The 57671-nt window shown below is 66.9% G+C and carries 49 protein-coding genes and 3 tRNA genes (1 of these 52 only partly in view); 31 read left to right on the top strand and 21 right to left on the bottom strand.

The window, feature by feature from the left end:
* A protein-coding gene (gene gltB, locus ACWFRF_RS11230) for a glutamate synthase large subunit (protein WP_452449787.1) crosses the window boundary here: on the bottom strand, nt 1-2660 show its 5' portion. 2008 nt of this gene lie to the left of the window's left edge; the window shows 2660 of its 4668 coding nt (coding positions 1-2660); the start codon lies at nt 2658-2660; its stop codon lies off the left edge, out of view.
* A 928-nt stretch (nt 2661-3588) separates the two neighbouring features.
* Here gltB and ACWFRF_RS11225 point away from each other — a divergent pair.
* On the top strand, nt 3589-5412 hold the full coding sequence (locus tag ACWFRF_RS11225) for a DUF4407 domain-containing protein (RefSeq protein WP_387446012.1): 1824 nt from the start codon (nt 3589-3591) through the stop codon (nt 5410-5412).
* A 36-nt stretch (nt 5413-5448) separates the two neighbouring features.
* On the opposite strand, the gene ACWFRF_RS11220 is transcribed toward ACWFRF_RS11225, so the two are convergent.
* On the bottom strand, nt 5449-6960 hold the full coding sequence (locus ACWFRF_RS11220) for an MFS transporter (RefSeq protein WP_387446013.1): 1512 nt from the start codon (nt 6958-6960) through the stop codon (nt 5449-5451).
* An 80-nt stretch (nt 6961-7040) separates the two neighbouring features.
* Here ACWFRF_RS11220 and ACWFRF_RS11215 point away from each other — a divergent pair, with 80 nt between their 5' ends.
* The 6 genes from ACWFRF_RS11215 to ACWFRF_RS11190 all read left to right on the top strand — a co-directional run bounded on the left by ACWFRF_RS11215 (nt 7041) and on the right by ACWFRF_RS11190 (nt 13760).
* Complete coding sequence (locus ACWFRF_RS11215; RefSeq protein ID WP_379312228.1) at nt 7041-7586, top strand: TetR/AcrR family transcriptional regulator; 546 nt, start codon at nt 7041-7043, stop codon at nt 7584-7586.
* Between the two features lie 163 nt (nt 7587-7749).
* Nucleotides 7750-9363 (top strand): adenylate/guanylate cyclase domain-containing protein, encoded by a 1614-nt coding sequence (locus tag ACWFRF_RS11210; RefSeq protein ID WP_378989402.1) that lies wholly within the window; start codon nt 7750-7752, stop codon nt 9361-9363.
* A gap of 237 nt (nt 9364-9600) precedes the next feature.
* The gene (locus ACWFRF_RS11205) at nt 9601-10455 is read left to right on the top strand and encodes a hypothetical protein (protein ID WP_452449785.1); all 855 of its coding nucleotides are present in this window, start codon (nt 9601-9603) and stop codon (nt 10453-10455) included.
* The gene (locus ACWFRF_RS11200; RefSeq protein ID WP_452449783.1) at nt 10452-11477 is read left to right on the top strand and encodes a DUF4129 domain-containing protein; all 1026 of its coding nucleotides are present in this window, start codon (nt 10452-10454) and stop codon (nt 11475-11477) included. Before ACWFRF_RS11205 ends, ACWFRF_RS11200 begins: the two co-directional genes overlap by 4 nt.
* Nucleotides 11474-12469 (top strand): AAA family ATPase, encoded by a 996-nt coding sequence (locus ACWFRF_RS11195; RefSeq protein WP_378634537.1) that lies wholly within the window; start codon nt 11474-11476, stop codon nt 12467-12469. Before ACWFRF_RS11200 ends, ACWFRF_RS11195 begins: the two co-directional genes overlap by 4 nt.
* A gap of 4 nt (nt 12470-12473) precedes the next feature.
* Complete coding sequence (locus tag ACWFRF_RS11190; protein ID WP_452449782.1) at nt 12474-13760, top strand: DUF58 domain-containing protein; 1287 nt, start codon at nt 12474-12476, stop codon at nt 13758-13760.
* A gap of 178 nt (nt 13761-13938) precedes the next feature.
* Here ACWFRF_RS11190 and ACWFRF_RS11185 read toward each other — a convergent pair whose 3' ends face one another.
* On the bottom strand, nt 13939-14685 hold the full coding sequence (locus tag ACWFRF_RS11185; protein WP_379312232.1) for an RDD family protein: 747 nt from the start codon (nt 14683-14685) through the stop codon (nt 13939-13941).
* Between the two features lie 18 nt (nt 14686-14703).
* On the opposite strand from ACWFRF_RS11185, the gene ACWFRF_RS11180 reads away from it, so the two are divergent.
* From ACWFRF_RS11180 to ACWFRF_RS11165, 4 genes are all read left to right on the top strand, one after another.
* Nucleotides 14704-15741 carry a stage II sporulation protein M gene (locus tag ACWFRF_RS11180; protein WP_452449780.1) on the top strand — a complete coding sequence of 346 codons (1038 nt, stop codon included), beginning with the start codon at nt 14704-14706 and terminating at the stop codon, nt 15739-15741.
* Nucleotides 15742-16851: 1110 nt separating this feature from the next.
* Nucleotides 16852-17490, top strand: a complete 639-nt coding sequence (locus ACWFRF_RS11175; protein WP_452449778.1) for a class I SAM-dependent methyltransferase — start codon at nt 16852-16854, stop codon at nt 17488-17490.
* 43 nt (nt 17491-17533) lie between these two features.
* Nucleotides 17534-18373 (top strand): alpha/beta hydrolase, encoded by an 840-nt coding sequence (locus tag ACWFRF_RS11170; protein ID WP_452449776.1) that lies wholly within the window; start codon nt 17534-17536, stop codon nt 18371-18373.
* Nucleotides 18370-18906 (top strand): TetR/AcrR family transcriptional regulator, encoded by a 537-nt coding sequence (locus ACWFRF_RS11165; RefSeq protein WP_452449774.1) that lies wholly within the window; start codon nt 18370-18372, stop codon nt 18904-18906. Before ACWFRF_RS11170 ends, ACWFRF_RS11165 begins: the two co-directional genes overlap by 4 nt.
* A 51-nt stretch (nt 18907-18957) precedes the next feature.
* On the opposite strand, the gene ACWFRF_RS11160 is transcribed toward ACWFRF_RS11165, so the two are convergent.
* A tRNA-Leu gene (locus tag ACWFRF_RS11160) sits at nt 18958-19040 on the bottom strand.
* A gap of 219 nt (nt 19041-19259) precedes the next feature.
* Here ACWFRF_RS11160 and ACWFRF_RS11155 point away from each other — a divergent pair.
* The 8 genes from ACWFRF_RS11155 (at nt 19260) to ACWFRF_RS11120 (ending at nt 29700) form a co-directional block, all read left to right on the top strand.
* The gene (locus ACWFRF_RS11155; RefSeq protein ID WP_379313262.1) at nt 19260-20687 is read left to right on the top strand and encodes a DUF3662 and FHA domain-containing protein; all 1428 of its coding nucleotides are present in this window, start codon (nt 19260-19262) and stop codon (nt 20685-20687) included.
* A gap of 168 nt (nt 20688-20855) precedes the next feature.
* Nucleotides 20856-21332, top strand: coding sequence for an FHA domain-containing protein FhaB/FipA (locus ACWFRF_RS11150; protein WP_062992366.1), 477 nt, complete (start codon nt 20856-20858; stop codon nt 21330-21332).
* The gene (locus ACWFRF_RS11145; protein WP_378989392.1) at nt 21329-22780 is read left to right on the top strand and encodes a PP2C family protein-serine/threonine phosphatase; all 1452 of its coding nucleotides are present in this window, start codon (nt 21329-21331) and stop codon (nt 22778-22780) included. Before ACWFRF_RS11150 ends, ACWFRF_RS11145 begins: the two co-directional genes overlap by 4 nt.
* Nucleotides 22780-24252 carry an FtsW/RodA/SpoVE family cell cycle protein gene (locus ACWFRF_RS11140; RefSeq protein ID WP_378634561.1) on the top strand — a complete coding sequence of 491 codons (1473 nt, stop codon included), beginning with the start codon at nt 22780-22782 and terminating at the stop codon, nt 24250-24252. The genes ACWFRF_RS11145 and ACWFRF_RS11140 overlap by 1 nt, the downstream gene beginning before the upstream one ends.
* Nucleotides 24249-25721 (top strand): peptidoglycan D,D-transpeptidase FtsI family protein, encoded by a 1473-nt coding sequence (locus ACWFRF_RS11135; RefSeq protein WP_378989391.1) that lies wholly within the window; start codon nt 24249-24251, stop codon nt 25719-25721. Before ACWFRF_RS11140 ends, ACWFRF_RS11135 begins: the two co-directional genes overlap by 4 nt.
* A 37-nt stretch (nt 25722-25758) precedes the next feature.
* Nucleotides 25759-27288 (top strand): protein kinase domain-containing protein, encoded by a 1530-nt coding sequence (locus ACWFRF_RS11130; protein WP_378989390.1) that lies wholly within the window; start codon nt 25759-25761, stop codon nt 27286-27288.
* On the top strand, nt 27285-29180 hold the full coding sequence (gene pknB / locus ACWFRF_RS11125; protein ID WP_378989389.1) for a Stk1 family PASTA domain-containing Ser/Thr kinase: 1896 nt from the start codon (nt 27285-27287) through the stop codon (nt 29178-29180). Before ACWFRF_RS11130 ends, pknB begins: the two co-directional genes overlap by 4 nt.
* Nucleotides 29181-29280: 100 nt before the next feature.
* Nucleotides 29281-29700 carry a CBS domain-containing protein gene (locus tag ACWFRF_RS11120; protein ID WP_452449771.1) on the top strand — a complete coding sequence of 140 codons (420 nt, stop codon included), beginning with the start codon at nt 29281-29283 and terminating at the stop codon, nt 29698-29700.
* Between the two features lies 1 nt (nt 29701).
* On the opposite strand, the gene ACWFRF_RS11115 is transcribed toward ACWFRF_RS11120, so the two are convergent.
* The 3 genes from ACWFRF_RS11115 to ACWFRF_RS11105 form a co-directional block, all read right to left on the bottom strand.
* On the bottom strand, nt 29702-30160 hold the full coding sequence (locus ACWFRF_RS11115) for a deaminase (protein WP_379316821.1): 459 nt from the start codon (nt 30158-30160) through the stop codon (nt 29702-29704).
* A 144-nt stretch (nt 30161-30304) separates the two neighbouring features.
* Nucleotides 30305-30979, bottom strand: a complete 675-nt coding sequence (locus ACWFRF_RS11110; RefSeq protein ID WP_378989387.1) for a RibD family protein — start codon at nt 30977-30979, stop codon at nt 30305-30307.
* An 8-nt stretch (nt 30980-30987) separates the two neighbouring features.
* A complete protein-coding gene (locus ACWFRF_RS11105) occupies nt 30988-31650 on the bottom strand; it encodes an aminodeoxychorismate/anthranilate synthase component II (RefSeq protein WP_378989386.1) in 663 nt (220 codons plus the stop codon).
* Nucleotides 31651-31713: 63 nt separating this feature from the next.
* Between ACWFRF_RS11105 and crgA the strand changes: the two genes are divergently transcribed.
* Together crgA and ACWFRF_RS11095 are read left to right on the top strand one after the other, a co-directional pair.
* Entirely contained in the window at nt 31714-31977 is a 264-nt protein-coding gene (gene crgA / locus ACWFRF_RS11100) for a cell division protein CrgA (protein ID WP_378634580.1), read from the top strand.
* Nucleotides 31978-32061: 84 nt separating this feature from the next.
* A complete protein-coding gene (locus ACWFRF_RS11095) occupies nt 32062-32511 on the top strand; it encodes a PH domain-containing protein (RefSeq protein ID WP_379316827.1) in 450 nt (149 codons plus the stop codon).
* A gap of 74 nt (nt 32512-32585) precedes the next feature.
* Here the strand turns inward: ACWFRF_RS11095 and ACWFRF_RS11090 are convergent, their stop codons facing one another.
* Complete coding sequence (locus ACWFRF_RS11090; protein WP_378634585.1) at nt 32586-33119, bottom strand: peptidylprolyl isomerase; 534 nt, start codon at nt 33117-33119, stop codon at nt 32586-32588.
* A gap of 52 nt (nt 33120-33171) precedes the next feature.
* On the opposite strand from ACWFRF_RS11090, the gene ACWFRF_RS11085 reads away from it, so the two are divergent.
* From ACWFRF_RS11085 to ACWFRF_RS11075, 3 genes are all read left to right on the top strand, one after another.
* Nucleotides 33172-33336 carry a hypothetical protein gene (locus ACWFRF_RS11085; RefSeq protein WP_379318182.1) on the top strand — a complete coding sequence of 55 codons (165 nt, stop codon included), beginning with the start codon at nt 33172-33174 and terminating at the stop codon, nt 33334-33336.
* Nucleotides 33337-33867: 531 nt separating this feature from the next.
* The gene (locus ACWFRF_RS11080) at nt 33868-34992 is read left to right on the top strand and encodes a hypothetical protein (RefSeq protein ID WP_452449767.1); all 1125 of its coding nucleotides are present in this window, start codon (nt 33868-33870) and stop codon (nt 34990-34992) included.
* Between the two features lie 130 nt (nt 34993-35122).
* Entirely contained in the window at nt 35123-35452 is a 330-nt protein-coding gene (locus ACWFRF_RS11075) for a hypothetical protein (protein ID WP_452449765.1), read from the top strand.
* A gap of 263 nt (nt 35453-35715) precedes the next feature.
* Here the strand turns inward: ACWFRF_RS11075 and ACWFRF_RS11070 are convergent, their stop codons facing one another.
* Together ACWFRF_RS11070 and ACWFRF_RS11065 are read right to left on the bottom strand one after the other, a co-directional pair.
* Nucleotides 35716-36510 carry an ABC transporter permease gene (locus ACWFRF_RS11070; protein WP_379318317.1) on the bottom strand — a complete coding sequence of 265 codons (795 nt, stop codon included), beginning with the start codon at nt 36508-36510 and terminating at the stop codon, nt 35716-35718.
* Between the two features lie 56 nt (nt 36511-36566).
* Nucleotides 36567-37568: an ATP-binding cassette domain-containing protein gene (locus ACWFRF_RS11065; protein WP_378989383.1), complete on the bottom strand. Its 1002-nt coding sequence runs from the start codon at nt 37566-37568 to the stop codon at nt 36567-36569.
* Nucleotides 37569-38175: 607 nt separating this feature from the next.
* On the opposite strand from ACWFRF_RS11065, the gene ACWFRF_RS11060 reads away from it, so the two are divergent.
* Nucleotides 38176-39759 carry a serine hydrolase gene (locus ACWFRF_RS11060; protein ID WP_452449762.1) on the top strand — a complete coding sequence of 528 codons (1584 nt, stop codon included), beginning with the start codon at nt 38176-38178 and terminating at the stop codon, nt 39757-39759.
* 42 nt (nt 39760-39801) lie between these two features.
* On the opposite strand, the gene ACWFRF_RS11055 is transcribed toward ACWFRF_RS11060, so the two are convergent.
* The 11 genes from ACWFRF_RS11055 to dnaA form a co-directional block, all read right to left on the bottom strand.
* Complete coding sequence (locus ACWFRF_RS11055) at nt 39802-40701, bottom strand: acyl-CoA dehydrogenase family protein (RefSeq protein WP_452449761.1); 900 nt, start codon at nt 40699-40701, stop codon at nt 39802-39804.
* A gap of 5 nt (nt 40702-40706) precedes the next feature.
* Nucleotides 40707-40779 (bottom strand) — tRNA-Ala (locus ACWFRF_RS11050).
* 32 nt (nt 40780-40811) lie between these two features.
* The gene (locus tag ACWFRF_RS11045) at nt 40812-40919 is read right to left on the bottom strand and encodes a DLW-39 family protein (protein ID WP_214516728.1); all 108 of its coding nucleotides are present in this window, start codon (nt 40917-40919) and stop codon (nt 40812-40814) included.
* A gap of 29 nt (nt 40920-40948) precedes the next feature.
* Nucleotides 40949-41022, bottom strand: a tRNA-Ile gene (locus ACWFRF_RS11040).
* Nucleotides 41023-41155: 133 nt separating this feature from the next.
* Nucleotides 41156-42127 carry a DUF3566 domain-containing protein gene (locus ACWFRF_RS11035; RefSeq protein ID WP_378989380.1) on the bottom strand — a complete coding sequence of 324 codons (972 nt, stop codon included), beginning with the start codon at nt 42125-42127 and terminating at the stop codon, nt 41156-41158.
* Between the two features lie 42 nt (nt 42128-42169).
* Entirely contained in the window at nt 42170-44677 is a 2508-nt protein-coding gene (gyrA, locus tag ACWFRF_RS11030) for a DNA gyrase subunit A (protein WP_378634601.1), read from the bottom strand.
* A gap of 58 nt (nt 44678-44735) precedes the next feature.
* Nucleotides 44736-46769: a DNA topoisomerase (ATP-hydrolyzing) subunit B gene (gene gyrB / locus ACWFRF_RS11025; RefSeq protein WP_378989379.1), complete on the bottom strand. Its 2034-nt coding sequence runs from the start codon at nt 46767-46769 to the stop codon at nt 44736-44738.
* Nucleotides 46770-47211: 442 nt separating this feature from the next.
* Nucleotides 47212-47748 carry a DUF721 family protein gene (locus tag ACWFRF_RS11020; RefSeq protein WP_245914449.1) on the bottom strand — a complete coding sequence of 179 codons (537 nt, stop codon included), beginning with the start codon at nt 47746-47748 and terminating at the stop codon, nt 47212-47214.
* Between the two features lie 132 nt (nt 47749-47880).
* Nucleotides 47881-49083, bottom strand: a complete 1203-nt coding sequence (recF, locus tag ACWFRF_RS11015) for a DNA replication/repair protein RecF (protein WP_378989378.1) — start codon at nt 49081-49083, stop codon at nt 47881-47883.
* Between the two features lie 24 nt (nt 49084-49107).
* Nucleotides 49108-50283: a DNA polymerase III subunit beta gene (gene dnaN, locus ACWFRF_RS11010; protein WP_378634611.1), complete on the bottom strand. Its 1176-nt coding sequence runs from the start codon at nt 50281-50283 to the stop codon at nt 49108-49110.
* 786 nt (nt 50284-51069) lie between these two features.
* A complete protein-coding gene (dnaA, locus tag ACWFRF_RS11005; RefSeq protein ID WP_452449757.1) occupies nt 51070-53355 on the bottom strand; it encodes a chromosomal replication initiator protein DnaA in 2286 nt (761 codons plus the stop codon).
* Nucleotides 53356-54003: 648 nt separating this feature from the next.
* Between dnaA and rpmH the strand changes: the two genes are divergently transcribed.
* The 6 genes from rpmH (at nt 54004) to rsmG (ending at nt 57365) form a co-directional block, all read left to right on the top strand.
* Nucleotides 54004-54147, top strand: a complete 144-nt coding sequence (gene rpmH / locus ACWFRF_RS11000) for a 50S ribosomal protein L34 (RefSeq protein WP_082843828.1) — start codon at nt 54004-54006, stop codon at nt 54145-54147.
* 22 nt (nt 54148-54169) lie between these two features.
* On the top strand, nt 54170-54589 hold the full coding sequence (rnpA, locus tag ACWFRF_RS10995; protein ID WP_379314668.1) for a ribonuclease P protein component: 420 nt from the start codon (nt 54170-54172) through the stop codon (nt 54587-54589).
* Entirely contained in the window at nt 54586-54885 is a 300-nt protein-coding gene (gene yidD, locus ACWFRF_RS10990; protein ID WP_101465063.1) for a membrane protein insertion efficiency factor YidD, read from the top strand. Before rnpA ends, yidD begins: the two co-directional genes overlap by 4 nt.
* 4 nt (nt 54886-54889) lie before the next feature.
* Complete coding sequence (gene yidC / locus ACWFRF_RS10985; RefSeq protein WP_378989376.1) at nt 54890-55972, top strand: membrane protein insertase YidC; 1083 nt, start codon at nt 54890-54892, stop codon at nt 55970-55972.
* Nucleotides 55973-55997: 25 nt separating this feature from the next.
* The gene (locus ACWFRF_RS10980; protein ID WP_266294803.1) at nt 55998-56534 is read left to right on the top strand and encodes a Jag family protein; all 537 of its coding nucleotides are present in this window, start codon (nt 55998-56000) and stop codon (nt 56532-56534) included.
* 84 nt (nt 56535-56618) lie between these two features.
* Complete coding sequence (gene rsmG / locus ACWFRF_RS10975; RefSeq protein ID WP_378989375.1) at nt 56619-57365, top strand: 16S rRNA (guanine(527)-N(7))-methyltransferase RsmG; 747 nt, start codon at nt 56619-56621, stop codon at nt 57363-57365.
* Nucleotides 57366-57671: the final 306 nt, after the last annotated feature.

The following is a 57671-nucleotide window of genomic DNA, read 5'->3' as shown; positions in this document are numbered from 1 at the left end:
CCACGCAGCGCCGCCAAGCGCTCGGACTGATCGTCGACCAGCTTGGTGTACTCCTTGAAGATCGAGTACTGGCCGGTGCGGGTCGCGTGCTGGAGCTTGAACACCGTGTCCGGGTTGAACAGGTGGTACTCGCCCTCACGGCGCCACTGGTACTCGCCACCGACCTCGAGCTCGCGATGCGCGCGCTCGTTGCGGTTCTCCAGGAACGCGACGCGGTGGCGGATGGCCACCTCTTCGGCGATCTCGTCGAGACCGATGCCGCCCAGCGCGGAGCGCAGGCCGGTGAAGTACTCGTCGACCAGGTCCTGGGCCAGGCCGATGACCTGGTACAGCTGGGCGCCGTTGTAGGAGGCCAGGGTGGAGATGCCCATCTTCGACATCACCTTGAGCACGCCGTTGCTGGCCGCGGTGCAGTAGTTCGCGACGGCCTTGCGGAAGTCGGCGGCCAGGTCGCCGGTGCTGCCCGGAATCTGCAGCGAGCCGCGCTCGAGCATGTCCTCGATGGTCTCGAAGGCCATGTACGGGTTGATCGCGGCGGCGCCGAAACCGATCAGCAGGGCCATGTGGTGCACCTCGCGGGCGTCACCGGCCTCCACGACCAGGCCGACCATGGTGCGGGTCCGCTCGCGCACCAGGTGGTGGTGCACCGACGAGGTGAGCAGCAGCGACGGGATCGGCGCCAGCTTCTCGTTGGACTCACGGTCGGACAGCACGATGATGCGCGCGCCGCCGTCGATAGCGGCCGAGACCTGGGTGTTGATGGCCGCGAGCGCCTTGCGCAGACCCTCGCCGCCCTCGGCGACCGGGTACAGACCGCGCACGACCACCGAGCGCAGGCCCGGCTGGCTGCCGTCGTCGTTGATGTGGACGAGCTTGGCCAGCTCGTCGTTGTCGAGAATGGGCTGTTCGAGCGCGATCATGCGACAGGAGTCGGGACCCGGATGCAGCAGATCGGCCTCGGGGCCGAGGTTGCGCTTGAGGCTGGTGACGACCTTCTCGCGGATGGCGTCCAGCGGCGGGTTGGTGACCTGCGCGAACAGCTGCGAGAAGTAGTCGAACAGCAGACGCGAACGGTTCGACAGCACCGCGATCGGGGTGTCGGTACCCATCGAGCCCAGTGCCTCGCCGCCGGTCTTGGCCATCGGCGTGATCAGCAGGTTCAGGTCCTCGGTGGTGTAACCGAAGATCTGCTGACGGATCAGCACGCGGTCGTGCGACATGTGCACGTGCGGGCGGTCGGGCAGGTCGGCCAGGCGGCTGACGCCCTCGTCGAGCCACTGCTGGTACGGCTGCGCCGCGGCCAGCTCCGACTTGACCTCTTCGTCGGTGACGATGCGGCCCTGCTCGGTGTCGACCAGGAACATCTTGCCCGGCTGCAGGCGGATCTTCTGGACCACGGTGGCGGGGTCGATGTCGAGCACGCCGACCTCGGAGGCGAGCACGACGAGGCCGTCCTCGGTGACCCAGATGCGACCCGGGCGCAGACCGTTGCGGTCGAGCACGGCGCCGATCTTGGTGCCGTCGGAGAAGCACACCGCTGCCGGGCCGTCCCACGGCTCCATCAGCATCGAGTGGTACTCGTAGAACGCGCGCCGGTCGGGGTCGAGGTTCTCGTTACGCTCCCACGCCTCGGGAATCATCATCATGATGGCGTGGTGCAGTTCGCGACCGCCCAGGTGCAGCAGTTCGAGCACCTCGTCGAAACGCGCGGTGTCGGAGGCGCCGGGGGTGCAGACGGGGAAGATCTTCTGCAGCCGGTCCTTGCCCGCTTCGTCCTTGCCGAACACGTCGCTGCGCAGCAGCGCCTCACGGGCGCGCATCCAGTTCTCGTTACCGGTGACGGTGTTGATCTCACCGTTGTGGGCGACCCGGCGGAACGGGTGCGCCAGCGGCCACGAGGGGAAGGTGTTGGTGGAGAAGCGCGAGTGCACGATGCCGATGGCCGACTCGACGCGCTCGTCCTGCAGGTCCAGGTAGAACGCACGCAGCTGGGGCGTGGTGAACATGCCCTTGTAGATGAAGGTCTGGCCGGACAGGCTCGGGAAGTACACCGATTCCTTGCCGACGGTGCCCTCGCCGGGGCCTGCCTTGCCGAGCTCGTGCTCGATCCGCTTGCGGATCACGTAGGCGCGACGCTCCAGGTCCATGCCCGAGAGCTGCTCGGCGGAGTTCTTCGGCGAGCCGATGAAGATCTGCCGGAAGGTGGGCATGGCATCGCGGGCCAGCGCGCCGAGCGAGGTCTCGTCGATCGGCACCTCGCGCCAGCCGAGCACGGCCAGGCCCTCTTCGGTGACGATCTTCTCGACGCCGTAGGCGGCCCGCGCGGCTTCGCGGCGGGCCTGCGGCAGGAAGGCGATACCGGAGGCGTAGGAGCCTTCCGGGGGCAACTCGAAAGCGGCGCCTTCTTCGGCGAGGATCGCACGGAAGAACTTGTCCGGGAGCTGCAGCAGGACGCCCGCGCCGTCGCCGGAGTTCGGCTCGGCACCCGCAGCACCGCGGTGCTCCAGGTTCAGGAGGGCCGTGATGGCCTTGTCGACGATGTCTCGACTGCGTCGTCCATGCATGTCGGCAACGAACGCGACGCCGCAGGCGTCGTGTTCGAATGCCGGATCGTAGAGCCCGGTGACTCCGGGTGACCTGTGGCCAGGAAGTTGCGTCATGCCTCTGCCTTCAAGAAAGTCGGCTGTCGATGTCGGCCACCCAGCAAGCTGAGCGTGGGCCCTTCGTCGTTTCGCCTCCGTCAAGACTGCGTCCGTACGATCCGAAACCAGCGACGGTGGTGGTTTGCGGCGTTGACGTAGTTGGGGTGCTCAGAGGTAACGGGATGCTTACTTCTCCCTTACCTCTGCGCGGGGTTTCACCCGCTACTCTTGGCCCGGTTTCACCGGACCTCGAACAGGTGGTTGTGCCGAACTGGGTGCGTTCGGCGTAAGAGCAAACGATAAGTCAGACCGCAGACCCAACCAACTAAGGTTGTGCTAAGTAACCCGTCTAGCTGGGGTTTGTAACGGCTGCTTGCATCGTCGCGCGCGTCGTCCAGTGTAAAGCAGACCGGGGACCGGATCGATCCCGGACAACCCCCGCCTACCTGCGTGAACACTGTCGACGAGCAGACTCGGTTCCACCGTCGGCCGGGGGCCGAAAGCTGAACTCACCTGCACCGCAGCAGATTTCCCTGCAGATGCCCTGGTCAAACCTCCCACCTCCGCTAACCAGGGGTGGGGACTGTGAGATATTCCCGACACGGGCCCCCACAAGCGCTCCAGTCAGCCGACCGTACGGTCTGTATTGCGAAATGTGCGCCACAGCACACTGCTGGCAAACTTCTGGCAGTGTCGTTCGACACAAATCGGGCACAGACGGCGGTGCGGCCCGGCTCGCCGCGCGCGACACGCCGAGGTCGGCACAGAAATGTTTCGGTCAGCGCGATGAGTGGACCCATCCACTGTGAGGCTGACCACAAGCAGTACCTCGGCACTCGGTGTGTCGGTGTCCGGCCTGTCACGCTGACACAACGAATCCATGCCAGTTTCGCCTTATCTACCAGTTTCGCCATGCCCAGTGGAGCGCACGACCCGGGGAGAACTCATGACCGGCTTACTCACCTGGCTCGGCGGAGGCCTCGCCTCGCCACGGCGCCGGGACCACGAATCGGGCGCCGACCTGGCTTTCAGCCATGAACAGGGCCGTTATCTCGTCACCGGTGCCGCCGTGACGTTGTTCGCCGTGATCGCCGGTCTCGTCGCGATGTCCGCACTGCTCGCCGCCGACGCTGCCGTGCTCGTCGCGGTGCTGTTCGCGCTGGTCATCGCCGTCGCCGCGGGAGCGCTCGGCCGGGCACTGGCGACCGCGCGGCCCGGTGCGGACGACGATCGGTTCGGAATCGCGGCCCGGATCGGGGTCGGGGTGCTGGCCGGGGTCTTCGTGGCCGAACTCGCCGCCACCGTGCTGCTCGGCGGGACCGTCGACCGGGAACTGGATGTGCGCGCCCAGGCGAGTGCCGAGAACGCGCCTGCCGTGGTCGCCGCCCGCACCTCGTTCGACCTCGCCACCGCCGACCGGGCCGCGCTCGATCTGAGTATCGCCAAGTCGCAGGCCGACATCGACCGCGCGCTGGTGATCGCCCGCTGCGAGTACAACCCCACCGCGGAATGCCCGCGGACCAGAATCACCGGGGTACCGGGTCGCGGTCCGGAAACGCAGACCGCCAACGACATGCTCGACGACGCCCGCAAACAGCTCGCCACGGCGCAGGGCCGCATCGAGGGCCTCGACCAGCGGGTTCGCACCGAGTCCGCCGCGCTCGCCACCGCGCGGACCAGCGCGTTCGCCGACGGCGACCGTGGCTTGGGCGCCCGCTGGCTGGCCATGAACAGCTACACCGCGTCACACGCGGGCGCCGCCGCGCTGCGCCTGCTCATCCTGCTCGCGGGCATCGTCGTGGCCCTGCTGCCGCTGCTGCTGCGCTGGTGGCGCGGGGAAACCTCGCTCGACCGCCGGGTCGACGCCGCGGAGGTGGCCGATCGGGCCCAGCGTGAGGCCGACGCCGCCATCGCGGTGAAACGCGCCGAAGTACGCACCGAGACGGCCGCCTTGCGCGCCGAACACGAGCTCACCGCCGCGCAACTGGCCATCGAAGCCGATACCGTGATCGATCGAGAACGTCAGCGCACCAGGATCATCGCCGCGATCGGCGGTTTCGAGCTCGGGTTCACCGAGCCGCATCGAAAGGACGACTCCGTGTCTCTGGAGCCGAACGTCACATCGCAGCTGCCCGCGGGGTACGTCCAGCACGCGCTGCCCGCCGGCACCGCCGGGGCTCTCGTCCCCGCCCACCAGACGCCCACGCAGCAGCCGCCCGCGCAAGCACCGGCCGGCGGTGGCGGATTGGAGTTGCCGATCATCGGGACGGTGCCGTTCACCGACACCGCCGCCCGCTGGATCCGTCCGCTGGTACCGGCTTTCGTGGCCAATGCCTTCGACTCGGCCACCCACCCGATGCGGACCGCGCGGCAGGCGTTCGAAGAGGTCGAAGAGGTGACGTTCACGCTGCGCCGCACGCGCAAGGTCACTGTCGACACGCAGGATTCCGCGCAGCAACAGCAGGTCCCCGCCGGATATCAGTTGCAGGGTCAGCCCGCGCAGGGTTTCCTGCCGCCCGGCGCCTACCCGCAGCAGCAGTACCAGCAGCCGTACCAGCCGTACGCCCAGCAGATCGCCTCGAACGTGGTCGACGCGCCGTCGAGCCGCTTCCATCCGGACCCGCGTCAGTACCCCTCGGCGCCGAACTACACCGCGCTGCCCGCCGGTCAGGGCAACGGCCTGCCCGAGGCGGACAGCCACGGCGAGCTCGCCGGCGGAAACGCCAACGAGCTGCCCGGCAACCGGCGTCAGCTGCCGCCCGCCCGCTGATCCCACGGGGTGGCCGACAACCTCGGCCACCCCGGCTCAGCCGCGCGTGGTCTTCGTCCGCACCGCGCTGTAGGCCGCGAACAACAGCACCGCGACGATGCCGAGCACCGTCAGATGGATGCCGCTGACGAACGCCTGGTTCGCCGACGACAGGAACTCCGCCGCCACCGCGGCGGGCAGCTCACCGGCCACCTCGACGGCACCGCTGAGCGAGCCCGACGCGGCCGCCACGGCGTCATCCGGCAGCAAGGACACGTCCAGACCACGCCGGAAGATCGCCATCACGGTGCTGCCGAGCAGGGCGACACCCAGGGCAAGACCCGTTTCGTAGGCGGTCTCCGAGATCGCCGCGGCCGCACCGGCGCGTTCCTCCGGCGCCGATCCGACGACCAGGTCGGCGGCCACGGTCATGGCCACACCGGCACCCAGACCGATGCCGACGAAACCGAGCACGAACGCCTCGGCGCCGCTCACCGCGTCGACCGCGAGGAAGGCCGCCGCGCCGATCGCGGTGACGACCAGCGCACCGGCCAGCACCAGCGCCGCACGCCAGCGCCGCACGAGCCAGGCCGCCGCCAGCGAACCGAACACGCTCGCCGCGAGCCCCGGCAGCATCAGCAGACCCGCCTCCAAGGGCGTGCGGCCGAGCACCAGCTGCAGATACTGCGATCCGAAGAACAGCACGCCCGCCAGCGCGAACACCGCGAGCAGGTTGGTGAACACCGCCACCCGGAACCGCGGCAGTTCGAACAGCCGCAGGTCGAGCATCGGATCGGTCAGGCGACGCTGCCTGCGCACGAACAGCACGGCCGAGACCACACCGACCAGGCCGACCAGCAGCGCGCTCACCGCCGGACCGTGCGCGGCGGTTTCCTTCACCGCGTAGACCACCGGCACCAGCGCCAGCATCGACAGCAGCGCGCTCAGCGCGTCGAACCGGCCCGGGTTCGGGTCACGTGATTCGGGGATGAGCAGCGGGGCGAGGGCGAGCAGCACCAGCATCACCGGCAGGTTCACCAGGAACACCGAGCCCCACCAGAAGTGCTCGAGCAGCCAGCCGCCGACCAGCGGACCGGCCGCGGCGCCGCCACCAGCCATCGCACTCCACACACCGATCGCCACGGTGCGCTGACGCGGGTTCTGGAACATCGATCGGATCAGGCCGAGCGTGGCGGGCATCAGCGTGGCGCCCGCGACGCCCTGTAGGACGCGCGCGGCGATCAGCATCTCCGGCGACACCGCCCACGCGGCCAGCGCCGAGGCGATGCCGAAGCCGACCGCACCGATCAGCAGGAGCTTGCGCCTGCCGATCCGGTCGCCGAGATTGCCCATCACCACCAGCAGACCGGCGAGCACGAAGGAGTACACGTCGATGATCCAGAGCAGCTGTGGCGTGCTCGGGGCGAGGTCGGCGCTGATCGCGGGCACGGCCAGGTCCAGCACGGTCGCGTCCACGGCGAGCAGCAGCAGGGCCAGGGCGAGTACGCCGAGGCCCGCCCACTCACGCGGGGTGGCGCGCGTCGGGGTGAGTGCTGTGGGGGTGTTCATCGGTCTCTCGTCTTTCGGGTTGGTAAACCGTCCAGACGGTACAGTAACAAGAAAACCGTCCAGACGGTACAGTGATTGCCGTGAGCTCTGACACCCGCGATCGCATCCTCGACGCCCTGGAGACCCTGCTGCTCGAACGCGGCGCGGCACAGATGACCCTCGACAACGTCGCCGCCGCGGCGGGCGTGTCGAAGGGCGGGCTCCTCTACCACTTCAAGAGCAAGGACGCCCTGCTCGTCGGCCTGGTCCAGCGGCTCGGCGAGCGTGCCCGCACCCAACTCGACGACGCCAGATCGAGCGGGAGCTCCATCGCCGAGTGGTACCTGCAGACGCCCGACCCCACCGCGCAGGACGACGCTGTAGAACTCGCCCTGTACCGCTCACTGCTGGCGACCATGCGCACGATCGACGCGTCGGCGGGCAGCGAACCCGACGAGGTGCAGCGCGCGCTCGACGCGGTGATGGCGGCCTGGTCGGACAACCTCGAGACCGAGGTGGACGACCCCGTCCGCGCCGACACCATCCGACTGGTGGGCGATGGGGTCTACCTGCGCGCCCTGCTCGGTCTGCCGCAGATCGAACCCGCGCGCTACCGTGCCGTCGTCGACAACCTGCTCCAGGGTTGAGTGCACATTTGTACACCGAACGAAGCTGCGGACAACAGGCCGGTCGACAGACCGGTGGACGGTCACAAAACTAGGTGCGACCAGTTGGTATAGCCACCTGACCGAGGCAGTGACCTGCGCAACTCTGTGGCCGACACCGGGTTCACCGGTTTACAGTTCAGAAGTGATCAACCGCGATGGACCGGCGGGCGCGGCACGATCAGCGCCATGGGGCTCGCCGCTGCTCGGGCCAGTCGACGAGGCATCGAAGATCCGTCGAGTTCGGGTGCAGTTACTACTCACCGTCCCGCTGCTCATCGCCAATCTGATCGGCATCGCCATGGTGGTGGTGCTCGCGGGCTTCGTGCTGCCCGGTCCCACCGTGTTCACTCGGCAACTCCTGCTGGTCAACAGCGTGTTCACACCACTGTGCGCCGCGCTCGCGCTGGCGGGCGGCACCGTGTGGGGCACCGTGGCCGGGGTGCGCTCGATGGGCTGGGCCACCGATCCCGAGCACGTGCCGACGCCGGCCGAACAGCAGGTCACCGTGTCGGCGCCGCGCTGGATGGTGCTGCAGCAGGCCATCCTGTGGACGCTGACGTTGACCGTGCTCACCATCGTCTACGGGGTGCTCGAACCGGCGCTGATCCCCAAGGTCATCCTCTCCACCGGCGCCGCCGCGATCGTCGTGTGCGCCAACAGCTACCTGATCATCGAATTCGCGCTGCGCCCGGTGACCGCGCGCGTGCTGGCCGCCGACCCGCACCGCCGCCGTGGCATCGGCGTGTTCGGCCGGACCATGCTGTCGTGGTTCGTCGGGGTCGGCGTACCGGTGGCGCTCACGATGACGGTGGCGGTGTGGGCGCTGGCCGATCCCGCGGTAAGCAAGGCCAGGCTGGCGGTGTGCATGCTCAGCCTCGGCGGCTCCGCGCTGGTGTTCGGGTTGATCCTGATGGCCCAGGTCGTCGCGGCGACAGTGGCCCCGATCAAGGGGGTGCGCCAGGCGCTGCGGCGCGTGGAGAACGGCGACCTCGACGCCGAGATCGCCCTCTACGACGGCACCGAACTGGGCGAACTGCAGAGCGGCTTCAACACGATGGTGCACGGGCTACGCGAGCGGGCGATGATCGAGGACCTGTTCGGCAAGCATGTCGGCCACGATGTCGCGATGGCGGCGATCGCCTCCCAGCCGGTCCTCGGCGGCACCGAAACCGAGGCAGCGGCCCTGTTCATCGACATCATCGGCTCCACCACGATGGCGGCCACCCTGCCCGCACCCGAGATCGTCGGCATTCTCAACCGGTTCTTCGACATCGTCGTCGACGAGGTGGAACGGCACGGCGGGCTGCTCAACAAGTTCGAGGGCGACGCGGCGCTGGCGGTGTTCGGTACCCCCGCTCCGCTCGACGACCTGGCCGGATCGGCGCTGTCGTGCGGTCGGGCGATCCAGCGCCGATTGCGCGACGCCTCCGATCTCGACGCGGGTATCGGCGTCGCGGCGGGACGGGTGGTCGCGGGCAACGTCGGTACGCACAATCGGTACGAGTTCACGGTGATCGGTGACGCTGTGAACGAGGCCGCTCGGCTGTGTGAGCTGTCCAAGCAGCACGACGAACGGTTGCTCACGTCGGCGACCACGCTTGCCGCTGCGGCCGACTCAGAATCCGCGCAGTGGATTCTCGGTGAGACGGTCACGCTGCGTGGGCGTTTGAAGCCCACGCAGGTTGCGCTGCCGAGGGTATCGGCGTCGGTTGATGAGCGGTCAGCTGTCGGGCGCGGGTCCGCCGATGTTCGGTAGGAATTGCCAACCGTAAACCGGGCCAGGGGCGGGTGTACCTTGCTGTGTTTGTCGGAGCGCTGACGCGCTCGAGTCGGGGCCCTTCGGGCCCCCGATCTTCCCTCCCTCCGGGTACTCCTTCGTCGCACCCTCCGGTCAGTCCAGATCGGGGCGGGCCCCTCTCGGTAAGACATACCGGGCGGGGCGGACGGGATTGACTAGACTCGGCCCGTGCGTCCCGCCGATACGGTTGGCGTCGTGAGGGCGGGAGTCGATCCGGCACCGGTGCCTGCGCCGGGGCCGCCAACACCGCCGACGGTGCCGATCCGCCCCTTGCGTTTCCGCGAATTGCTCGATGAGCCGTTCGCCCTGATCCAGGCCCATATCCGGACCTTCGCGGTGCTCGGCGGCAGTGCGCTCGTGATCGGTGTGCTCGTCGCGCTCGGGGTGACCGGTCTGGTTTCCCACCTCACCGACGGCTCCGACGCGGGCACCGCGTGGGCGGCGATCCTGGCGACCGCGGCCTGCGTGTGGGTGGTTCGCCTGGTCCTGCGCGGCGCGACCGTCGCGATCGCGCTCGCCGACTTCCACGGGGTGCGCTACGGCGTGCTCGACGGGTTGCGGGCCGCGGGCAGGCAGGCGACGCCGCTGGTGCTCGCGCAGATCATGTTCACGCTCACCGGGATCGGGGTGCTGCTGCTCGGCAGCATTCTGGTGATCACCTATCCGCTCGCGCTGATCTGGCTTTCGTATGTCCGGGCGCGGCGGTTCGTCACCGAGCCGGCGATCGTGGCCGAGCACGCGGGTTTCGGTGTGGGCGTTGCCCGTTCGAAGGAGCTCGTGCAGGGTGCCGACTGGTCGACCGCGGGTCTGTGGCTCACCCAGCGGTGCATCTTCGCGGTCCTCGCGGTGCCCGCGTTCGGAATTCCGTTCTTCCTCTCCGACTTCTCCGGCACTCATCGCTGGGCTTTCCTCACCCTGCTCGTCGGCGGGTTTCTGCTGGTGGTGACCGTGAGCGAGATCGTCGAGGCGACCAGCCGCGTGCTGTGCTACATCAGCCGGCGGTGTGTGCGCGAAGGCATGGACATTCGAATTCCCGGTGATCGCCGGTGACCGAGTTCCCTGACGGCGTCCCACCGCAGCCCCGTCTCGGCGCCGCCGCCGAACATCGCGCCGCCGCCGAGAACGCCGCGGGCCGCCGCGATTACGACCGCGCACTGCGCGAACGTTTCCGCGCCGTCCTGCGCGGACTCGAACAGGACGGCAGCTTGCCGGTGCGCCGCTCGCGCACCGCGCAGGAGACCGCCGACGACGCGACCACGGCATTGCCGCTGGAGCAGTCCACCGAATTGCATCCGGCGGCACGGAGTTTCGACGAGGTCGTCTACGGCGGACGTAGCGCCACCGAGGACGAGTACCGTCGGCTCGAATACGCCGACCGGTACTCCCAGTCCGCACCACCTCCCGTTCTCGATCCGCTCGAGGTCGAGGTGGTCGAGCGAGAACCCAAGCAGCGCAGGAAGCTTCCACCCCTGCCCCCTATCCTGCGCAGCCCCCGCTTCTGGGCGGTGCTCGCGGCGGGACTCGCCATCGCCCTGCTGGTCTACGCCACCATGCAGTCGTGCGGCGCCCCCAACGCACCCCACCCGCCCGATCTGCCCAACCCACCCGACCCGCCCGAGCCACCTCCTGATGACAACGACCTCGATTTCGGCAGCGGCAAGGACTCGATCTTCACCCGCCTGCCCGGCTGGCTGGCGTTCGGCGGCTTGCAGTTCCTGCTCGCCTTCGTGGCGCTGATCTGGTGGCGGGCCCGCAGGCGTGGTGCGCTGGTCGGCGAGCCGCGCCCGGTCGAGGTACCGGCGAACGAGCTGCTCGCGGGGCAGGCGGGCCTGTATCGCCGCTCCGGCGACGTGGCCCATGTGGCCCATGTCCTGCGCGCGGCGACGCTGCGCCGGATCACACCGCGGCTGGGCGGCGAACTCACCGGCGATCAACTCGTCGAAGCCGTGTCCAGCCGTCTCGGCGTACCCGGTCGGCAGATCGGCACCGTCCTGTTCGGCGAGGTGCCGGACGAGACAACCCTCCATTACATGGCCGCACACCTCGAATGGATCGAGACGGAGCTCGGATGACAAATATTTCCAAGGACGCAGTGCTGCTCGAGACGCCGAGCGCGCAGGAGGCCGCGGCGGCACTGGCCGCACTGCGCACCGAGATCGGCAAGGCGGTGGTCGGCAACGACCAGGCCGTGCTGTACCTCGTGCTCGCCCTGCTGTGCCGCGGTCACGTGCTGCTCGAAGGTGTTCCCGGCGTGGCGAAGACGCTGCTGGTGCGCGCCCTGGCCACCTCGCTGGCGCTCGAGCACGCACGCGTGCAGTTCACCCCGGACCTGATGCCGGGCGATGTCACCGGATCCCAGATCTACGACCCGCATTCGGCCGAGTTCACCTTCCGCAAGGGTCCGGTCTTCACCAACCTGCTGCTGGCCGACGAGATCAACCGCACCCCACCGAAAACCCAGTCCTCGCTGCTGGAATCGATGGAGGAGCGCCAGGTTTCGGTGGACGGTCAGCCGCGTCCGCTGCCCGATCCGTTCGTGGTGGTCGCCACCCAGAACCCGATCGAGCAGGAGGGCACCTATCCCCTGCCCGAGGCGCAACTCGACCGGTTCCTGTTCAAGGTCGACATCCGGCTGCCCGACCGCGACGACGAGTTCCGCATCCTGCAACGCCACGCGAGCGGCTTCGATCCGCGCGACCTCGGCGCCGCCGGACTGCGCCCGGTGGCCGGACCCGAACACATCGCGGCCGCGCGCGCCGCGGTGGGCCAGGTGACCGTGAGCCCGGAGGTGCTGGCCTACATCGTCGATCTGTGCCGTGCCACCCGCTCCTCCCCCGCCGTCGCGCACGGCGCGTCCACCCGTGGCGCGACCGCGCTGCTGGCCGCCGCCCGCGCCTTCGCCTGGCTCAACGGCCGCGCGTACGTGACGCCCGACGACGTGAAAACCGTGGCGATGGCGGTACTTCGGCATCGCTTGCAGTTGCGGCCGGAGGCCGAGCTGGACGGGGTGAGCACCGAGGGCGTGCTCTCGTCGTTGCTGGTCTCGGTGCCGGTTCCGGTCTAGCGACGTGGTGGTCACAGGCCGGTTCGCGCTGCTCGCCACGGTCGCGGCGGCGGTGGTGATGTTCGTGGTGCCGACGTGGGCCGGCGTGCTCGGCGCCTGCGCGGTGCTGGTGGCGCTGCTGCTGACCGATATCGCGCTCACCGCGCGCGCGGATGCGCTGTCGCTGACCCGTGATCCGCTGACGGTGGTGCGGCTGGGACGCGGCACCGAGGTGGAGCTGGCGGTCACCAATACCGGCCCGGCCACGGTGCGGGGCCTGCTGTGGGACGCCTGGCCCGACAGCGCGCGTGCCGACATCCGCGAACACCAGCTGGATCTGGCCCCGCACACCCGAATCCGGCTGCGCACCAGCCTGACTCCCACTTATCGCGGTGATCGGGTCGCAGGTCCGGTGACGGTGCGGCTGCTCGGTCCGCTGGGTCTGGCGGGACGGCAGAGCCGGATCGACGTGCCTGCCAGGGTGCGCGCGCTGCCCGCGTTTCGCAGTGAGCGGCTGCTGCGTTCGAAGGTGAAGCGGCTGCATCATCTCGAGGGGCGCAATGTCGCCAATACGCGCGGGCAGGGCACCGAGTTCGATTCGTTCCGCGAGTACGTGGCGGGCGACGACGTGCGCAGCATCGACTGGCGGGCCACCGCGCGCGCGAACGACGTGCTGGTGCGGACGTGGCGGCCGGAACGCAACCGGCACATGCTGATGGTCCTCGATACCGGGCGGGCCGGCGCGGGCCGGGTCGGTGAGGGAACACGGCTCGACAGCGCGATCGAAGCGGCGCTGCTACTCGGTGGTCTGGCCGCCGCCGCGGGCGACACGGTCGACCTGCTGGCCTACGACCGCCGAGTCCGCGCGGAAGTGAGTGGCGTAGGCGGTAATCAGCTGCCTTTGAAACTTATGCACACCCTCGCCGGGGTTACTCCACAGCTGGTGGACACCGACACCGACGGGCTGGTACGCGCCGTGATCTCGCGGGTTCGACGGCGGGCATTGATCGTATGGTTCACCAGTCTCGACGGGCCGACCGTCACCGAGCACCTGTTGCCCGCGCTGCCGACGCTGACACGGCGTCATCGGGTGCTGATCGTCTCTGTGATCGATCCCGACATCGCGGCGGCGGCGAGTGACCGTTCGCAGGTCTACACGGCGGCCGCAGCCGAGACTGTGCTGGCCGAGCGTGCGCTCGTGCAGGAATCGCTGCGGCGGCGCGGGGTGGCCGTGGTGGCCGCGGCACCCGATCGACTGCCCGAGGCGCTGGCCGACGAATACCTCGAGCTCAAGCAGTCCGGCTCGCTGTGATCGGTGGCATCGCGAATTGTGCACAACCGCACGTGGTTGTGGATAACCGCAGTTTCCACCGGTACTCACAGTTCATCCACCGACTCACCAACAGATTCATCCACAGGTGGGTTTGTGCACAGGTGGGTTCCCGCGCAACCTGATTCGTACACAGGCGATTCATCCACAGGCTGTGGAGCTAGACCCGTGAAAGCTGCTGTCGCCGAGCGAGAATCGCGCCGAGCACGTGATAGGGCGGGTAGCCGACGGGCACCGGGCAGCGCAGTGCGGCGCACATGGCCTCGACGAGCTGCGTGCCCAGATAGTGCTGTGTGGGCGGCGTCAGCGTGGGCAGCCTGGTCAGATACCGCCGTGCTGCCGCGGCCAGTTCGTCGGAGATCCCGCTCGGATCCAGCTGCGCCGACCAGCCTGTCAACCAGGGCGGGGCGACCGCCAGCGACGGTACCGGCATGGTCTGGCGGGTGTGCACAACTACCGTCCCGGCGAGCACGTCACCCACTCGTCTGCCCTCGCGCGAACACAGCGACGTGACAACCGCGACCGCGCCGAACGCACCGAGCATCCAGAAATCCACAATCGCGCCCGCGAGGCCGCGGGTGAGCGCGTGCCGGAAGTCGATCGGCCCGGCGTCGGCGCGCACAACACGCAGGCCGAAGGCCAGCTTGCCCAGTGACCGGCCGCGCGAGACGGTTTCGCTGACCACCGGATAGGCGATCAGCACGGCCACCAGCGTGATGACCGCCGTCACCGAGAACCAGGCCGAGTCGGCATCGGTGGCCAACAGCACGAGCATCAGGACATATTCCAGCGTCGCGGCGAGGGCCAACTGGAGCATCAGGTCGAGCAGAAAAGCGCCCGCACGGCTGGGGATGCGCGCGATGGGGAGATCGAGCGCCACCGCTTCGCCGGTGGTGAATTCAGCCATGTGGCTAGCATTCCCGATATGGACACCGATGCCTACAGCTGGGCACGTCAACGGTCGTGGTATCGGCTCGATCAGCTGGTCCGCCAGCGCAAGCTGTCCGGCGCGGAGGCCGACGAGCTGGTCCGGTTGTACCGGTCCACGTCGCAGCAGCTGGCGAGATTGCAGGGGCACCACCCGGATCCGGAGCTCGTCGGCCGGCTGAGCGCGCTGCTGGCGCGGGCCCGTGGGCGGGTGCTGGCGGCGCGGTCGCAGCCGTGGCGCGAAGTCGGCCGGTTCTTCACCCGGCACTTTCCCGCGGCTGTGTACAGAGCTTGGCCGTGGTGGTTGGGGACAACTGCGATCTTCCTCGGCGTCGCGGGCGTGATCGGTGTGCTTGTGGATCGTTCGGCGGCGGCCCGCGATGCGCTGGGGATACCGGAGGGCGACCTGTCGGATGTCACCGGACCTGGGGGTTCGTTCGAGTCGTACTACTCCGCCCACCCCAACGAGGCCTTCGCCGCGAAGGTGTGGACACACAATTCGCTGGTATCGGCGATCGCGTTGTTCACCGGTGTCCTGATCCTCCCGGCTGTGTACGCACTGTTCATGAATGCGCTGAATCTGGGGATAACCGGTGGATTGATGGCCGAGGCGGGGCGACTGGATTCGTTCTTCGGCTTCATCCTGCCGCACGGCACGCTGGAGCTCACCGCGCTGTTCGTCGCGGGCGGGGTGGGGTTGAAGCTCGGGTGGACGCTGGTCGACCCAGGCCGGCGCAGCAGGGCGGCGGCGATGGCCAGGCAGGGGCGTGCGACCGCGACCGTGGCCCTCGGGCTGGTGTGCGTGCTGTTGGTATGCGGCCTGCTCGAGGGCTTCGTGACGCCGAGTCCGCTGCCTGCGCCCGTACGGATCGCACTGGGGTTCGCGGCCGAGGCGCTGTTCCTCTACTACGTCTTCGGGATCGGCAGGCGGGTGGCCGAGGAACAGGATGCCGCGGCGGTGGTGGTGCCGGTCGCGGCGGCGGATCCGGCCGATCGGTGGCTGATGACGCCGGTGAAGGCCGTTGACCGGGCGTGAGTTCGCAACTGTGCGTGCATTTGTGAGGCCGACAACTCCGAGCACACCGCGTCGGGACAGCACCGGACAATCGGCAGCTACAGAAGGTTAAGAGACGGTGACGAACTCCCCCATTTGAGTTCCGCTGGCCGCAGCGAGTCGGGCTCGAACTGCGGCCAGCGTTACCGTCAACTGTACACAATCGTTATGCCCACGCAACCCCCAACGCGCAGGTCCGGGGTAGGAATTGTGAACCTGCAAAGCCCTGTGGACGCACCGATTTTCACACCTCTAGCAAACTTCTGGCGCGCCCCTCACCGGGCAGTCGGCGGCACCGAGAATTCACCCCGAGCAAACCTTCGATAACGAATCACGCACCCTCGACGGGTCCCGCTCGCGAATGTCGGGCAAGGTTGCTTCGGATCACACTGAGGCCAAGACATAGCTGTCACCTGGGGTTTCGGCAACGGAATTACGGTTGCCGCCTACTTGAAACGTTAAAAGAAACCTCAGGTTTGTTAACTACGTTGCAAACGAGATGCGCGCCCAGCAATCACAGTGAAACACCGAATTCATCGCCTCAAACTGGACGAACGACTGGTTGCGAACGGTCCGCCGAACGGACAGAAATCGGCAGAAGAACATCCGGAATACAAGGTTGCACAGGCAGTGTGACCTTCGCCTCACCTGCGAGAATCGGGAGTATCCGACGGCGCGAGCGGGCATGTGCGCCTCGGCAGGGGCAGCAGCGATACCGGCAGGCCACGGTGGTCATCGGGCCGCCGAAACAGACGCGAGGTCGGGTTCAGCGCGCGAGAGGGGCTCAGCTGATTCGAACGACCTCGGTGACGTTGCCTGCCGCCCCGGGTGATGAGCGCGGCTCGCTGTAGCGGGTCCCCGGCGACCGTGCCCAGCAGCGGAGTCGAGGGGCGTACAGCGCCGGTCGAGGGGTCGACAACGGCAGAGTCGAATCCGTCGAGGGGGGTTGTCGCATCGGCCCCGATGCGCCGCCGGGTGCGGATGCCTGCGTCGACGACCAGCAGACCCCCGTTGCCGAGAGAGGCGGACCACCGCGCCGAGCAGGCCGCCCTCGGCCGACGGCGGCGCGAAAACGCCGCCTACGATGGCGAAATGACCGGGGTCAAAGATCGCCTGCTCACGACAATCGCCGGACAGCTCGGCAATCCGCACGGTGTGCTCGGTAAGGGCGTGGCGTTCGTCCTCAATCGCGGGAACAAGCGGGCCATCGCGGCGGCGGCCGATGCCGCGGCGCCGCCCACCGGAGCGACGGCTGCCGATATCGGCTTCGGCGGCGGGGTGGGACTGGAGTTGCTGCTGGCGCGCGTCGGTGCCGAGGGCACGGTGCACGGCATCGAGCCCTCCCCCGACATGCTCGCCCGTGCCCGTGGTCGTTTCGCGGTGGAGGTCGCGGAGGGCCGCCTCCTCCTCGCCGACGGCACGCTCACCGCGCTCCCACTGCCCGACGCGAGCCTGCACGCGGCGATCACCGTCAACACCATCTACTTCCTCGCCGATCTCCCGGCCGCCTGCACCGAACTCGCCCGCGTCCTGCGCCGGGGCGGCGTCGCGGTGATCGGCATCGGAGATCCCGACGCCATGGCCAGAATGCCCTTCACCCCTTATGGATTCACCTTGCGCCCGGTCGCCGATGTGGTGGCGGCGCTGAGTTCCGCGGGACTGACGGTGGAGCAGCGCACCTTGCCGAATCCGCCCATCCCCCACCACCTGCTGATCGCCCGCAAGGCGTGACCCAAGCCTTGACCGACCGGTCGGTCATGGCTACCGTCGGTCCATGACACCGTTCACCGTCACCACGCGGTACGGCGAGATCGCGGTACACCTGAGCGGATGCTCGCCCGACGACGCACCGGGACTGCTTCTGCTGCACGCGAATCCGGGTGACCATCGCGACTTCGATCAGATCGTGCCGGCGCTGGGCAAGACATGGGCCGTCGCCGCGGTCGACTGGCCGGGCTACGGCGCGTCCACGGTCACCGACCCGAACGCCGTCACCGTCGACGCGCTCGGCGACATCGCCGTGCAGGTGTCGACATCGCTGGCGCAGATCGGTTTCGGTTCACTCACCGTGATCGGCAACAGCGTCGGCGGATACGCCGCAGTGCGGTTGGCCGAGCGCGCACCGGACCTGGTGCGCGGGCTGGTCCTGGTGCAGTCGGCCGGGTTCGCACCGCTGAATCCGTTGACCAGAGCCATGTTCGGGCTGATCGCGCGCCCCTCGGTAGCCCGTCGGTTCGTCGTCCCGCACGCGCGGCTCTACCTGGGCTCGCTGCGCAACGAGGGTGTTCGCCCCCTCTTCGAGCGGGCACGCGAGGTATCCGGCGATCCGATCCGGCTCGCCGTATATCGCAGCCTCTGGCGGAGCCTGGACGACCCGCGCGTCGACCTGCCCGCCGCGGCACCACTGCTGCCCGGGCTACCCGTCCAGGTCGTCTGGGGCCGCGACGACCCGACCAATCCCTGGCTGATGAACCGGCGCGGCATCACCCGCGCCCTGCCCGGCGCGCCGGTCGCCGTACTGCCCACGCGGCACGAACCGTTCGCTCAGGCGCCCCGGTTGTTCCTCGACGCCGTGGGCGAGTTCCTCACCGCCCGTGCTGGAATGCCGCAATGAGATCCGCCGAACCCGGGCGCCGCGCCTTCCTGAATGCGGGCAGGCAGCTACTGGCCACCGAGAATCTGAGCAAGCTCTCGGTCAACGCGATCGCGGCCGAGGCCAAGATGGCCAAGGGCAGCTTCTACCAGCACTGGCCGAGCCGCGAGTCCTACATACTCGCCCTGCACCGCGCCTTCCACGACGATCTCGACGACCAGGTCAGCGCGGCGACCGCCGACCTCCCACCCGGCGAAGCACGCCTCGCGGCCGGGATCGCCGCCTACCTCGACGGCTGTCTGGCCGCCCCCGCGACGAAGGGCCTATTAGTACAGGCCAGAACCGACGCGGGTCTGGCCACCGAGGTGAGCGCCCGCAATTCCGCCGCCGCCGACCTGCTCGCCACGAACCTCACGGCGATGGGCTGGTCCGACGCCGCGCCCGTCGCCGTCCTGTTGGTAGCCGCGATAGCCGAAACCGCCCTACTCGAGCTGGACGCACAGTCGCCCCGGCCGGATCTGCGGGCAGCCCTGTTTCGCATCGCCCGTCACTGACCCCGGAAACGACCGAAGGCCCGATCCAGATGGATCGAGCCTTTAGTCTTGTGGGCGAAGGGGGACTTGAACCCCCACGTCCTTACGGACACTGGCACCTGAAGCCAGCGCGTCTGCCATTCCGCCACTCGCCCGAGCGACTGGAAAAATCTAACATGCCCCGCGGCCGAAAATAAAATCGATTCCCTGACCTGCGGCGATGCCGATTGAAAGGGCGCGGGAACTGGGTCACGCCGCCGGGAGTTACCCAGGTAGAGGATCGTGGATATCATGCAAGGAACGTGGTCGGGTCCGGACACGCCGTAACCAGCGTGTCGAGGAGGGCGGACACGCGCACCGAAGGGAGGGCTGTGATGGGCATCGTGTCGAGATTCGAACGTCGCTTACAGGGCGCTGTCGGTGACGTGTTCGCGAGGGTGTTCGGCGGCAGTGTGGTTCCCCAGGAAGTGGAGGCCGCGCTGCAGCAGGAAGCCGCAGATCAGATCCAGGATCTGGAAGGCGGGCACCGTCTCGCGCCGAACAGTTACGTGATCACGATCAACGAGACCGATCACGGCAAGCTCGACGCCGATCACGACCTGACAACCAAAGCGTTCGCCAAACATCTGCAGGATTACATCCGCGAGCAGGGCTGGCAGACCTACGGCGAAGTACACGTGGCGTTCGAGGCATCACCTACGCTGCACACCGGAATGTTCAGAGCGAGCGGCCGCGTCGACCCCGACGCCGGTCGTGGGACGGCCCCACCTCGCCCCGGACCGCCACAACGACCCGCACACCCGCAACCAGGAGCTGGCCCCATGACGCATAACTCAGGCTACGAGCCCGGCCGAGAGCCCGCGGAGTCCGATCCACGCAACCGCGGGTACGCACCGCCGCCCGCCGGCGCACCAGGGGCTTCCTACCCGGCCGACGATTACGGCCGCGGTGGCGGCTACGGCGCGCCCGAGGCGCAGCCCGGATACGGCGACGCATACGGCCAGCAGGGCGGCGAATACCAGAACGGCTACGACCCCGCCGCGCCCGCCCAGCAGGGCTACGGCCAGCAGGGTGGCTACGGCGCCGCGCCCGCGTACGGCGAGCCCGGCTACGACCAGCAGGGCGGCTACGGCCAGCAGGCCTACAGCCAGCAGGGCGGCTACGGCCAGCAGGGCGGCCAGGCCGGTTACGCCGACCCGGGCTACGACCAGCAGGGCGGCTACGGCCAGCAGGGCTACGCCGAACCCCAGCAGCAGGGATACGGCCAGCAGGGTGGCTACGGCCAGCAGGGTTACGCCGACCCGGGCTACGACCAGCAGGGCGGCTACGGCCAGCAGGGTTACGCCGAACCCCAGCAGCAGGGCTACGGCCAGCAGGGATACGGCGCGCAGCCCGGTTACGCCGAACCCGCCTACGGCCAGGAGGAGCAGGGCGGCTACGCCCAGCCCGCCGCCGGTTACGGCCAGCAGGGCTACGGCCAGCAGCAGGGCGCGGGCTACGGCGCCGCCCAGTCGAGCTACTCGGCCACGCTCCAGCTCGACGACGGCAGCGGCCGCACCTACGCGCTGCGCGAGGGTTCCAACATCATCGGCCGCGGCCAGGACGCCCACTTCCGGCTACCCGACACGGGGGTGTCGCGTCGCCATATCGAGGTGCGCTGGGACGGCCAGACGGCCATGCTCTCCGACCTGGGTTCCACCAACGGAACGCTCGTCAACGGTTCCCCCGTGCAGGATTGGCAGCTCGCCGATGGCGACGTCATCCGGGCCGGACATTCCGAGATCCTGATCCGGATCGTCTGATCCCGTAAGCTGCGCGGTGCACGTCACGAGTCGACGCTGTCGGCTCTATGATGCTGCCATTACACGCACGGTCCCGACCTCGGGGCCCGCAAGCCAGCACGCTGGTGGGGGTGGTTCGCCCCGCACCTGCCGTACCGACGTACCCGGGCGAACAGGAGGTGGAACGCCGTGCAGGGATTGATCCTGCAATTGACCCGCGCGGGGTTCCTGCTGCTGCTCTGGTTGTTCGTCTGGGCCGTTCTGCGGACCTTGCGCAGCGATATCTACGCGGCATCCGGCATACGGATACAGCCGAGGGCAACCCGCGGAAATCGCGGATCCATCGGTCTGCCCTCCTTCAGCCGAAGCCAGAAGGGCGCCAAGTATCTAGTGGTGACTCATGGTTCACTCGCCGGCACTCGAATCACCCTCGGCACGCAACCGGTCCTCATCGGACGCGCCGACGATTCCACGCTGGTACTCACCGACGACTACGCCTCGACCAGGCACGCGCGACTGTCTCAGCGTGGTGACGACTGGTACGTGGAAGACCTCGGTTCCACCAACGGCACATATCTAGACCGCGCGAAAGTCACCACCGCCGTCCGTGTTCCGCTCGGCACTCCTGTGCGAGTCGGCAAAACAGTGATCGAGCTGCGATCGTGACACTTGTTCTGCGCTACACCGCGCGAAGCGACCGCGGACTCGTCCGGGGCAACAACGAAGATTCGGTCTACGCGGGCGCACGCCTGCTAGCGCTGGCCGACGGCATGGGTGGGCACGCCGCCGGAGAAGTGGCCTCCCAGTTGATGATCGCCGCGCTGGCGCATCTCGACGACGACGAGCCCGGCGACGACATCCTCGGCAAGCTCGACCACGCCACGCATTCCGGCAACGCCGCCATCGCCGACCACGTCGAGGCCGAACCCGAACTCGACGGCATGGGCACCACGCTCACCGCCATCCTGTTCGCGGGCCGCAAACTCGGCCTGGTCCACATCGGCGACTCGCGTGCCTACCTGCTGCGCGACAGCGAACTCGCCCAGATCACCCGCGACGACACGTTCGTGCAGTCGCTCGTCGACGAGGGCCGGATCACCGCCGAACAGGCGCACACCCATCCCCAGCGTTCGCTGATCATGCGTGCCCTCACCGGCAACGAGATCGAGCCGACGCTGATCATGCGCGAAGCCCGCGCCGGTGATCGTTATCTGCTGTGCTCCGACGGACTTTCGGACGTGGTGAGTGACGAGACCATCGGCAACACCATGCGCGAGGGCAACACCGACGAGTGCGCCGACCGGCTCATCGAATTGGCGCTGCGCAGTGGTGGGCCCGACAATGTGACCGTTGTCGTCGCCGATGTGATCGACCTCGACTACGGCCAGAGCCACCCGATTCTCGCGGGCGCCGCCTCCACCGAGGAGGAGGAAGACTCCCCGCCGCCGAACACCGCGGCAGGGCGTGCCGCCGCGATGCGTCCGCCGCGGGCGCAACCGCGCCGGGCAGCCGCCGCACCACCGCCGCCGGAGACGAAGTCGCACAAGCTGCGCTGGCTGCTGCTGTCGCTGGCGTTGATCGCCGCGGTCGCCGTCGGACTCGTGGTGGGCTACAAGATGATTCGCAGCAACTACTACGTGGGCGCCGACAACGACAAGGTGGTCGTGATGCGCGGCCTGCCCGGTTCGATCCTCGGCTACTCGATCCACGATGTGGAGCTGACGGGCTGTGTGAACAGCAAGAGCGAGCTCACGCTCGTCGAGGTCGGCAAGTCCGCGCCGAGTGGGTGCAAGCCGCTGCTGGTCAGTGACCTGAAGCAGACCGGGCGCGACCAGGTGCAGAAGGGCCTGCCGCCGGATTCGCTGGACAAGGCGCGCGGCAGCATGAAGGTGCTGGCGCAGAACGAGCTCCTGCCGCCGTGCCCGAAGAAGGAATCGGTACCGCAGCCCGGCGTGCTGCCGCCCGAGCAGACCCCGGTGATCCCCGGCGGCGCACCGACTCCCGGCCCCGACCAGCCCGCGACACCGACCACGACCACGCCTGCCCCGACCACCACCACCGTCCCCCCGACAACCCCGCAGATCTCAGGGGAGAACTGCCGGGTGACGGACTGATGTCCGCACCGCCACCGCCGTCGGCTGGGGCGTTCCCCAGTCCCCCTGGTGGATTCGCGCCGGCGCCGCCGCCGTCGACGCGACGCAACCAGGAGTTGCTGCTGCTGGCGGGCGCGGCGGGCATCACCACGGTGTCGTTGTTCATCGTCGAGGCGAGCCAGGAACAGTCGATCACCACCGATATCGCCAAGTACGGGGTGGCTTTCCTCGCGCTGTTCGGGATCGCGCATCTCGCGGTGCGCCGGTTCGCGCCGTTCGCGGACCCGCTCCTACTACCGATTGTGGCGCTGCTCAACGGATTGGGGCTGGTGCTGATCCACCGGCTCGATCTCGCCGAAGCGCAGAAGGCGGCGTACGACGCGACATCGGTCCCCTCCCCCGACGCCAACCAGCAGATCATGTGGACCGGCCTCGGCATCGTGGTGTTCATCAGCCTGCTCATCGTCTTGCGGGACTACCGCACGCTGGCGCGCTACACCTACACACTAGGCCTGGTAGGGCTGGTCGCGCTGGCGATTCCGGCACTGTTGCCGAGCCGGTTCTCCGAAGTCAACGGCGCCAAGATCTGGATCCGGCTGCCCGGATTCAGCATGCAGCCGGGCGAATTCGCGAAGATCCTGCTGATCATCTTCTTCGCGGGCGTGCTGGTGGCCAAGCGTGACCTGTTCACCGCGGCGGGCAAGCACTTCCTCGGCATGGAATGGCCGCGACCGCGCGATATGGGCCCGATCCTGATCGTGTGGATCGTCTGCATCGGCGTGCTCGTGCTCGAAAAAGACCTCGGCACTTCGCTGCTCATCTTCGGCACGGTGCTGGTGATGATCTACATCGCCACCGAACGGGTGGGCTGGCTGATCATCGGCGGCGGCCTGCTCGCGCTCGGATTCGTGTTCGCCTACGAACTGTTCGGGCACGTGCGCGTGCGCGTGGACACCTGGCTGCACCCGTTCGACGACTACCACAACACCGGGTACCAGATCTCGCAGTCGATGTTCGGCTTCGCCACCGGCGGACTCGCAGGCACCGGCCTCGGCAGCGGACGGCCCCAGCAGGTGCCCTTCGCCAAGACCGACTTCATCGTCACCACCATCGGCGAGGAACTCGGCCTGATCGGGCTCACCGCGGTGCTGATGCTGTTCCTGATCTTCATCGTCCGCGGGTTGCGCACCGCGCTGGCCGTGCGGGACAGCTTCGGCAAGTTGCTCGCGGCGGGCCTGTCGTTCACCATCGCGATCCAGATCTTCGTGGTCGTCGGCGGTGTCACCAAACTGATTCCACTCACCGGTCTGACCACGCCGTTCATCTCCTATGGTGGTTCGTCGCTGCTGGCGAACTACGCGCTGCTCGGGCTGTTGATCAAGATCTCCGATGCGGCCCGCGCACCGGCACCGGCCCGTAAGCGCGCGCCCGCCCCGATCGCGGACGCGGCCACCGAACTGGTCCGCAGGCCGGAAAGCAGGGTGAGCGAATGAACACACCTCTGCGTCGCGTCGCCGTCGCCGTGATGGTGATGGTGGTGGCGTTGCTCGTGAACGCGACCTACCTGCAGGTGGTCAAGGCCGACGACCTGCGCAGCGATCCGCGCAACTCGCGGGTGCTGCTCGACGAGTACTCACGCCAGCGCGGTCAGATCTCCGCGGGCGGCACGGTGCTCGCCGGCTCCGTCGCGACCGACGACCGGTACAAGTACCTGCGCGAATACCCCTCCGACCCGTCGGCATACGCGCCGGTCACCGGCTTCTACTCGATGCAGTACGGCAAGACCGGGCTCGAGCTGGCCGCGGATCCGCTGCTCTCCGGCAACGACTCGAGTCTGTTCGGCCGCCGGCTCATCGACATGTTCTCCGGACGCGATCCGCGCGGCGCGAACGTGCTCACCACGCTGAATCCGATGATGCAGCAGGTCGCCTACGAACAGATGACGTCGAAGGGCTACACCGGCGCCGTCGTGGCGATCGAGCCGAGCACCGGCAAGATCTTGACCATGGTCTCCACACCCAGCTACGACCCCAACGAGCTGTCGGGCCACGACGGCGCGGCGGGTCGCGCCGCCTGGGAACGACTGAGCACCGATCCGAGTCAGCCGATGCTCAATCGCGCCGTCTCGCAGACCTATCCGCCGGGGTCGACGTTCAAGACCGTCGTCACCGCGGCCGCACTGTCCAACGGCGTCGCCGGTCCGAACGACCAGTTCACCGCCGCGCCCAACATCACCCTGCCCGGAACCAGCACCACGCTGGAGAACTACAACGGCAGCACCTGCGGCGACCAGCCGACGGCCAGCCTGTACGACGCGTTCCGGCGTTCGTGCAACACCGCGTTCGTCGAACTCGGCGTGAAGGTCGGCGCGGCGAAGCTCAAGGACGAGGCCGCCGCGTTCGGCATCGGAGTCGAGGATCCGCCCGGTGTGCCGATCCCGGTCGCCGAATCGACCGTCGGCCCGATCCCGGACAACGCCGCGCTCGGCCAGTCGAGCATCGGCCAGCGCGATGTGTCGGTGACGCCGCTCAATGTCGCGGTGATCGCCGCGACCATCGCCAACGGCGGCACCAGGATGCAGCCGTATCTGGTCGATCAGACCCAAGCGCCCGATCTGTCGGAGCTCAGCAAGACCAAGCCGGTCAGCGTCGGGCAGGCGGTGAGCCCCCAGGTAGCGTCGACCCTGACGGATCTGATGGTCGCCTCGGAAGCCAATACCGCGGGCGGTGGACGGTCGCCGTACCAGATCGCGTCCAAGACCGGAACCGCCGAACACGGCAGTAATCCCCGTAACACCCCGCCACACGCCTGGTATATGGCCTTCGCGCCCGCGCAGAACCCGAAGATCGCCATCGCGGTGATCGTCGAGAACGGCGGCGATCGGGCCCTGGCGGCCACCGGAGGTTCGGTAGCCGCGCCGATCGCCAGGTCGGTACTGGACGCGGGCCTGGCAGGGGGCTGAACGAAATGAGTGTGCGAGTGACAACACGGGGGCCCCGATGCTGAACAACGGCGCCATGATCGCCGACCGCTACCGCCTGCAGCGGCTCATCGCCACGGGCGGTATGGGTCAGGTGTGGGAAGCGATGGACACCCGGCTCGATCGCCGGGTGGCGGTCAAGGTTCTCAAGACCGAGTTCTCCGCCGACCCGACCTTCCGTGCGCGGTTCCGCGTCGAGGCGCGGACCACCGCGCAGCTCAACGCGCCCGGGATCGCGGGCATCTACGACTACGGCGAGACCACCGACCCGTCGGGCGGCGAGACCGCCTACCTGGTGATGGAGCTCGTGCAGGGCGAACCGCTCAACGCGGTGCTCAACCGGATGGGCAGGCTCTCGGTCGTCCAGGGTCTCGACATGCTCGAGCAGACCGGGCGCGCGCTCGAGGTCGCCCACGCGGCCGGGGTGGTGCACCGTGACGTGAAGCCGGGCAACATCCTGGTGACGCCGACCGGACAGGTGAAGATCACCGACTTCGGCATCGCCAAGGCGGTCGACGCCTCACCGGTGACCAAGACCGGCATGGTGATGGGCACCGCCCAGTACATCGCGCCCGAACAGGCCGTCGGCGAGGACGCCACCGCGGCGTCGGACGTCTACTCCCTCGGCATCGTCGGCTACGAAGCACTGGCCGGCGTCCGCCCGTTCACCGGTGAGGGCGCGATCACCGTCGCGATGAAGCACGTGCGCGACGCACCGCCGCCGATGCCCGACGACCTGCCCGCGAACGTGCACGAACTGATCGCCATCACCATGGCCAAGGACCCGCTGCAGCGCTACCGCAGCGGCGGCGAGTTCGCTGATGCCGTGGCCGCGGTGCGTGCCGGGCACATGCCGCCGCTCCCCGGTGGCGCCACCGGTCCGTCGATGACCGGGGCCACCCGGGTACTTCCGCCCGGCCCGACCGTGGTGCTCCCCGCCGCCGCGGCAGCCGCGGCCGCGGCGGACTACGACGGCGCGACCATGCGCTTCGGCCATCAGCCCGGCGGTCCGGTCGGTCCGCCCACCGGCGGTTACGGCGGTCCGGCCACCCAGGCTTCCGCGCCCGCGCCGGTGCCCGCGAGCAACGCCAAGAACAACCAGAAGTGGCTGATCGCGCTCGGTGTCGGCGCGCTGCTGCTCGGCGGCGGTGTGCTGTGGCTGCTGTTCGGTGGTGAACCGAACCGGGATTCGGGGACCACGACCACCACCGTGCAGACCACCAAACCGCTGCCGCCGCCGGTGACCACCACCCGGCCGGTCCCGCCGCCGCCGGTGACCACCGAGGAACCGCCGACCACCACGCAACGTCCGACGACGACCACAGAGCCGCCGACGACGACCACCGAGCCGCCGACCACCACGACGGTGCCGCCGACCACCACGACCAAGACCAAGCCGACGACCACACCGAAGCCGACCAAACCGGAGCCGACCACCACGGCGCCGGCCGCGGGCACCACCACCGTCGGTCGTCCCCGGCTGCCCACCTTCGACCTGCCGTTCCCCGATGGCGACACGGCGGTAGGCCCGACCATAGGACAACCATGACGACCCCGAAGAACCTCTCCTCGCGGTACGAGCTGGGCGAGATCATCGGGTTCGGCGGCATGTCGGAGGTGCACCGCGCCCGCGACGTGCGGCTGTCGCGTGACGTGGCGATCAAGGTGCTGCGGGCCGATCTGGCCCGCGATCCTACGTTCTACCTGCGGTTCAAGCGCGAAGCCCAGAACGCGGCCGCGCTGAACCACCCGGCCATCGTGGCCGTGTACGACACCGGCGAAGCCACCGTCGACGGCGGGCCGCTGCCCTACATCGTCATGGAATACGTCGAGGGCGACACCCTGCGCGACATCGTGCGCGGCAAGGGACCGCTCGCGCCGCGCAAGGCGATGGAAGTCGTGGCCGACGTGTGCGCCGCGCTCGACTTCAGCCATAAAGCCGGGATCGTGCACCGCGATATGAAGCCGGCCAACATCATGATCAACCGCGCCGGTGCGGTGAAGGTGATGGACTTCGGCATCGCGCGCGCGATCGCCGACAGCGCCAACCCGATGACCCAGACCGCCGCGGTGATCGGCACCGCCCAGTACCTCTCGCCCGAGCAGGCGCGCGGCGAGACCGTCGACGCGCGCTCGGACGTGTACTCGGTGGGCTGCGTGCTCTTCGAGATCCTCACCGGGCAGCCGCCGTTCACCGGTGACTCGCCGGTCGCGGTGGCCTACCAGCATGTGAAGGAGGATCCGCCGCTACCGTCGTCGGTCAATCCCGGCGTGCCGCGTGAGCTCGATTCGGTGATCCTCAAGGCGATGGCCAAGAACCCGGCCAACCGCTACCAGACGGCAGCGGAGATGCGCGCCGACCTGATCCGGGTGCTCGGCGGGCAGAAGCCCAGCGCGCCGATGGTGATGAACGAGGAAGACCGCACCGATTACGACGACGAACCGGGGCCGCGGAGTTTCCACGACCGCCGCGACGACACCTCCGAGCATCCCGTGGTCGGGCCCGACGGCGAGGAACGTAACCGCACCGGGCTGATCGCGCTCGGTGTCGCGGCCGCGCTCGCTGTGGCGTTCGGCCTGTTCTGGGTGCTGGTCGGTCCAGGTAGCCGGGCCGATCAAGTTGCCGTCCCCGATCTGTCGGGCAAGCCCGCGCAGCAGGCACAGGACGACCTCCAGCAGGCCGGTTTCCACGTGGCCAGGCTGGAGAAGCCGGACGGCAAGGTGGCGCCGGGCAATGTGATCGCGACCCAGCCACTCGGCGGTTCACGCATCGACAAGGGCAGCACGGTGACGTTGCAGGTCTCGACCGGGCCCACGCAGGTGCAGTTGCCGCGGCTGATCGGGATGAGTCAGGCCGATGCCGAGCAGAAGCTGAATTCGCTCGGTCTGCAACTGGATCCGAATGTGGTGCGCAAACCGTCGAGCACCGCCGAGACCGACAAGGTGATCGCCCAGGACCCGAGCGCGGGTGTGCGGGTGGACATCGACCGGCCGATCGTCGTCACCATCGGCGGCGGGCCGGAAGAGGTGCGTGTGCCGACCGTGGTGGGCCAGGACATCTCCATCGCTCAGCCGAATCTGGTCGCCTCCGCCGGTTTCAAGGTCGAGATCCAGGAAGTGAAGTCCTCGCTGCCCAAGGGCCAGGTGCTCGCCACCAACCCGGCCGGCGGTAGCAACGCGGAGAAGGGCTCGACCATCACGGTCCAGGTCTCCGCCGGTGACCGGATCACCGTCCCCGATCTGACCGGGCTCACGCCGGTGCAGGCGCAGGAGACGTTGCGCGGGCTCGGGTGGACCGGTCAGCTCAGCCAGACCACGGTGATCACGCTCGACGGCAATGCCTCGGGCAAGGTCGTCGGGCAGAATCCGGCGGCCGGTTCGGCAGTGACGATCAACGGCAATGTCGTGCTGCACGTGGGAGCGTCGCCGATTCCGCGATGAGGTCTCGATTGGATGGCGAACACGCCCGCCGCGTCCGCGCGGGCGCAGAATGAGGCTGCTTTCATCCCATCCAGCGTTGCTGACGAGGAGGTAGCCCCCTATGACGACAGCCAGGGACATCATGAAGCCCGGTGCGCAGTGGATCACCCGTGGTGACACCGTGACGACCGCGGCGACGGCGATGGCCGATCTCGGGGTCGGATCGATCGTCGTCGCCGATGACGACGAGCGCATGTGCGGCATCATCACCGACCGCGACATCGTGGTGAAGTGCGTCGCGCTCGGTCTGTCACCTGATCTGACGACAGCGGCGGAACTCTGCGAGTCGACGCCGCGGTGGGTCAGCGCGGACGCCGATGTGGAAGACGTGCTCGACCTGATGGAATCGCACCGCGTGAAGCGGATGCCGGTGATTGAGAACAAGCGCCTGGTCGGGATGATCAGCGAGGCCGATCTGGCTCGGCACCTCGATGACAATCAGCTCGGCGAATTCGTGACCGCCATCTACGGGCGGCCCTGAGCTAACTGAGGTCGAGGTGGGTGTTCATCGACTTGGCTTCCGCGGCCAGGTCGGTGAGCTCCACCACGCGCACGCCATGGGTGCGGAGTTTGTCCACACCCTCGCAGGCGGCGACGAACAGGCTCGGCTCGCGCCAGGCGATCACCACCGTGGGGATGCCGGCGGCCAGGATGCGATCGGTGCACGGCAGCCGGGTGGCGGTGGCGCGGGTGGAGCACGGTTCGAGGGTGCTGTAGATCGTGGCCCTGGTCAGGCGGGGGTCGTCGGGGTCGAGCTTGTTGAGCGCGGACTCCTCGGCGTGCACCTTCTCGTCGGTTTCGCGAGAGAAGCCGGTCGCGATCTCCACCCCGTCGGCGACGATCACGGCGCCGACCGAATAGGCCGTCTCGCTGGGCGGACAGTTCCTGGCGAGCGCTATCGCCCTGTGCATGAACCGGTGGTCGGTGTCGTCGTGGCTCATGTCATTTCCCTGTGGTCGGCGAGTTATCCACAACTCTCGCGTGATGTGGAATCGGTCATGTTCAGGTGTGGAGCAAAGTTGTCCGTGAACTGTGGACAGCTGAATTTTCCCAGGTCAATGCAGTGATTCTGTTCGCGGTATCAGTTAGTTGCGGGGCTGTGGATCGGGGCTGACCAGGTAGTTCAGCACAGCGACATCCCCAAGTTGTTCCACACCCGCCAGGTGCAACCTGCGACCGGCCCCACCGGGGAACTGCGCCGGTCCGACGAAGCGCGGCGCCGCCGGATCGCCGACCAGGATCGGCGCGATCGCCAGCCGGATCTCGTCGACCAGATCGGCCGCGAGGAAGCCGGTGTGCATGCCGGTACCCCCTTCGACCATCAGCCTGTGGATACCTCGCGCGCCGAGGTCGGCGACGAGGGCCGGGAGCGCGAGACGCTCGCCGAGGCTCACCACCTCGGCGAGTCCGTCGAGCCGGTCGCCCAGCCTCCCGGCACCCGCATCGGAGGTGTAGACGAGTTTGTCGCCGCCGGTGTGCCAGAAGCGCAGCCCCGGATCGAGATCACCGGAATCGGTGACGGTCACCTTCACCGGGAACTCCGGTTCGCCCGCCGCCACCCGAGCGGCCCGGCGCTCGGCGCTGTTCACCAGCAGGCGGGGGTTGTCGGTGCGCAGCGTGTGCGCACCGATCAGGATCGCGTCGGATTCGGCACGGATCTGGTCGACCCGGTCGAAGTCGGCCGTGTTCGACAGCAGCAGACGCTGCGCGCTCGCATCGTCGATATAGCCGTCCAGACTCGCCGCCACCGACAACCGCACCCACGGCCTCACTGCGTGACCAGCGCGGCGACCTCCGCCTCGAGCGCGGAGACGAGTGCCTCGGACGGACGTTCGCCGCAGACCTCGAGCCAGTTGGCGAGCATCCGGTGGCCGCCTTGGGTGAGCACGGACTCGGGGTGGAACTGCACGCCGTGGATGGGCAGCGTGCGGTGACGCATCGCCATCACGATGCCGCTCTCGGTGTGGCCGACCACCACCAACTCCTCGGGAATGGTTTCCGGGAGAACCGTCAGCGAGTGGTATCGGGTGGCGGTGAAGGGGTCGGGCAGGCCGGCCAACACGCCGGACCCGAGATGGAAAACATCACTGGTCTTGCCGTGCAGCAATTCGGGCGCCCGGTCGACGGTGCCGCCGAATGCCTCGCCGATCGCCTGGTGCCCGAGGCACACGCCGAGCAGCGGCTTGTTGTGCCGGGCCGCCGCGTGCACGAGCGGGATGCTCGCGCCCGCCCGGTCGGGACTGCCTGGGCCGGGGCTCACCAGCACGCCGTCGAACGCTCCACCTTCGTCCCCGACGGTGAGCAGGGTGTCCAGATCGTCGAGGCGGGGGTCATCATTGCGCCAGACCACGACGTCGGCACCAAGCTGGCCGAGGTACTGCACCAGGTTGAACACGAAGCTGTCGTAGTTGTCGACGACCAATACACGCATGCGTCGAGGGTACGGGAGTTGCGATAGCCTAGGAGTTACCTGTACTCCGAATTCGAGGACGTCATGCCCAAGTCCAAGGTCCGCAAGAAGGCCGACTACACCCCGAGCCCCGCCAGCCGCACGCCGGTGAAGGTGAAAGCGGGGCCGTCGCCGGTCTGGTACGTCGCGATCATGCTGGGCTTCATGCTCGCCGGCTTGGTGTGGCTGATCGTCTACTACCTGGCGCAGGACCACATCGGCTTCATGCTCGATCTGGGCGCCTGGAACTTCCTGATCGGGTTCGGCCTGATGGTCATCGGCCTGGTCATGACCATGCGATGGCGCTGATCGCAGCGGATTACACCGGTGTTATTCATGCACACCTGTGGATAACCCTGTGCACAACTCGAGGATAGAGGGGCGAACAACCGCGTGAACGATGCACAACCCGTCTCGTGGTCCACCCCTGTCGCAGGTCTGCTCGCCATCAGCGGTGGCGGGATCCTGCTGGCCGTGCTGGCAATCCTCGCCCAGGACGGCCCGAGCAGGCTGCTCATCGGCATCGCCGCCGTCGCCGTGCTGGCGATGTCCGCACTCGGCATCCGGCAGCGCCCTCGGCTCACCATGGTTCCCGGCCCCGCGCCGCGCCTGGTGGTCGGCACGCTCACCGGCCCGAAGGATTACCCACTCGACCGGATCGACCGGATCCGGATGGTGTCTTACCGCCGCATCGGCCGCAAATCCGCGATGCTCGAGGTCGACGTGCGCCACGAGGACACCGAGCGATTGCTGATCTTCGGCCGCTGGGACCTCGGTACCAATCCCCACGACGTGTACGACGCTCTGGTCGTCAACGGCTTCGCCTCGGTGACTTCGGACTGACGTTGTTTCACGTGAAGCAAAGAGAACTCCCCGCCGCGACGGTCCGCGGCGGGGAGTTCTGTGTGTGGCCTTGATCAGTCGATCGTGACGGCCGAGATGATGACCGGCTCGTCGGGGCGATCATTGCGATCGGTCTTCACCGAGGCGATAGCGTCGACGACCTTGCGCGAATCGGGGTCGACCACCTCCCCGAAGATCGAATGCTTGCGGTTGAGGTGCGGCTGCGCGCCGACGGTGATGAAGAACTGCGAACCGTTGGTCTCGGTGCCCGCGCCCGCATTCGCCATCGCGAGCAGATAGCCCCGGTCGAAGCGCAGATCCGGGTGGAACTCGTCGGCGAACTCGAAGCCCGGCCCACCACGGCCGGTGCCTGTCGGATCGCCGCCCTGGATCATGAACCCCGGAATGATCCGGTGAAAGACGGCGCCGTCGTAGAACGGGCCACTTTCCGTCCCACCGGCATTGACGGTGGAGTACGGCGCGGTGCCGTCGGCGAGACCGACGAAGTTGCGCACCGTCTTCGGGGCGTGGTTACCGAAAAGCGCGATCCTGATATCGCCGTGGTTGGTGTGCAGAGTTGCCACGGCCGTCTGGTTGGGTGAGGTCACGCAGTTATGGTGCCACGCGACACGTCGAATCTGTTTGTGCCACAGTGGTCGAATGAAGCTTCGTAATCCGCTGCTCGCGTCGATCGCGCTCGCCGGGGCGGGCGCCCTGGCCTACCTGGCCCGCGCCAAGCGTCCACAACTGCCGGAACCGGCCGCCGAGCCGCCGCGTCTGGGGTATTCCCGCAACGGCTCGGCATCGGAGACAGCCACACACTGAGCCGACACGACCGGGATCATCACGGCCCGGAGAGCGATACGGGTCCTGGGTGTCACATCGGCAGATCTAGCGGAATCGGCGTTGTCGCCGACGTGTCAGCCGCAAGCTGTGGCCTAAGGGTATACACGGCCTCCTGCGGATCATTCACGGCTCGAGGCCGGTCTCCGGTCCAGGCGTAGCCGAACGAGTACCGCCGAAAGGCCTTCGCACGGGTCCGGGTTCCAGTCCGTAGCGCGGAAGCACCGATGCCTATCGTCGCGGTGGATACTTCGATCGTCGCCCGTCCACGCTGACACTGGCAGACAACCAGGAACCCGGCTCGCAGCCTCTACCGGCGTGCTCACAGCCAGAATAAAAGTGATGCGTATCACTCAATAGAGCTGGAACCGCTTCGGTAGGCACCGCGTCCAACCTCTATGTAAGGCAAAGTTCAGCTTAGCTGCCGGGGCGAATCGTTCATGCGTGCGAGCCGGTTCAATGGTTCGCGTCATCCTGGCGGGACTTGCACTTCACCAGGGACGGGGAGGTTCCATGTTGGTTGATCCTGATCGTTTGTGGTTGTTGTCGCACTCGACGGACACGACTACCAGCGTGACAGGCGATCTTTCTACTAGCGATTCCGTGACGTCGTTGCCCGCTTCTGCCGGAGCAATCAACCCTGAGTCCCTGAAGGATATCGATTTTCTCATTTCGGGGACGAGTCCCCGCGAATCGCGCTCCGATGATGACTCTAATGTCATGTGGACCCACCTCTGCTCAACTCCTCAGCCGATAGCGATTGACAAACTAAGACTTGCCAGCTCACCAAGAGTGCGTGGCATCGATATTCGACATGTTCAAGAGTTGATCGAGGCAGGTATCACTGCTCCACCAATCGTCGTCAACCGAGAAACGATGGAGGTGATCGATGGCGCTCACCGACTTATGGCAGCGCGGAAACGCGGCGAATCGACAATCAATGTCTCGTTCTTCGATGGCTCCGAAACAGACGCCTTCTTGTTCGCCGTCCATGTTAATGCCGAGCAAGGTCTACCACTTTCCCGGGAAGACCGATTGGCGGCAACTCGTCGAATATTCGAGACCCATGGAACGTGGTCCGATCGAATGATCGCGGAACTAGTTGGACTGTCATCAAAGACTATCGCTTCGATTCGGACTTGTTCAACTGAGGCCGATTCCCGGTTGAACAAGCGATTGGGCCGGGATGGCAAGATGCGGCCAGTCGACAGTTCGAATGCCAGGCTGCGCGCAGCAGAGCTGTTCAAGTCGAACCCCAATGCCTCCTTACGAGAGGTAGCCAGAGCGGTAGGACTATCGCCGGCGACCGTCAAAGATGTAAAGAACAGAATGTCGCGTGATGAGATTCCCTCCACTGCCCAACAAGATTTGGGTTGTGTAGGTGACACCACATCGACGGCTGTAGTGGATGTATTGCTGAACAGTCTTCGCCGGGATCCATCGATAAGGTCGAACGAGGCTGGGCGGGCGCTTCTTCGCCTGCTCCTGGGCACAGTCGAACGCCGAAACAGTAGTCAATCTATTCAGGCTGTTCCGGCGCATCAGGTATCGACAGTGGTTCAGGTTGCGAAAGTTTGCGCAAATATGTGGCAGGATTTTGCCACTCAGCTTGCAACCCGTGATGCCCTGTCAGAATAGATCCCCGGACAGGTGCCCTCGGGCAGTGGATGTGCTCACCACATCCTGACCGAGGTCGAGTCTGATTGAGTCGAAGATGTTGGCGGTTGAGCATCCGTTGATCAATTGAGGCTGCCCTGAAATAGTCGTTATGATCACTCAGCTCAAAGGCAAGGAGAACGGCATGAAAAAACTCCAGAGGATTGTCTCGACCATCGGCGCCGCCGCGGTAGTGCTTGGATTCGGTGCGGCGTTCGCGGGAACAGCGTCCGCTATGAATGTTCCCACTCCGCTGAATTGCGGACAACAGGAGGCGTTCCAAGAAGTTCACGAGGGCTACATCTATAGGTATGAACTTTTCTCTCAGAATGGAACAACCTATTACTACGGCGTATCCGTTCCGAACGTCCCTGCGGGCTGGGTACCGGTAGGAGAAGTGGCCTGTACAGCAGGATATCCAGCCGACTACCCGCACTACTAAAGAGATCTCTCGACTGTCCCAGCGTCAACCGAGGTTCGTGACAGACACCGGCGCATCCCGAATGCGCTAGGGCGACTACCCATTTTCGGCGATCTCGCCATCTAGCGCCCAGCTTCTCCTGACTGGATCCAGTCAGGAGAAGCTGGGCGCTATCGCCCTGTGGAGCGACTTATTCTGGAGTCAGGACAACCTCGTTCACAGGGGTGTGATGACACGCCATTCGGCGACGTCACGGCAGTTCCAGCAGGTCTTGGGTTCGCATGTCAGCGACTGACCGATTTCCGGTACTGGATCTGAGCCAACGGCACGAATACGAGCAGGATCACCACGATCCAGGCAAGCGTTGTGATCACCGGATGCTGCATCGGTATCGCTTCGGATGGCGGTTCCAGCGGATTGGTGTTACCGAACAATTCGCGTACAGCTTGTGCCAGCGCCGATACGGGGTTCCATTCCGCGAAAACTCTCAGCGGCGCGGGCAAGGATTCCAGCGGTACGAACAAGTTGGATACGAATGTCAGCGGAAATATCACCATGAAGCTGGCGTTGTTGAACACCTCGGGAGCGCGAAGCAGCAGGCCGACCACGGCCATCATCCAGGACAGCGCGTAAGCGAACAGCAGCATCAAGGCGTACGCAAGCACCGCGTCGAAAAACGATCCACGGATCCGCCAGCCGACAACTAGACCTGTCAGCGACATCACCACCAGGCTGACGATGTTGATGACCACGTCGCTGACGGTGCGGCCGACCAACACCGCAGAAGGCGCCATCGGCAGTGACCGGAACCGGTCGATGATGCCCTTTTGCATATCCTCGGCCAGGCCTGCACCGGTGAACGTCGCACCGAAAACCACCGTCTGGGCGAAGATGCCCGCGATCAGGAACTCACGGTAACCACCCTCGACGCCAGGAATACTGATCGCTGAGCCGAAGATGTAGGCGAACAGCAGCACGAACATGATGGGCGACAGCGTCGTGAAGATCAGCACGTCGGGTACGCGCTTGATCTTGATGACGTTGCGTTTGGCGATGGTGATGCTGTCGCTCACCACCATCGACAGTCGTTCGCCGAGGCTGGGAGGGTGCAGCTCGGCCTTGTCGAGTGCGACAGTCATCGGTTCTTTCCTTCCGCGGCGCCCACGGTCTCCGACTCGCGATCGCCGTTGACGAGTTCTTCGGCCTCGTGCCCGGTGAGCGTCAGGAAGACGTCGTCGAGCGAGGGTCTGCGCAGGGCGACATCGTTGATGTCCACCTTGTGCTCGGTGAGCCTGCCGATGGCGGTGACCAGGTCCTGTGACCCGTCGGCGACCGGCACGATGAGCTTGCGCAGGCCGGGTTCGAGATGGATCTCGCCGTCGGCGAGCCCGCTCAGCACCTGCTGGGCGACGGCGAGCTGGTCGGCGGCGCCGACGGTGAGCTCGATCCGGTCGCCGCCGACGAGGGCCTTGAGTTCGTCGGCCGTGCCGCGGGCGATCACCTTGCCGTGGTCGATCACCGCGATCGAATCGGCGAGGCGGTCGGCCTCGTCCATGTACTGGGTGGTGAGCAGCAGGGTGGTGCCGCCGGCGACCAGCTCCTCGATGACGTCCCACAGGTCGAGCCGGGCACGCGGGTCCAGACCCGTGGTCGGTTCGTCGAGGAACAGCACCGGCGGGTTGGCCACGAGGGCGCCTGCCAGGTCGAGGCGCCTGCGCATACCGCCCGAGTAACCCTTCACCGGCCGGTCGGCCGCGTCGCTGAGGCGGAAGCGGTCGAGCAGTTCGCGGGCCCGCTCCTTACTTCGCTGGGTGCCGAGGTGGTAGAGCCTGCCGACCATTTCGAGGTTCTCGAAACCGGTGAGGTATTCGTCGACGGCGGAATACTGGCCGGAGGCGCCGATGCGCGAGCGCAGGGCCTGTGGGTTGCCGAGCACGTCGATACCGGCGACGGTGGCGGTGCCCTCGTCGGGTATCAGCAGCGTGGTGAGAACGCGAACAGTCGTGGTCTTTCCCGCGCCGTTGGGGCCGAGAAGCGCGGTGACGGTACCTTCCGGAACGGACAGGTCGAGTCCGTCGAGGGCGACGAGCTGCCCGTACCGTTTGACCAGACCCTCGGCGACGATTGCGTCGGGCATGATTCTCCTGAAGTCGTGGTTGGCGATGCTGTGCCCAGTATTGCCCTACCCACCGACAAGTCGCATCCCAAATTTCCGCGCGACCGCAAGTCAGATGTACACAATTGTTCGACATGCCGACGTGTCGCGACACGCGGCGAATCGGACTGATTTTCTGTCTCCCGACACGAACAAGAGCGCCTGTTCGCTGGACGGTCGCCACACGCGAGACGAGAACATGTTCACCGGCGATTCCGCGTAAAACCTTGCGTACCAGCCGATTCCGATGTTCGTAAGACACCTGACAGGTACCGGGAGCGCGCACCGGCCGATCGCCGCACCCCGGACCACCGCCGACACCCGCACCGGCACCCGAAAAATCTCGTGAACTCGCCCGGTGCGCGTACACGAATTCCGCGCGTATCGCGTAGGATCGTTCAGGTCGGCCCCTCCCCCCCGGGCCGACCCTACGCGGGCCTCGGCTAACTCCCCCCCTTCGCCGAGGCCCGCTCCCCATTTTCCGGCAAGGTCGCAGCTCGGCAGATCAGCCGAAGCGCACCGCAACGCCGGGCGTCACAGTCCGGCCACGTTCCGGCGATCACCCGGCAACCAGGGTTATCGTCGGCCCATGGTGCCTGGTCACGGTGCGATCGCCGGGGTCGTCCTCTCGATGACGATCCTCGTTGGTTGTAGCGGATCCACCGACGACACGCACACCACTACGACGACCACCGCCGAGCTCCCCCCGAATCAAGTCGCCGGCGTCGCCCTGCCCGCCGACGCGGTCGGCAAAGCCGTCGGGCAGCTCGACGAACTGGTGGGCTCGCTGATGGACTCCAGCCGCATTCCCGGCATGGCTGTCGCCGTGGTCCATGGTGGAAAGACCTTGTACGCCAAGGGTTTCGGTGTTCGCGCGGCAGGCACACCCGACAAGGTCGACGCCGACACCGTCTTCCAACTCGCCTCGGTGTCGAAGTCGCTCGCCGCAACCGTCGTGGCCAACCAGGTCGGCGCGGACACGATCGAGTGGACGACCCCGGTGGTCGCCCACCTCCCGTCGTTCGCGCTGACCGATCCCGCCACCACCGCCCAGCTCACCGTCGGCGACCTGTTCGCGCACCGCAGCGGCCTGCCCGATCACGCGGGCGACCGGCTCGAAGACCTCGGCTACGACCAGGCGGCGATCTTCGACAAGCTGCGCCTCGAGCCCCTCGACCCCTTCCGGATCACCTATCACTACACCAACTTCGGGCTCACCGCCGGCGCCGAAGCCGTGGCCGCGGCGGCCGGGAAGGATTGGGCCCAACTCTCGTCGGATGCCCTCTACACGCCACTCGGCATGCGCGACACCAGCTCTCGCTTCGACGACTTCCTCGCCCGGCCGAATCACGCGGTGGGACACGTGAACATCGACGGCGACTGGGTGGCCCGCTACGTGCGCGACCCCGACCCCCAGTCCCCCGCCGGCGGGGCGAGCTCCTCGGTGAACGATATGGCCCGCTGGCTCACGATGCTGCTCGGTAACGGCACGGCGGGCGCGACAACCATCGCCCCGCCCGAAGCGCTGCTGCCCGCCGTCACACCCCAGATCGTCTCGGCGCCGCCCGCCTCCCCCACCGCGCGGGCGGGCAGCTACGGGTACGGCTTCAATGTGTCGGTCTCCGCGGCCGGGCGCACCGTCACCAGCCATTCCGGCGCCTTCGGCCTCGGCGCGGCGACCAACTTCCTGGTGATCCCGTCCGCCGACGTGGCCATCGTCGCGCTGACGAACGCCGCGCCGCTCGGCATCCCGGAGACGTTGACCGCCGAGTTCGCCGACCTGGTGCAGTTCGGCGAGGTGCGCGAGGACTGGCGCGGCCTGTACCGCGACGCTTTCGCCGCCATCGACGATCCGGAAGGCGCCCTGTCCGGTCAGCCCGCCCCGGCGAATCCTGCCCCCGCACAGCCGCTACCGACCTACGAGGGCAGCTACGACAGCGCCTATTGGGGACCCGCCACGATCGTCGCGACCGATAACGGCTTGCGCCTGACCATCGGCCCCGAGCAGCGGACCTATCAACTCCGGCACTGGGACGGCGACACCTTCGCCTTCGACCTGAGCGGCGAGAACGCCCCGCCCGGCAGCGTCACCTCGGCACGGTTCGCCGACGGCACTCTGACCATCGACTACTTCGACGAGAGCGGTCTCGGCACGTTCACCAGAACAAAATGACGCAGCACCAGAGCGAAGTGACACAGCACCGGAACCAGTCGATCAGGCGAGGTTGCGCCACGCGGTCGCCAGGCGCGCCGCCCGCACCTTGCCCGCGACCCCGAGCAGCGGCGCATCACGCTCCCAGCGCTTCCTGACCTCCGGATCCACCGGCGCCCACAGCGGCTCCAGTTCGGTACGCAGACCGGTCAGCCGATCGAAGATGCCGCCGAGCGCGATGTGCACACCCGGGGAGCTCGGGTCCTCGGCACCGACCCCACGCACCGCCGCAAACAGCGCCAGCAGCTGTTCTACGGGCTCCGCGGGCCACTGCGCTAGCCGGGCGACCCGAACGAGCTGACCGAGCACAGCGGCCAGCACATGCAGGTCCTCGACCGTCCGGAACGGCTTCAGGTAGTCGGCGTAGCCGTCACCGGGCAGCAGCTCGCCCGGCGCGGCATCGAAGACGACTTCCGCGTGTGGGATCTCCGGCGCGAACGGCAGCGTAGGCAGCGGCGTCACCGCCGCGGACGCACCGGCGCCGACGAGCACGGCGCGCAGCAGCGGCCTGCCGTCGGGCTGGGTGCCGGAGCGGGCGATCACCAGGAACCGATCGGCGAACGCGCCCAGCGTGGCGAAGGATTTGGTGCCGCTGACGGTGCCGTCCTCGCGCACTGTTGTCGTCATCGTCGACGGTCGCGCACCGGCGCCCTCGGTCGCGCACATCGAGGAGAGCTCGGCGGAATCGAGCGAGGGAACCAGCGCGTGCAGGGCTTCCTGATAGCCACCGAGGAAGGCGGGACCTGTTCCCGCGCCGTCGAATCCGGCGATCGCGGCCCGATCGAGCGAACTCGCGAACCCGGCTGTCCTGGTGCGGTGTCGCGCCCAGTCCGCCGCGAAATCAGCCGAAACGGCGTCGGCGGGAGTGGTGGTGAGAAGAAAATCGAATACCGAGGAATTCACAGATGTGGAGCCTAGGGGAATCGAACCCCTAACCCCTGCCTTGCAAAGGCAGTGCTCTGCCAATTGAGCTAAGGCCCCTTACCGGTCATCGACCGGTTGGCAACCCGAAATCAGCGGGTGGTGACCTCGCGCCAGAGGTCTGCGTCGTCGCGCTTGCGGAATTTGTTGACACCGATGAGAACGGCGATCACAACACCGACCATGAGGACAATCTTCATGATTCCCACCCTACTGTGCTGTTCGGGAGTGGGCCTAGGAGGACTTGAACCTCCGACCTCTTCGTTATCAGCGAAGCGCTCTAACCGCCTGAGCTATAGGCCCGAACTCGTTTCGATCCCCGCCGGAGCAGTGAACCGCAACGAGAAACGAGGTTACCTTACCTGCCTGCCGATAACCAAAACGGCCGGTCAGACCCAGTTTCCTGGGACCGACCGGCCGTACCGGAAACCTGCTCCTAGTCGGGATCGGCCAGGGTTATCTGGATGCCGCCGACCAGATCGCAGCACTGGTTGTAGATGAACACGCCGACCGTGGCCAGCGCGGTGAACAGCACCACGTTGATCAGGCCGATCACACCCGCGTAGCCGAACACCGTGCCTGCGTCGATCAGGCTCGACGAGCTGCCCTCCTGGTTCAGCATCTCGCCCAGCGAGTTGTCCAGGTTGTCCCACACGCCCATGCCCGCCAGCACGATGTAGAGCAGGCCGACGGCCAGCATCCACACGAAGAACAGCGCGACACTGATCACCAGGGTGATCTTCAGGGTCGACCACGGGTCGATCCGGCGGATCTGCACGGTCGCGCGTAGTGGCTCACCCGACGCGGCAGCCGCGATGGCCACCGGCACCGCGGGCGAGACGCTGCCCGCCGCGGCTGCCCGCGCGCTCGGCCCCATGTTGTGCTGGGGCTGCGGCGCCATCGGCAGCCCGGGCGGCGCCACCGGCGCCTCGGGTGCCGGGTGGCGCACGTCGGACAGGTCTGGCATGTCCTTGACCAGCTCCGGACGCGCGATGCTGCGGGTCGGCCCGTCGATCCCGACGGACTTCACCATCGCCGCTTCCTTGCGAGCCGCCTTGGCCGCCAGGTCGGCAGTGGTGCGGGCATTGGACGCCCCACTGCCCTTGAGACCGCCGCCGCCCGGTGCCCCGGACGAAGGCCGCCCCTGACTCGGCGATTCGCCGGGCCGGTACAGGTTCGACTGCGGTTCACGCTGCGGAAGCTGAGCCCACCCGTCCTGGTAGGGCGAGGATTTGCTGCCCTTGCCGTCGAACGAATCGGTCCCGGCCGCACCGGATTCCGGCGCCGCGCCCTCGGCCGGACCGCCCTGGCGTGGGATCGGCCGCGGCGGGATCGGAGACGTGGCGATCCGCTCGGTGACGCCGTTGGTCTGGTTCCGATCGTCGTTCGACTGATTCGGTGTGGTCAATGGAATCCTCAGATCCGTTCGTTGCCGCCGCTATTTGGTGTGTTACTCCGAAGCCACGTCGCCGAGGAGCTGATCGGGATCGGGCTCGTCGGCGTTGCGCGCGATCGCTAGCAAGGTATCGCCATCCGCGAGGTTCATCAATCGCACGCCCTTGGTCTGGCGTCCGGCCTTACGAACCTGCTTGGCTGCGGTGCGGATGACGCCACCACTGGAAGTGATCGCGTACAACTCGTCCTCGTCGTCGACGATGAGCGCACCCACCAGGCTGCCACGCTTCGGATCGTATTGGATTGTCAATACGCCTTTTCCGCCACGTCCCTGCGCGGTGTACTCCTCGATCGCGGTCCGCTTCGCGTACCCGCCGGCCGTCGCGACCAGCAGATATGTCTCCAGACGCACCACATTGAGCGAGAGCAGCTCGTCGTCGGTGTTGAAGCGCATACCCTGCACGCCGGAGGTGGCGCGGCCCATCGGACGCAGCGCCTCATCGGTCGCCGCGAAGCGGATCGACTGACCGTGCGCCGAGACCAGGAGCAGGTCATCGTCGGACGAGCACAGCACCGCACCGACCAATTCGTCGTCATCGCGCAGGTTCACCGCGACGATGCCGCCGGAGCGGTTGGAGTCGAAATCGGTGAGTTTCGACTTCTTCACCAAACCCGCGCGTGTCGCGAGCACGAGGTACGGCGCGTCCTCGTAGGTCTTGAGCTGAATGATCTGGGCGATCTTCTCGTCCGGCTGGAAGGCGAGCAGGTTGGCCACGTGCTGACCACGCGCGGTCCGGTTGGCCTCGGGCAGCTCGTACGCCTTGGCCCGGTAGACGCGGCCCTTGTTGGTGAAGAACAGCAGCCAGTCGTGCGTGGACGACACGAAGAAGTGCTTGACGATGTCGTCCTGCTTGAGACCCGCGCCCATCACGCCCTTGCCGCCGCGCTTCTGCGAGCGGTAGAGGTCGGTCTTGGTGCGCTTGGCGTAGCCGGTCTCGGTGATCGTGACCACCACGTCTTCGCGGGCGATCAGATCCTCGTCGGCGACGTCACCGTCGGCGGCGATGATCCTGGTCCGGCGGTCGTCGCCGTACTTCTCGACGATCTCGGCCAGCTCGTCGCGCACGATCGCGCGCTGACGCTCGGGCTTGTCGAGAATGTCCTTGTAGTCGGCGATCTCGATCTCGATCTTGGCCAGATCGTCGATGATGCGCTGACGTTCCAGGGCCGACAGGCGACGCAGCTGCATGTCGAGGATGGCGGTCGACTGGATCTCGTCGATGTCGAGCAACTGCATCAGGCCGGTGCGCGCGGTATCGGTGTTGGCCGCGCCGCGGATCAACGCGATGACCTGGTCGAGCATGTCCAGTGCCTTGACCAGGCCGCGCAGGATGTGGGCCCGCTCCTCAGCCTTGCGCAGCAGGTAGCGGGTGCGCCGCACGATGACCTCGAGCTGGTGATTCACGTAGTAGCGAATCATCTGATCCAGCCGCAGCGTGCGCGGGACACCGTCGACGATCGAGAGCATGTTCGCGCCGAAGCTGGTCTGCAGCTGGGTGTGCTTGTAGAGGTTGTTCAGCACCACCTTGGCCACCGCGTCACGCTTGACCGTGACCACGATGCGCATGCCGACGCGGTCCGAGGACTCGTCGTGGATATCGGAGATACCCGCGATCTTCGCGTCCTTCACCTGCTCGGCGATGGAGTTGACGAAGTTGTCGGTGTTGACCTGGTACGGCAGTTCGGTGATGACGATCGTGGTGCGGCCACGCGCGTCTTCCTCGATCTCCACCACACCGCGCATGCGGATGGAACCGCGGCCGGTGGTGTACGCGTCGTGGATGCCCTGGCTGCCGACGATCAGACCGTGCGTCGGGAAGTCGGGGCCCTTGACCCGTTCCATGCAGGCGGCGAGGGTGGATTCCTCGTCGGCCTCGTAGTTCTCCAGCGCCCAGTAGATGGCGTCGGCCAGCTCGTTGAGGTTGTGCGGCGGGATGTTGGTGGCCATGCCGACCGCGATGCCGTTGGAGCCGTTCATCAACAGGGCGGGCACGCGGGCAGGCAGCACGGTCGGCTCCTGCGAGCGACCGTCGTAGTTCGGGACGAAATCGACCGTCTCGGAGTCGATATCGCGCAGCATCTCCATCGCGAGCGGCGTCAGGCGGCACTCGGTGTAGCGCATGGCGGCCGCGCCGTCGTTGCCGCGGGAACCGAAGTTGCCCTGGCCGTCGACCAGCGGATAGCGCAGCGACCACGGCTGAGCCATGCGCACGAGGGTGTCGTAGATCGACGAGTCGCCGTGCGGGTGGTAGTTGCCCATGGTCTCGGCGACCGGGCGCGCGGACTTCACGTAGCCGCGGTCCGGGCGGTAGCCGTTGTCGTACATCGCGTAGAGCACGCGACGGTGCACCGGCTTGAGGCCGTCGCGCACGTCGGGCAGCGCACGGCCGACGATCACGCTCATCGCGTAGTCGATGTAGCTGTTCTGCATTTCGGTCTGGATATCGACCGGTTCGGTCCGGTCGCCCGCACCGCCGGACGGGGGCAGCGTGGTCTCAGTCATCAAATCTCCTTCGAGGGGCCGACATGCGAGCGGGCGCGCCTATCAGGCGCAGCGCCGCTTACACATCGAGGAAACGGACGTCCTTGGCATTGCGGGTGATGAAGCTGCGACGCGCCTCCACGTCCTCGCCCATCAGCACGGAGAACAGCTCGTCGGCCGCGGCCGCGTCGTCCAGCGTCACCTGACGAAGCACCCGCACCGAGGGATCCATCGTGGTCTCCCACAGCTCCTTGGCGTTCATCTCGCCCAGACCCTTGTAGCGCTGGATCCCGTCGTCCTTGTTGATCTTCTTGCCCGCGGCGAGCCCGGCCTCGACCAGCGCGTCGCGCTCACGGTCGGAGTAGGCGAACTCGGGATCGGACCGCATCCACTTGAGCTTGTACAGCGGCGGCTGCGCGAGGAACACGTGACCGTGCTCGACCAGCGGACGCATGAAGCGGAACAGCAGCGTGAGCAGCAGCGTCGCGATGTGCTGGCCGTCCACGTCGGCGTCGGCCATCAGGATGATCTTGTTGTAGCGCAGCTTGGCGATATCGAACTCGTCGTGGATACCGGTGCCGAACGCGGTGATGATCGACTGGACCTCGTTGTTCTTGAGGACGCGGTCGATGCGGGCCTTCTCGACGTTGATGATCTTGCCGCGCAGCGGCAGGATCGCCTGGTACATCGAGTCGCGGCCCGACTTCGCCGAGCCACCGGCGGAGTCACCCTCGACGATGTAGATCTCGCACTTGCCCGGGTCCTTCGACCGGCAGTCGGCCAGCTTGCCCGGCAGTCCGCCCAGGTCGGTCGCCGACTTGCGACGCACCAGCTCGCGCGCCTTACGGGCGGCCATGCGGGCCTGTGCCGAGGACACCGCCTTCTGCACGATGGTCTTCGCGTCGGCCGGATTGGCCTCGAACCAGTGCTGCAGGTGCTCGTTGCAGGCACGCTGCACGAACGACTTGACCTCGGTGTTGCCGAGCTTGGTCTTGGTCTGGCCCTCGAACTGCGGCTCGCCGACCTTGACGCTCACGATGGCGGCCAAGCCCTCGCGGATGTCGTCACCGGTGAGGTTGCCGTCCTTCTCCTTGAGGAGCTTCTTCTCCTTGGCGTACTTGTTGACCACCGTGGTGAGCGCCGCGCGGAAGCCCTCTTCGTGGGTGCCGCCCTCATGGGTGTTGATCGTGTTGGCGAAGGTGTGGACCGACTCGGAGTAGCCCGAGTTCCACTGCATCGCGACCTCGAGCTCGTGGCCGGTGCCCTTGACCGTGTAGCCGACGACCGAGTTGTGGATGGCCGACTTGGTGCGGTTGATGTGGCGGACGAAGTCCACCAGGCCGCCCGGGTAGTGGTAGGTGCGGGTCTTCACCTTGTGCTCGACCGCTTCGGCGGCGACCTCCTCGGCGTGCTTGGGCGCCTCGGCGGTCTCACTGACCACTTCGTCGGTCACGTCGCCGACGGCGACCCGCTCGTCGGTGAGCTTGATGGTGAGGCCCTTGTTCAGGAAGGCCATCTCCTGCAGGCGCCGCGCCACGGTCTCGAAGTTGTAGGTCGTGGTCTCGAAGATGTCGGGATCGGCCCAGAATCGCACCGTGGTGCCGGTGACCTTGGTCGGCTCGCCCTGCGCCAGCTTGCCGGGCTTGGCGTCCTTGTAGGTCTGGGTCCAGTGGTAGCCGTCGACGTCGATCTCGACCTCGACCTTGGTCGAGAGCGCGTTCACCACCGAGATACCGACACCGTGCAGACCACCCGACACCGCGTAGGAGTCGGAGTCGAACTTGCCACCGGCGTGCAGCTGGGTCATGACGACCTCGATCGTGGGCACACCCTGTGCGTGCATCCCGACCGGGATACCACGGCCGTCGTCGATCACCTCGACGCCGCCGTCGGCGAGCAAGGTCACCTCGACCTTGGTGGCGTAGCCGGCCATCGCCTCATCGACCGAGTTGTCCACAACCTCCCAGATGAGGTGGTGCAGACCGCGTTCACCGGTGGAACCGATGTACATGCCAGGGCGCTTGCGCACCGCCTCGAGGCCTTCGAGGACCGTGATGGAAGAGGCACCGTAGCCTGAATTGTTGCCCGATGCGTTGGAGTCGTTGGCAGCCACTTCTCGGTAGCTCTCCTTACTTGCTGATCCCTGGCGCAGCGATCCGGGCAGCACGCGCACGGCTCGGAAAGAGCCATCGAATATCACGGACTGCACAGCACGCGCCGAGGGTTCGCCGCTGGTTACGTCACCATCCTACTGGTAAGCCCAACTTACAGTGCACCTACGACACCCCTGGCTTCGCCGTGAATGCAAGAAATCGTCCGACCGCGAGGCGGTTCCGCCTCCTCGGGTATTTTGCCGGTCGTAGGCGCGAATAGAGTATGTCCTCGGACCGGCTGCCGGGACGCGTGAGATTTGTGGGGGTTCCCGGGGAGTTACCCGTGTCCGCGCGGGATCAGATGTCGCCTCCGAAGTTATCCACAGGCTCTATGCACATGTCCACAACTTGGCGCCTGAGAGCGACGCGGGCGCAACGGATCTCGCTCCGGTCACCGCGCGGCTACCCGTAGGTGTCGCGCGGGCCGCGGCCCTTGATGTGGCGATCGCCCTTGCGCCAGCTCGGCGCGGCGGGGCCGGTGATGCGCAGCGACGTCACCACGCCATGACCGACCGCGGCATTGATCTTGGCCAGGATCTGGCTCTGCAACATGCGCAGCTGGGTGGCCCACGCGGTGGACTCGGCGGCGATCTTGAGCACACCGTTCTCCAAGGTCACCGGAGTGGCGTGGGAGGCGATGTCCTCACCGACCACCCGCGGCCAGCTGCCGAACACCGTGCCCTCGGCTACCTTGCCTGACCAGCCACGATTCTTCGCGAGCGTGCCGCTGAGCGCACCGAGGAGCTGGGGATCACGGGCATCGGGACCCGACCCGGACCAACCACTGCGGCGCCTGCCACCGGCCCGCAGCTTGCGTACCGGCGAGGCCCTGCCCTGCCCCACGGACTTGCCGCTGGCCTTGGCCGCGGCCCGCGCCTCTTCCAGCGCCCGGCGGGCCAGATCGATGCCGCGCAGCTCCGGTGCGGGTTCTTCCGGCACGGGTTTCCGCCTTCCGGTGTCGAGGGTGGCCGAGTGTGGATGGAGTCTACGCCGGGGCGCCGACGGGCTCGTCGAGCACCGATCCGGCATATATCCAGCATGTTGCCGGTTTTCCACAGGGGCTGGGGATAACTATCGCGATCTGTGCATATCTTCGGCGTGTTGGACGACTTCGGGGACGATCTGTGAGGTACGCCGGTCCGCCTCGCCGGTCGTGTGCACACGCAACGGTTCGGCGGCCAGTTCCGACGGCACGTCCTCGGCCACCGCGGCCGTGATCAACACCTGCTCGGCACCCGCGGCCACCTCCGCGAGCGCGGTGCGCCGCCGGCGGTCGAGCTCGGCGAACACGTCGTCGAGCAGCAGCACCGGTTCGGAACCTTCTCCGCGCAACAGCTCGAACGAGGCCAACCGCAGCGCGAGAGCGAACGACCAGGACTCCCCATGACTGGCGAATCCCTTCGCCGGTGCGCTGCCGAGCAGTAACTCGAGATCGTCGCGATGCGGGCCGACCAGACAGACCCCGCGATCGAGTTCCCGGTTCCTCGCAGCGGCCAGCTCGCGCAGCATGATCTCGTGCAGCAGCTGTGCGTCACCGGCCGCGGGCACTCTGGCCGGATCGAGGAGTTCCGGTGGGAGATACCCGGAGCGGTAAGTGATTGCGGCAGGACGTGATTCGGGTGCGATCGACCGATATGCCTGGGACAGGTGGGGATACAGGTCGTGGACCAGGCGCAATCGTTCGGCGAGCAGCACCGCCGCATGATCGGCGAGGTGCCCGTCCCACACGTCGAGGGTGCCCAGATCGGCACGTGAACGCGATTGGCGCCCAGCTGTTTTCAACAGCGCCGAACGCTGCCGCAACACCTTGTCGTAATCGGCGCGCACACCGGCGAGCCTGGGCAACCGGGCTGTGGACAACTCGTCGAGGAACCGGCGCCGCTCCCCCGGATCCCCACGCACCAGCGCCAGATCCTCCGGCGCGAACAACACGGTCTGCAGAATCCCCAGGATCTCGCGCGAGCGGCGCACCGGCGAGCGATTGATCTGCGCGCGGTTGGCGCTGCCCGCCTTGAGTTCCACATCCACGCGCAGTTCCCGCCCGGTGTTCACCACGGTGGCCCCGATCCTGGCCTGGGTGGCGCCCATCCGGATCAGCGGCGCGTCGGCGGAGACCCGGTGCGAGCCGAGCGTCGCCAGATAACCGACGGCCTCGAGCAGATTCGTCTTGCCGTTGCCATTTGCTCCCAGGAGCACCGTGCGCCCTGGGGACAACTCGAGATCGGCGTGTTCCCACGAACGGAAATCACGGACCGACAGCTCACGGATGAACATGTAGGCCTAGCCGCCCCTGCCTGCTCAGCCGGGCAGCCGGACCGGCATCAACAGGTAGATGTACTGGCTCTCCAGCGCCGCGAACGCACCCGACTCGAGCACCTTGGGCTCCTCGTCGGAGGCGGGCAGCAGCACCGCCGGACGGCTGGGCGTGGTGAACCCGAACGTGACCCGGTCGGTGTGCAGCGCGGCCAGGCCCTCGGTCAGGTAGCCGGGGTTGAACGCGATGGTGAGCGGTTCGCCGCGGAAATCGGCTTCCAGCCATTCCTCGGCCCGGCCCGCATCGTCCCCACCCGCCGACAGCAGCACGCCGTCTGTGGAGAACTCGAGCCGCACCTGGGCACCGCGCTCGGCCACCAGGGCGACACGCTTGATCGCCTCGGACAGCACGGCGACGGGCAGGGTGGCGATGGAGGTGTGCTCCTTGGGGAGCAACTGGCGGAACTTGGGGAATTCCGCGTCGAGCAGTCGGGTGGTGGTCCGCCGGCCGCCGTTGACGATGCCGAGCAGGCCGTCGGCGCCGCCACCACTGCCCAGCGACAGCTGGACCGGGGCCTCGGCGGCACCGAGGGTCTTGGCGGCCTCGGACAGCGTGCGCGCGGGAATGAGCACCGCGGTCTCGATATCGGAGCGGGTCGGGTTCCACTGCAAGTGGCGCACAGCGAGTCGGAAACGGTCGGTGGCGGCGAGCACCACGTCGTTGCCCTCGATCTCGACCCGGATGCCGGTGAGCATCGGCAGGGTGTCGTCACGGCCCGCGGCGACGGCGACCTGGCCGACCGCCTCGGCGAACACGTCGACGGTGAGTTCACCGGTCTGCTGCGGCACCTCGGGCAGTTGGGGATAGTCCTCGACCGGCATGGTCGGCAGCGAGAACTTCGCGCTGCCACAGGCGATGAGCACACGGGTGCCGTCGACGGAGACATCGACCGGCTTGTTCGACAGCGACTTGGTGATGTCGGCGAGCAGGCGGCCCGAGACCAGCACCTGGCCGGGACCGGCGACCTCGGCCGCGACACGCATCTGCGCGGAGACCTCGTAGTCGAACCCGGAGACCGTCAGGCCGTTCTCGTCGGCCACCAGCAGCACACCGCCCAGAACAGGCACCGGAGGCCGGGACGGGAGACTGCGCGCCACCCAGGCCACCGATTCGGCGAAGTCCTCTCGGGCGACCCGAAACTTCATGCTCGCAAGCTCCATCGCCCGATTTGTCCTCTCCGAGTTTCGAATCCGTGTGCGGGTGTGTGTCAGCGGAGTTGAACTGCTGTGTCGGCCGCGCATTGAGTCTCGCACAACCGACCGACAACCAAACGGTACCCGTGCAGTGCGCGAACTCCGCATCGACCCTCCCGGTCGATTCCCGCTCGTCGAACCACTCCGCTCCTCCTTGGCTGTCTGTGAGTGAACGACCGCTCGACTCGAGCCTCCCCAACCGAGTTTCCACACACCCTGTTTTAAAAGAGTTCTCTCTAGAAGGAGAACTGAAGTAGTAGTAGGCACTGTGGAATCTGTGGAATTCGCCCGAATCCGCAGGTCAGAGCGCTTGATGGCATGGGGATGGCCTTGGGGTGACTCGAGGATGAATCAGCGGTGGCTGTGGAGGCGTGAAGTTGTCCCCATTCCATCCTCGAGTTGTCCTCGAGTTGTTCCACCGGATTCACCCAGTTGTTCACACGCCGGGTCAGCCTGGTGGCAACGGTGTGGATTCCTCGAGGACTCCACAGGGACTCCTCGAGGAATCCACAGGCCGGATTCGGTGACGCCGCAGGTCACCGCTAGTGCACAGGTGTTAGTGGAGCGTCTTGTGGATGATGTGGACAACTGCCTGTGCATGAACGCTGCACACCCTCGCCCAACACCCTGTGCACCGACCGGTGCACAAAGGTGTGGATTCCTCGAGGAATCCACAGGAATTCCTCGAGGAATCCCCAGGGCAAAAAAGAACACCGCCCCAGGTCAGGGCGGTGTTCCGGGTTGGGGATGAAATCAGCGGGAGCGCTGTTTGATTCGGGCTGTGAGTTCTTGGACCTGGTCGTAGACCCGACGGCGCTCGGTCATCTCCTTGCGGACTTTTTTCTCCGCGTACATCACCGTGGTGTGGTCTCGACCGAACGCCTGCCCGATCTTGGGCAGCGACAGATCGGTGAGCTCGCGGCACAGGTACATCGCGATCTGCCTGGCTTGCGCCAGCGGACGCGCCTTACCCGGGCCGGTCAGCTCCTCGAGCGTGGTGTTGAAGTACTCGGCGGTGACAGCCATGATCGTCGCCGCGTTGATCTCCAGTGCCGCCGTGTCGGGCATCAGGTCGCGCAGCACCACCTCGGCCAGCGAGAGGTCGAGCGGCTGACCGTTGAGCGAGGCGAACGCCGTCACCCGGATCAGCGCACCCTCGAGCTCGCGGATATTGCGCTCCACCCGGCTCGCGATCAGCTCGAGCACGTCGTGCGGGACATCGAGCCGGTCCATCCGCGCCTTCTTGCGCAGAATCGCGATGCGAGTCTCCAGCTCAGGCGGCTGCACATCGGTGATCAGGCCCCACTCGAAGCGAGTCCGCAGCCGTTCCTCCAGGGTGGCCAGCTGCTTGGGCGGGCGGTCCGAGGACACCACGATCTGCTTGTTCGCGTTGTGCAGGGTGTTGAAGGTGTGGAAGAACTCCTCCTGGATGCCTTCCTTGCCCTCGATGAACTGGATGTCGTCGACCAGCAGGATGTCGGTCTCGCGGTAGCGCCGCTTGAACGCGACCTTGCGGTCGTCGCGCAGGCTGTTGATGAAGTCGTTGGTGAATTCCTCGGTCGAGACGTACTTCACCCGCATGCCGGGGAACAGCCGCTGTGCGTAGTGACCCGCCGCGTGCAGCAGGTGGGTTTTACCCAATCCCGAAGCGCCCCAGACGAACAGCGGATTATAGGCGCGCGCAGGCGCCTCCGCGATGGCGACCGCGGCAGCATGCGCGAACCGGTTGGACGCGCCGATGACGAAGGTCTCGAACGTGTACTTGGCATTGAGACTGGCCGACGAGGAGGACTGCGGCGGCGCCTCGGGCGACTTGCTGAAATAGGTCGGCCAGTTGTTGCGGTTGCTCACCACGGGTTCGTCGTCGGCCGGCTGCGCGCCGGGCTGACCGGGGAACGGCTTGTCCTGGCCCTCGGCGCTCGGTTCCTCGGCACGAGCGGCAACGGGCTCTTCGGACGGCCTGCCGCGGTTCGGCGCGCGCTGCGGCGCCGGGTCGGGAGTGAACAGCGACTCCTGGCCGGAGTGGTCGCGACGCGGTGCCGCGGCTTGCTCGCGGCGGGCGGGCGGTGCGGTCTCGGGGACTCGCTGGTCCGGACGCGCGCCACGGAACTCACCGCGCCCACCGAACTCGGCGCCGGGATAGTCGGGGACGGGGTACGCCCCAGTCGGCTCGAAATCGGTGCCGGGGAACTCGTTGCGGTCGCCCTGGTACTCGGCAGGCTGGCCGAAATCGGACGGTGCCTGCTGGTATTCGGGCTGCTGGCCGTATTCCGCGGGCGGCTGCTTGTACTCCGGCTGCTGGCCGTACTCCGGCGGTGCCTGCTGGTATTCGGGCTGCTGGCCGAATTCCGACGGATTCTGCTGGTACTCCGGCTGTTGCTGGTAATCGGGCTGTTGCTGCTGGTACTCCGATTCGGCCGGGTACTCGCGGTGCCCCGCGTAGTCGTTGCGCTCGCCGTACTCGCCGGCCTGCCCCGGGTACTCACGGCCGCCGTAGCTGCTCGGGTACTCGCCGTTGGCCGGATAGTCGGGGGACGACTGATAGTCGTTGCCGTACTCGCCACCCTGGCCGGGGTACTCGCCCGCGCCGTAGCGCGGCCTGCCGTACTCACCACGGGTGGCGTAATCGGGAACACTGAAATCGGGACCGGGATAACCGGCGGGTGGGCGCACCTGCTCGCGCGGACGCTCCGGCCTGCTCGTCATCCTGGCGTGCCGGGGCGAACTACCGGCCCGCTCCCCCGCGGCCGGGCTCGGCGCGGCGATGCGCACCCCGAGTCCTTCCACCTGGGGACCCAGCCGACGGCCGAGCGATCGCAGGATCGGCTCGCGCAGATCACGCTCGATCGCCTCCTGTGCCAGCGAGGACGGGACCGACAGCAACGCGAAACCCTGCGCGACGGTGAGCGGCTTCACCAGCTTCAACCAGGCCTGCTGTGCACGACTCACCGCGGGGATGGCGCCGTCGGCAGAGCCGGTGGTGAGCTCGGCAACCACCTCCGGCCACACTGTGGCCAGCACGTTCTGCTCGTCGTCCATACAGCGTCCTCCCCGGACCGGTTTGTTGGGGCCCACGGCCTTCGCGCACGCCGGAAAGCACCTGTGAACAGGTGTAATCCAGTGATCCTGCGTACAACCGAAGCCGGTTCGAACGCTGTGGCCCGGTAATTCGGACTGCGGCGCGGGCACCGACGGCCTTACGAATATGCCACTGCGGCCGTCTGTCCACATAATTATCCACAGATGTGGACAAACCTGGGGATAAAGGAATTCTGCCAGCGTGTGGCAGTGAATGGGGCTGGACCTGCGGTTCTTCAGCAATCCCCCGGCTACAGAGGCTAGCTGGCCGCGCCGCACAACGCCAGGGGTGTGGAAGAACTCACGAAAAGTGGCCGCATGCGTCACTGCGGCCCGGGCGTGTCGTGCCTGGTCGGGCCAGACCTCTGGTCCGTTCGGGCGTCCGGTAGCCTTGACCTGTGCCGGTGACAGGTACGTGGGGGCCGAGTTTGACCCGTTCCTTCGGGATAAGTACCCTCGTACAGTCACCCCTTGGCGCGGTTGGCGGCTGTCTGCTGCACATCGATCGCCAAGGCAATCTGTGCGTAGACCGCGGTCCGCAGCGCAGACAAATCATTTGTACAGACTTCGGGCGCCGAATGGTGCCCACCTACTACAGGAGTGTTGACCGTGGCCAAGGGCAAGCGGACGTTCCAGCCGAACAACCGTCGTCGGGCGCGCGTCCACGGCTTCCGTCTCCGGATGCGGACCCGTGCGGGCCGCGCCATCGTTGCGGCGCGTCGCCGTAAGGGCCGTACCGAACTGACTGCCTGATCGCGCGTAGTCGGACGCTCGGGTGTTGCCTGAGCCGTATCGGTTGCACCACCGTGCCGAATTCTCCCGCACGGTGCGCCGCGGTCAGCGAATCGGGAGGCGAGATCTCGTCGTACACGCGCTCACGCACGCGTACGACGATGTCGCCGACGGCGATTCTCTGGTCCGCGTAGGTGGTCCTCGGTTCGGACTGATTGTCAGCAAGGCGGTGGGAAACGCGGTGGTTCGCCACCGGGTGGCCCGCCGCCTGCGTCATATGTGCGCCCAGGTGGTCGATGAACTGCCGGTCGGCACCGATGTCGTGATCCGGGCACTGCCCGGCGCCGCCAACGCCGATTCCGCCGAGTTGCTGCGCCAGCTGCGCACCGGCCTGCGCAAGCTCGGCTTGCGCGGGGAACCGGAGCTCGCGCTCGGTCGCACCTCGGCCGGTGAACGGCGATGAGGACCCTCACCCGCCTGCCCGCGAAAGCCCTGATCGCCCTGATCGAGCTCTACCGGACCTATGTCTCCCCCACCCGAATGCCGATCTGCCGGTTCACCCCCACCTGCAGTGAGTACGCGGTGACTGCCTTGCGTACCCGCGGGCTGGTCGTCGGATCGGCCCTCACGGTCGTGCGGCTCGCGAAATGCGCGCCCTGGCACCCTGGAGGGTGGGATCCCGTGCCAGAGCGCGGGTCGAATGCCTGCACAAAGTCATCGCCCGCGCTGATCGGCGATACGAACGACGGGAGTACCTAGAGCCGTGCTCGACATCATCTATTGGCCGGTATCCGCAATTCTGTGGTTCTGGCACAAAGCCTTCGGCTTTGTGTTCGGGCCTGACAGCGGTCTCACTTGGGCACTGGCGATCGTGTTCCTCGTGTTCACGCTGCGCCTGGTGCTGTACAAGCCGTTCGTCAAGCAGGTACGCACAACCAAACAGATGCAAGAGCTGCAGCCCCAGATCAAGGAGCTGCAGAAGAAGTACAAGAACGACCGCGAGACCATGGCGAAGGAGATGCAGAAGCTCCAGAAGGAGCACGGCTTCAACCCGCTCATGGGCTGCCTGCCCGTCCTGGTGCAGGTGCCGGTCTTCCTCGGTCTGTTCCACGTGCTTCGTTCGTTCAACCGAACCGGCACCGGCTGGGGCCAGGTCGGGATGTCGAACTATGACAACGCGCATACCGCGAACTACATCTTCAGCGCGGCCGACGTCCAGTCGTTCCTGAGTGCCCGTATCTTCGGTGCGCCGATCGCGGCGTTCATCACCGCGCCGCCCGAGCAGCTGGAAGCCTTCGCGGACTGGGGCGGTACGCCCACGAAGCTGAACATCGCTCTCGTCGCCGTGCCGCTGATGATCATCGCCGGTCTGGCGACCCACTTCAACGCCCGCGCCTCGGTGCAGCGGCAGACTCCCGAAGCCGCCGCCAACCCGCAGGCCGCCATCATGAACAAGCTGTCGCTGTGGGTCTTCCCGCTCGGCGTGATGGTCGGTGGCCCCTTCCTGATGATCGGCATCCTGCTCTACTGGGTGGCCAACAACATCTGGACCTACGGACAGCAGCACCTGGTGTTCGGCCGGATGGAAAAGGAAGACGAAGAGCGTAAGCAGAAGAAGCTGGAGCTGCGGTCGCAGAACGCGCCCAAGCCCGGTGCCAAGCCGGTCGACGTCCGCAAGAAGCAGGACGCCCCGGCCGTCGATGACGAGCCTTCGGTGAACGGCACCGCGGCGACCAACGGCACCACTCCTAAACAGTCGGCCAAGCAGGGCGGTGGCAAGCGCAGGCCCGGCGGGCAGCAACGGCCGGGTAACCGTGGCCGTGCGAACCAGAAGCGTAAGCGCTGAGACGCGATCGGATAGAGGGAATCCAATGACTGTTGAGACCGAGACCGACGGAGGGGACGCCACTGTGGCGACGACTGCTGTTGACGTCGTGAACGACGCCGAAGAAGCGTTGATCGAAGAGGGCGAGATCGCGGGCGACTACCTCGAGCAGCTACTCGATGTGCTCGACTTCGACGGCGATATCGACCTCGATGTCGAGGGCGACCGCGCCATCGTGAGCATCGACGGCGGCCGTGATCTGACCAAGCTCGTCGGGCGAAACGGTGAAGTGCTCGACGCGCTGCAGGAGCTGACTCGGCTCGCCGTGCAGCAGGCGACCGGCGTGCGTAGCCGTCTGATGCTCGACGTGGCCGGCTGGCGTGCACAGCGCCGGACCGATCTGAGCGAGATCGGCGTCGCCGCCGCGAAGCGGGTGCTCGAGTCGGGCGCACCCGAAGCGCTGTCCGCGATGACTCCGTTCGAGCGCAAGATCGTGCACGACGCTGTCGCCGATATCGATGGCGTAGCGAGCGAGAGCGAAGGCGTCGAGCCGAATCGTCATGTGGTGGTAGTGCCCGAGTAGGCTGACTTCCGCCGTAACCACGAACGATGTGATTAGGCCTCCGGTCTCGGACCGGGGGCTTTTTCATTGCCATCACTCGGAAGGATGTTTCACGTGGAACGAGAACTGGGTGCGCCGTCCGACGAGCAGGAACCGCCCGCCGCCGCTGCCCGAGTGTTCGGCGACCGCTTGGACATCGCCCGCCGGTACTACGCGGCGCTGGCGACTGCCGGTGTGGAACGCGGTCTCATCGGTCCCCGTGAGGTTCCCCGGCTGTGGGAGCGCCACATTCTCAACTGTGCCGTCATCGGCGAGCTGATCGATGAAGGCGCTTCGGTTGTCGATATCGGCAGCGGTGCCGGGCTTCCCGGAATCCCCCTCGCGATCGCCCGGCCCGACCTTCGCATCACTCTCGTGGAACCGCTGCTGCGGCGGACGATCTTCCTGAGCGAGTTCATCGAAGAAGCCGGATTGGATGTCACGGTGGTTCGCGGTCGTGCGGAGCAGTCCGGCGTGATCAAAGAAGCGGGCGGCGCGGATGTCGTCACTTCGCGCGCGGTGGCTCCTCTCGCCAAACTCGCCCACTGGTCGCTCCCCCTTCTTCGCGACCACGGTCGCATGCTCGCTCTCAAAGGAACCAGCGCCGCCGAAGAACTCGAGCGCGATGGTGCCGAGCTGATTCGTGACGGTGCGACCGATCTCCGGGTTGTCGGGTGTGGCGCCGGCATCGTGGAAATCCCCACTCTTGTCATCAGTGCCGAGCTACTCCCCCGCGCCGAGCGTCCGACTCGTCGCAGTGAACGGAAGGCCGCCGGAGTGGAGAAGAAGGCTCGGAAGCGTCGCGAATCCTGATCGACCTGAAATCTCTTCCATCTAGCGGGTTCGTGCGTTTCGTAACGTGACGAATCATCCCGAGGGTCGTTGTATGGGCTCGGGACGGGCCGATTTTCGGTAGTCGCGGATGGGTGTCGCGTTCGGGGAGCGGAAGTGTTTCACGTGGAACGCGACAGCCGCTCCTCTTCGTTGTTGATCGAATTTCGTCTGCGTCGTGTGGGCTTCGCCAGTCGGGTTTGGTCGTGGTGGATTCGCTCGCTCGGTTTGAAGCGGAACGCGATCTGTCCGGGAAGTGCGTTGCCTGTGAGTCGAGGCAGGTCTGGT

The organism is Nocardia sp. NPDC055165, from assembly GCF_053606985.1.
Note: the sequence above shows the minus strand (reverse complement) of the source record. Positions and strands in the feature narration are given on the sequence as shown.

Coding starts and splice junctions, on each gene's coding strand:
- dnaA (WP_452449757.1), bottom strand. CDS start 53,355: ATGGACGACGAGCAGAACGTGCTGGCCACAGTGTGGCCGGAGGTGGTT.
- ACWFRF_RS11060 (WP_452449762.1), top strand. CDS start 38,176: ATGGTGCCTGGTCACGGTGCGATCGCCGGGGTCGTCCTCTCGATGACG.
- ACWFRF_RS11080 (WP_452449767.1), top strand. CDS start 33,868: ATGTTGGTTGATCCTGATCGTTTGTGGTTGTTGTCGCACTCGACGGAC.
- ACWFRF_RS11115 (WP_379316821.1), bottom strand. CDS start 30,160: ATGAGCCACGACGACACCGACCACCGGTTCATGCACAGGGCGATAGCG.
- ACWFRF_RS11105 (WP_378989386.1), bottom strand. CDS start 31,650: ATGCGTGTATTGGTCGTCGACAACTACGACAGCTTCGTGTTCAACCTG.
- recF (WP_378989378.1), bottom strand. CDS start 49,083: ATGTTCATCCGTGAGCTGTCGGTCCGTGATTTCCGTTCGTGGGAACAC.
- ACWFRF_RS11225 (WP_387446012.1), top strand. CDS start 3,589: ATGACCGGCTTACTCACCTGGCTCGGCGGAGGCCTCGCCTCGCCACGG.
- dnaN (WP_378634611.1), bottom strand. CDS start 50,283: ATGGAGCTTGCGAGCATGAAGTTTCGGGTCGCCCGAGAGGACTTCGCC.
- ACWFRF_RS10980 (WP_266294803.1), top strand. CDS start 55,998: ATGACTGTTGAGACCGAGACCGACGGAGGGGACGCCACTGTGGCGACG.
- ACWFRF_RS11165 (WP_452449774.1), top strand. CDS start 18,370: ATGAGATCCGCCGAACCCGGGCGCCGCGCCTTCCTGAATGCGGGCAGG.
- ACWFRF_RS11195 (WP_378634537.1), top strand. CDS start 11,474: ATGACAAATATTTCCAAGGACGCAGTGCTGCTCGAGACGCCGAGCGCG.
- ACWFRF_RS11070 (WP_379318317.1), bottom strand. CDS start 36,510: ATGGTGGTGAGCGACAGCATCACCATCGCCAAACGCAACGTCATCAAG.
- ACWFRF_RS11175 (WP_452449778.1), top strand. CDS start 16,852: ATGACCGGGGTCAAAGATCGCCTGCTCACGACAATCGCCGGACAGCTC.
- ACWFRF_RS11170 (WP_452449776.1), top strand. CDS start 17,534: ATGACACCGTTCACCGTCACCACGCGGTACGGCGAGATCGCGGTACAC.
- ACWFRF_RS11075 (WP_452449765.1), top strand. CDS start 35,123: ATGATCACTCAGCTCAAAGGCAAGGAGAACGGCATGAAAAAACTCCAG.
- ACWFRF_RS11085 (WP_379318182.1), top strand. CDS start 33,172: ATGAAGCTTCGTAATCCGCTGCTCGCGTCGATCGCGCTCGCCGGGGCG.
- ACWFRF_RS11120 (WP_452449771.1), top strand. CDS start 29,281: ATGACGACAGCCAGGGACATCATGAAGCCCGGTGCGCAGTGGATCACC.
- ACWFRF_RS11185 (WP_379312232.1), bottom strand. CDS start 14,685: ATGGCTGAATTCACCACCGGCGAAGCGGTGGCGCTCGATCTCCCCATC.
- ACWFRF_RS11135 (WP_378989391.1), top strand. CDS start 24,249: ATGAACACACCTCTGCGTCGCGTCGCCGTCGCCGTGATGGTGATGGTG.
- pknB (WP_378989389.1), top strand. CDS start 27,285: ATGACGACCCCGAAGAACCTCTCCTCGCGGTACGAGCTGGGCGAGATC.
- ACWFRF_RS11180 (WP_452449780.1), top strand. CDS start 14,704: ATGGACACCGATGCCTACAGCTGGGCACGTCAACGGTCGTGGTATCGG.
- rsmG (WP_378989375.1), top strand. CDS start 56,619: ATGTTTCACGTGGAACGAGAACTGGGTGCGCCGTCCGACGAGCAGGAA.
- ACWFRF_RS11065 (WP_378989383.1), bottom strand. CDS start 37,568: ATGCCCGACGCAATCGTCGCCGAGGGTCTGGTCAAACGGTACGGGCAG.
- yidD (WP_101465063.1), top strand. CDS start 54,586: ATGAGGACCCTCACCCGCCTGCCCGCGAAAGCCCTGATCGCCCTGATC.
- ACWFRF_RS11130 (WP_378989390.1), top strand. CDS start 25,759: ATGCTGAACAACGGCGCCATGATCGCCGACCGCTACCGCCTGCAGCGG.
- ACWFRF_RS11220 (WP_387446013.1), bottom strand. CDS start 6,960: ATGAACACCCCCACAGCACTCACCCCGACGCGCGCCACCCCGCGTGAG.
- ACWFRF_RS11045 (WP_214516728.1), bottom strand. CDS start 40,919: ATGAAGATTGTCCTCATGGTCGGTGTTGTGATCGCCGTTCTCATCGGT.
- gyrA (WP_378634601.1), bottom strand. CDS start 44,677: ATGACTGAGACCACGCTGCCCCCGTCCGGCGGTGCGGGCGACCGGACC.
- ACWFRF_RS11140 (WP_378634561.1), top strand. CDS start 22,780: ATGTCCGCACCGCCACCGCCGTCGGCTGGGGCGTTCCCCAGTCCCCCT.
- ACWFRF_RS11155 (WP_379313262.1), top strand. CDS start 19,260: ATGGGCATCGTGTCGAGATTCGAACGTCGCTTACAGGGCGCTGTCGGT.
- crgA (WP_378634580.1), top strand. CDS start 31,714: ATGCCCAAGTCCAAGGTCCGCAAGAAGGCCGACTACACCCCGAGCCCC.